The 41414-nt window shown below is 43.2% G+C and carries 31 protein-coding genes, 2 rRNA genes and 1 pseudogene; 8 read left to right on the top strand and 26 right to left on the bottom strand.

Annotated elements, in window-relative coordinates:
• The coding region (locus BHC51_RS04615; RefSeq protein ID WP_100153431.1) for an autotransporter family protein at positions 1 to 2465 on the top strand (2465 nt) is incomplete at its 5' end.
• Between the two features lie 1076 nt (positions 2466 to 3541).
• Here BHC51_RS04615 and proB read toward each other — a convergent pair.
• The 15 genes from proB to BHC51_RS04540 form a co-directional block, all read right to left on the bottom strand.
• On the bottom strand, positions 3542 to 4675 hold the full coding sequence (gene proB, locus BHC51_RS04610) for a glutamate 5-kinase (RefSeq protein WP_100099732.1): 1134 nt from the start codon (positions 4673 to 4675) through the stop codon (positions 3542 to 3544).
• Between the two features lie 130 nt (positions 4676 to 4805).
• Positions 4806 to 6248 carry an NADH-quinone oxidoreductase subunit NuoN gene (gene nuoN, locus BHC51_RS04605; RefSeq protein WP_100099733.1) on the bottom strand — a complete coding sequence of 481 codons (1443 nt, stop codon included), beginning with the start codon at positions 6246 to 6248 and terminating at the stop codon, positions 4806 to 4808.
• 10 nt (positions 6249 to 6258) lie between these two features.
• Positions 6259 to 7752 carry an NADH-quinone oxidoreductase subunit M gene (locus BHC51_RS04600; protein ID WP_100136033.1) on the bottom strand — a complete coding sequence of 498 codons (1494 nt, stop codon included), beginning with the start codon at positions 7750 to 7752 and terminating at the stop codon, positions 6259 to 6261.
• Positions 7753 to 7789: 37 nt separating this feature from the next.
• Complete coding sequence (nuoL, locus tag BHC51_RS04595; RefSeq protein WP_100099735.1) at positions 7790 to 9814, bottom strand: NADH-quinone oxidoreductase subunit L; 2025 nt, start codon at positions 9812 to 9814, stop codon at positions 7790 to 7792.
• 25 nt (positions 9815 to 9839) lie between these two features.
• On the bottom strand, positions 9840 to 10145 hold the full coding sequence (gene nuoK, locus BHC51_RS04590; protein ID WP_025329732.1) for an NADH-quinone oxidoreductase subunit NuoK: 306 nt from the start codon (positions 10143 to 10145) through the stop codon (positions 9840 to 9842).
• Complete coding sequence (locus BHC51_RS04585; protein WP_100099736.1) at positions 10142 to 10795, bottom strand: NADH-quinone oxidoreductase subunit J; 654 nt, start codon at positions 10793 to 10795, stop codon at positions 10142 to 10144. Before BHC51_RS04585 ends, nuoK begins: the two co-directional genes overlap by 4 nt.
• A 9-nt stretch (positions 10796 to 10804) precedes the next feature.
• Positions 10805 to 11284 carry an NADH-quinone oxidoreductase subunit NuoI gene (gene nuoI, locus BHC51_RS04580; RefSeq protein ID WP_100090208.1) on the bottom strand — a complete coding sequence of 160 codons (480 nt, stop codon included), beginning with the start codon at positions 11282 to 11284 and terminating at the stop codon, positions 10805 to 10807.
• Between the two features lie 18 nt (positions 11285 to 11302).
• Positions 11303 to 12352, bottom strand: coding sequence for an NADH-quinone oxidoreductase subunit NuoH (gene nuoH, locus BHC51_RS04575; RefSeq protein ID WP_100099737.1), 1050 nt, complete (start codon positions 12350 to 12352; stop codon positions 11303 to 11305).
• Between the two features lie 2 nt (positions 12353 to 12354).
• Positions 12355 to 14604: an NADH-quinone oxidoreductase subunit NuoG gene (gene nuoG, locus BHC51_RS04570; protein ID WP_100153430.1), complete on the bottom strand. Its 2250-nt coding sequence runs from the start codon at positions 14602 to 14604 to the stop codon at positions 12355 to 12357.
• 33 nt (positions 14605 to 14637) lie between these two features.
• On the bottom strand, positions 14638 to 15933 hold the full coding sequence (gene nuoF, locus BHC51_RS04565; protein WP_100153429.1) for an NADH-quinone oxidoreductase subunit NuoF: 1296 nt from the start codon (positions 15931 to 15933) through the stop codon (positions 14638 to 14640).
• Complete coding sequence (nuoE, locus tag BHC51_RS04560) at positions 15933 to 16406, bottom strand: NADH-quinone oxidoreductase subunit NuoE (protein WP_100101342.1); 474 nt, start codon at positions 16404 to 16406, stop codon at positions 15933 to 15935. The genes nuoF and nuoE overlap by 1 nt, the downstream gene beginning before the upstream one ends.
• On the bottom strand, positions 16406 to 17659 hold the full coding sequence (locus BHC51_RS04555) for an NADH-quinone oxidoreductase subunit D (RefSeq protein WP_100101341.1): 1254 nt from the start codon (positions 17657 to 17659) through the stop codon (positions 16406 to 16408). Before BHC51_RS04555 ends, nuoE begins: the two co-directional genes overlap by 1 nt.
• Positions 17652 to 18239 carry an NADH-quinone oxidoreductase subunit C gene (locus tag BHC51_RS04550; protein WP_100099742.1) on the bottom strand — a complete coding sequence of 196 codons (588 nt, stop codon included), beginning with the start codon at positions 18237 to 18239 and terminating at the stop codon, positions 17652 to 17654. The genes BHC51_RS04555 and BHC51_RS04550 overlap by 8 nt, the downstream gene beginning before the upstream one ends.
• A 13-nt stretch (positions 18240 to 18252) precedes the next feature.
• Positions 18253 to 18732: a NuoB/complex I 20 kDa subunit family protein gene (locus BHC51_RS04545; protein WP_037407271.1), complete on the bottom strand. Its 480-nt coding sequence runs from the start codon at positions 18730 to 18732 to the stop codon at positions 18253 to 18255.
• Entirely contained in the window at positions 18723 to 19079 is a 357-nt protein-coding gene (locus BHC51_RS04540; RefSeq protein ID WP_100099743.1) for an NADH-quinone oxidoreductase subunit A, read from the bottom strand. The genes BHC51_RS04545 and BHC51_RS04540 overlap by 10 nt, the downstream gene beginning before the upstream one ends.
• A gap of 430 nt (positions 19080 to 19509) precedes the next feature.
• Here BHC51_RS04540 and BHC51_RS13265 point away from each other — a divergent pair, with 430 nt between their 5' ends.
• Both BHC51_RS13265 and BHC51_RS13030 read left to right on the top strand, forming a co-directional pair.
• Complete coding sequence (locus BHC51_RS13265) at positions 19510 to 19734, top strand: chorismate mutase (RefSeq protein WP_218964602.1); 225 nt, start codon at positions 19510 to 19512, stop codon at positions 19732 to 19734.
• Complete coding sequence (locus BHC51_RS13030; protein ID WP_257381552.1) at positions 19692 to 19817, top strand: hypothetical protein; 126 nt, start codon at positions 19692 to 19694, stop codon at positions 19815 to 19817. Before BHC51_RS13265 ends, BHC51_RS13030 begins: the two co-directional genes overlap by 43 nt.
• A gap of 39 nt (positions 19818 to 19856) precedes the next feature.
• Here BHC51_RS13030 and murJ read toward each other — a convergent pair whose 3' ends face one another.
• On the bottom strand, positions 19857 to 21395 hold the full coding sequence (gene murJ / locus BHC51_RS04530; RefSeq protein ID WP_100099744.1) for a murein biosynthesis integral membrane protein MurJ: 1539 nt from the start codon (positions 21393 to 21395) through the stop codon (positions 19857 to 19859).
• A 239-nt stretch (positions 21396 to 21634) separates the two neighbouring features.
• Here murJ and asd point away from each other — a divergent pair, with 239 nt between their 5' ends.
• Positions 21635 to 22750, top strand: coding sequence for an aspartate-semialdehyde dehydrogenase (gene asd, locus BHC51_RS04525; RefSeq protein ID WP_100099745.1), 1116 nt, complete (start codon positions 21635 to 21637; stop codon positions 22748 to 22750).
• Positions 22751 to 22963: 213 nt separating this feature from the next.
• Here the strand turns inward: asd and BHC51_RS04520 are convergent, their stop codons facing one another.
• Entirely contained in the window at positions 22964 to 24352 is a 1389-nt protein-coding gene (locus BHC51_RS04520) for an L-cystine transporter (RefSeq protein WP_100099754.1), read from the bottom strand.
• 269 nt (positions 24353 to 24621) lie between these two features.
• Here BHC51_RS04520 and thrB point away from each other — a divergent pair, with 269 nt between their 5' ends.
• Complete coding sequence (gene thrB / locus BHC51_RS04515; RefSeq protein ID WP_100153428.1) at positions 24622 to 25542, top strand: homoserine kinase; 921 nt, start codon at positions 24622 to 24624, stop codon at positions 25540 to 25542.
• Positions 25543 to 26286: 744 nt separating this feature from the next.
• Here the strand turns inward: thrB and BHC51_RS04510 are convergent.
• Both BHC51_RS04510 and BHC51_RS04505 read right to left on the bottom strand, forming a co-directional pair.
• The gene (locus BHC51_RS04510) at positions 26287 to 28851 is read right to left on the bottom strand and encodes an autotransporter outer membrane beta-barrel domain-containing protein (protein ID WP_143558767.1); all 2565 of its coding nucleotides are present in this window, start codon (positions 28849 to 28851) and stop codon (positions 26287 to 26289) included.
• Positions 28852 to 29586: 735 nt separating this feature from the next.
• Positions 29587 to 29775: an SDR family NAD(P)-dependent oxidoreductase gene (locus BHC51_RS04505; RefSeq protein ID WP_100099748.1), complete on the bottom strand. Its 189-nt coding sequence runs from the start codon at positions 29773 to 29775 to the stop codon at positions 29587 to 29589.
• An 88-nt stretch (positions 29776 to 29863) separates the two neighbouring features.
• On the opposite strand from BHC51_RS04505, the gene BHC51_RS04500 reads away from it, so the two are divergent.
• Together BHC51_RS04500 and BHC51_RS04495 are read left to right on the top strand one after the other, a co-directional pair.
• A complete protein-coding gene (locus tag BHC51_RS04500; protein ID WP_100099749.1) occupies positions 29864 to 30205 on the top strand; it encodes a winged helix-turn-helix transcriptional regulator in 342 nt (113 codons plus the stop codon).
• 607 nt (positions 30206 to 30812) lie between these two features.
• Positions 30813 to 33194, top strand: coding sequence for a membrane-bound PQQ-dependent dehydrogenase, glucose/quinate/shikimate family (locus BHC51_RS04495; RefSeq protein WP_100153426.1), 2382 nt, complete (start codon positions 30813 to 30815; stop codon positions 33192 to 33194).
• Between the two features lie 126 nt (positions 33195 to 33320).
• Here the strand turns inward: BHC51_RS04495 and leuS are convergent, their stop codons facing one another.
• The 5 genes and pseudogenes from leuS to BHC51_RS13430 form a co-directional block, all read right to left on the bottom strand.
• Positions 33321 to 35960: a leucine--tRNA ligase gene (gene leuS / locus BHC51_RS04490; RefSeq protein WP_100099755.1), complete on the bottom strand. Its 2640-nt coding sequence runs from the start codon at positions 35958 to 35960 to the stop codon at positions 33321 to 33323.
• 349 nt (positions 35961 to 36309) lie between these two features.
• Entirely contained in the window at positions 36310 to 38067 is a 1758-nt protein-coding gene (gene ptsP / locus BHC51_RS04485) for a phosphoenolpyruvate--protein phosphotransferase (protein ID WP_100153425.1), read from the bottom strand.
• Entirely contained in the window at positions 38067 to 38336 is a 270-nt protein-coding gene (locus BHC51_RS04480; protein WP_100090554.1) for an HPr family phosphocarrier protein, read from the bottom strand. The genes ptsP and BHC51_RS04480 overlap by 1 nt, the downstream gene beginning before the upstream one ends.
• 1 nt (position 38337) lies before the next feature.
• Positions 38338 to 38742: a PTS sugar transporter subunit IIA gene (locus BHC51_RS04475; RefSeq protein WP_100124309.1), complete on the bottom strand. Its 405-nt coding sequence runs from the start codon at positions 38740 to 38742 to the stop codon at positions 38338 to 38340.
• 558 nt (positions 38743 to 39300) lie between these two features.
• Positions 39301 to 39514 (bottom strand): annotated as a pseudogene (locus BHC51_RS13430) (transposase); the annotation flags it as partial.
• A 131-nt stretch (positions 39515 to 39645) separates the two neighbouring features.
• Here BHC51_RS13430 and trmL point away from each other — a divergent pair.
• Positions 39646 to 40128 carry a tRNA (uridine(34)/cytosine(34)/5-carboxymethylaminomethyluridine(34)-2'-O)-methyltransferase TrmL gene (gene trmL, locus BHC51_RS04470; RefSeq protein ID WP_100123200.1) on the top strand — a complete coding sequence of 161 codons (483 nt, stop codon included), beginning with the start codon at positions 39646 to 39648 and terminating at the stop codon, positions 40126 to 40128.
• A 152-nt stretch (positions 40129 to 40280) separates the two neighbouring features.
• Here trmL and rrf read toward each other — a convergent pair.
• Together rrf and BHC51_RS04460 are read right to left on the bottom strand one after the other, a co-directional pair.
• Positions 40281 to 40393: ribosomal RNA gene (gene rrf / locus BHC51_RS04465) — 5S ribosomal RNA — on the bottom strand.
• Between the two features lie 107 nt (positions 40394 to 40500).
• Positions 40501 to 41414 (bottom strand): 23S ribosomal RNA (locus BHC51_RS04460); the annotation flags it as partial.

The raw sequence follows: 41414 nt of genomic DNA, 5'->3' as shown, positions 1-41414 counted from the left end.
GCAACGGCTCTGATGAAACCGGCAACGGTTCCGATGAAACTGGTAACGGTTCCGATGAAACCGGTAACGGTTCCGATGAAACCGGTAACGGTTCCGATGAAACCGGCAACGGCTCTGATGAAACCGGTAACGGTTCCGATGAAACCGGCAACGGCTCTGATGAAACCGGCAACGGTTCCGATGAAACTGGCAACGGCTCTGATGAAACCGGTAACGGTTCCGATGAAACTGGCAACGGCTCTGATGAAACCGGCAACGGTTCCGATGAAACTGGCAACGGTTCCGATGAAACCGGTAACGGTTCTGATGAAACCGGTAACGGCTCTGATGAAACCGGTAACGGCTCTGATGGAACCGGTAACGGCTCTGATGAAACCGGTAACGGCTCTGATGAAACCGGTAACGGCTCTGATGAAACCGGTAACGGCTCTGATGAAACCGGCAACGGCTCAGGCAACAACGGTACAGGCAACGGTACTGCGGCTGTTGTTATTGAAAATAATTCACCAAATGGTCAAACTTATACGACAACCGGTAAACTTGTTGGATCTGTCGGTATTAAGGCTATCAATAATTCCGATACCGGTGTGATTAGTATAAATGTCGCTGATGAGGTAGTAGGTGAAACAGGTGCTGGTATTCATACATCTGGTGCATCTGGTGCAACAAACGTTATTACCTTGCAGAATGGTGCAATTGTTTCCGGTGGTGCGGGTGTTGCCATTCAGGATGACGATACTAATGCTCACGTCACTCTTGAGGACGGTTCCAAAGTTATCGGAGCAATCGAGCTTGGTAAAGGTAATGACATTCTTACCATTAATCAGGGTGCCGATATTTCTCAAATTACGGCCATTGATGGTGGTAAGGGTGAGGGCGACATTGATACCCTAAATATCCATGGTACGCTCAAAGGTTCCTCTACCAACGGCGGTAGCGAAGGTAATGTAGCTATTCTTAACTGGGACAATATCAATGTTGAGAAACAAGGCAAACTTACTTTAACTGGTGACTTGAGTACCACTAACCTCGTGATTGCTAATGAGGGAACATTAGATCTTTCCCCATCACCGGAATTACTGAAAACTATAGAACCGACTCAGACAGCAACCATTCATGGTAATGTTATGAATGCGGGTACTATAAGTTTGAGTAATAATCACAATGCTGGTGATTTATTGACAATTGACGGAGATTATGTCGGAGATAATGGTAAATTAGAGCTTGATACTACCTTAGGAAATACCGATAAATTACTTATTACGGGTGATGCAACCGGTACGACTTCTGTTGCTGTGCATAATGATGGTGGCCTCGGTGCTGATACAGGTGATACTGATGGAATCGATATTATTAATGTCGAAGGTATCAGTGAAGATGAAGCATTTAGTTTGGCTGGTGGGCATGTTGATGCTGGCGCTTTTGAATATCGTCTGTCAAAAGGCGATACTGATGGCGAAGGCAATGACTGGTATCTACGCTCTAGGGTTGTAGATCCTACATCATCTAAATCAAAAGTACTGTACCGTAAAGAAGTACCACTGTATGCTGCTGTGGGTGCTCAGTTGCGTCAAGCTGACAGTATTATGCTGGGTAATATGCACCAACGCCTGGGCAACTCTGCACAATCTGATTCGCATATGAGCTGGGGCAGAGTCATTGCCTCTCGCACAGATATCCAGCAGAATGGTGCTGCAGATGCTCGCAGTAAGGGCGATTATGCTGGTCTACAGTTAGGTAGTGATATCTGGCAACATAACGGCTGGCATGTTGGTGGCTATTTAGGTTATCTGCATGGAGATCTGGATGTAGATGGCTTTGCCAGCGGTGTTAATGGCCGTGTTGGTAACAATGCTACTAAATCTTACTTCCTCGGTGCTTATGGAAATTACACCCATGACAACGGTGCATATGTAGATTTAGTTTTACAAGGCGCACGGCATAATGTTGACATTAAACCTGACGGCAACACGAACAGTAAACAAAAAGGTCACGGTGTAACTGCTTCTGTTGAAGCTGGTAAACCGTTCTCCTTAGGTAACAGTGCGTGGAAGCTAGAACCACAGGCTCAGATCGTACATCAGTGGCTGGATCTGGATGACAGTAATATCAGTGGTAATACTACTGTTAAACAGGGACACAATGATGCATGGCTGTTCCGTGTTGGAGCTCGTATGGAAGGCAATTATCAGACAGGTAAAGGTACATTACGTCCATATACACGTTTGAACTTGTTCTATTCTCCTAATGGAACTGATCACACTACCTTTACTACTCGAAATGCCTCTACCACATTACATAATGGCGGTGGACATACCAGCACTGAGGTAGCTGTTGGCGGAAGCTATGATGTCAACGATAATGTCTCAGTCTATGGTGAGATTGGCCATACTTGGTCTAATGGTAGTGATACCAAGGTAAAAGCTCCAGTAAATGGATCAGTAGGACTTAAAGTTCTTTGGTAAATTAAACTGAAGCTTTGCGTATAAAGCGCATACTATCTTACGCAAACCGGTACCATGTAATTTTCATGGTACCGGTTTTATTGCGTTTTTCCATGTTGCTCACGTAAACATTAAATGTACAAAATATCAATTAAATATTTGTTATTAAATCTAGAATTAATTTGATTAATTGTAATTAAAAACTATCATTATGATTATTATGATATTTCCAGATGAAGTATTAACAAAATGCCAATTTCTTTTCTTATAGAACAAATATCTGTATTTTTGAATTAAATTTAGTGTCTAAAACTATCATTAACTATATTTAAACATTGTATCTTCATCAATCTTTAATCTAATATTTATATATCATTTAAAATTTACAATTAAGGTTCTATGAAGAAATTATCATAAATAGTCTAATAACCGAAACTACGAAAATAAATATTAGGCAAAGTTGATTATTTGTATACATTTTTCTATAAATCGATTATGTGCCTTTATAGAGCCATAAATTTTAATTTATTATAAATATCATGTAATTAATCGCTTGCAGCACAAAGTCGTAAATTTTTCTTAATTTTAATAGAATAGATTGATATTAAAATAATTTAAGATAATTCTAATTAATAGAAGCAAACTGCAATACAATGTTGCAATATAATTATTGCGCTATGCGTTCTCTCCAATAACATATTATTCAATGTTTTTTCATTCTGCGGCTTAATTAATTCATTTCTTTCTTGTTAGGACTATTTTTCACTCTGAATGGAGCTGACTGTTCATATTTTTAAGGCCAGTTATCCAATACTGATGGAGTTATATTCTGTCATTTATTGTCTCCATTATTAGTTTACTTTTGAATTTGTTGCAAGCCTACATAAAATCACCATTAAAAGCTATATTAGTTGGTATATCTATTCAAACTATACTTATACTGAAGAATATCTGTATTTACATATTATCCCTATTCATTAAATGCATAAAATCAGTTTTATCTCCTAGATATAAAACTGATTTTAAAATATCTGTCTAAACCAAAATGAGCTATTGTATTAAGTCCGCTTTATCTTAGAATACTTTTAGCGAAAAGATTACAAACGGCATAAAACCATATTATCACGATGTATTAATTCTTCTTCAGCTACATAACCCAAAATATCTTCAATCATATGTGAGGGCTGATGCAATAATCGTGATATTTCTCGGTCATTATAATTAATCAGACCACGAGCAATTTCGATACCAGCCTGATTACATACAGATACTAATGCTCCACGATCAAAATGACCCGAAACATCAATACAGCCTACTGATAATAAACTAGAATTATTCATTGTAAGTGCTTGAGCTGCACCATCATCAATAGTTAACTTACCTCCCAGTTGTAATTGTCCTGATAACCACTGCTGACGTGCATTCAAACGGTTATCATCCGGTGTAAACAATGTACCGACCTCGTTACCGTTAAGTAAATGCAATAGCACATTATCAGCATATCCACTGGCAATACAGGTTGCTGCACCACTCAAAGCAGCCCGTCTCGCAGCCAATACTTTGGTATACATCCCTCCTGTACCTACACTGCTACCTGCACCACCGGCCATACTTTCCAGATCCGGATGGCTGGCTGCAATTTTATGAATAAATCTGGCATTAGCATGCTGGCGCGGGTCACGGTCGTATAATCCATCCTGATCTGTCAGGATAATCAACACATCTGCTTCAATTAGATTGGCTACCAGTGCCCCCAGAGTATCATTATCACCAAGTTTGATTTCATCAATGGTAACAGAATCGTTTTCATTAATAATCGGCACTACTCCCTGCTCTAGTAGGGTACGGATGGTACTGCGTGCGTTTAGATAGCGGGTACGGTGACTTAGATCATCGTGAGTGAGTAAAATCTGGGCTGTTTGAATATGTAGTGATTCAAACGCAACTTCATATGCCTGTGCGAGCCCCATCTGTCCTACAGCTGCTGCTGCCTGTAATTCGTTAATTGCTTTAGGACGTACCTTCCAACCCAGCCGTTTCATTCCTTCTGCAATAGCACCACTGGATACCAGTACTATCTGAATACCGCGGGCTCGCAATTGTGCAATTTGCTGTGCCCAATTATTCAGGGTATTCTGGTCTATTCCATCTCCGCCCTTGGTAACAAGGCTGGAACCTACCTTTACTACCACACGTTTAACTAGGCGGATATCAAATTTTGAATTATTCATGGTTACCATGCAGCTATTATTTCAACGGATGAACTAATCATTCTACCTACGGTTATGAGCTTTGATAAGTATGTTCAGCATTTACAAAAACAGCAGCCATTATGGCTGCTGTTTGAAAATACAAGGTGTTTTAGCTATGCAACAATGCCTGTACACACCAAGCCATCACTCCATCAGGCAATACACCCCATAACAGTAATAATAAACCGTTAATGGATAAAACCAGCTTGCCCAGAAAGGTCATATTAAAAACAGGTTCTGCAACGGAGTCAGGTGTATCGAAATACATGGTTTTCACCACACGCAGATAATAGAAAGCACCGATTAGTGACATTACTACTGCATACACAGATACCCACAGATAACCACTGGCGAGTAATGCCTTAATAACCGCCAGTTTGGCATAAAAGCCCATTAACGGCGGAATACCAGCCATAGAAAACATCGCCAGCAGCATTAAAAATGCATACCAGGCATTTTTCTGGTTCAGGCCAGCCAGATCGCTGATATTCTGACATTCAACATCTCTGCCGGACAACAGCATCAAAATGGCAAATGCTACAGAAGCCATTAAAGCATAGGTGATGGCGTAATACATAGCTGCGGTACAACCAGTTTCTCCAGCCAGCAGCGCCAGCAGAATAAAGCCCATATGCGATACTGTTGAGAAGCCAAGCATACGCTTGATATTGGTTTGCATGATGGCAGCCAGATTACCCACCAACAGCGAAGCAATACCCAATATCAACAGTAATTCACGCCAGCTTTCCCATTGAGTGACCAGTCCATAAACAAGAATGCGGAAAGCAAATACTGTTGCGGCAATTTTCGGCGCTGTACCGACCAGTGCGGTAACAGCAGTAGGTGCGCCCTGATACACATCTGGCACCCACATATGGAAAGGCACGCCACCCAGTTTAAACGCGATGCCGGCTACAATAAATACTACGCCTAGCTTTAAAAGCCACGGATTAGCACTGTTTTGACTAGCCGCCAGCACCTGCTGCAACTGCAAAGTACCCGTTGCACCATAAATCAGTGAAATACCATATAGCAGTAAACCGGAAGCCAGCGCGCCAAGCACAAAATACTTCAGTGCTGCTTCAGCCGCACGACCACTATCGCGTTGCAGGGCAATCAGAGCATACAGCGCCAGTGACAGCAATTCCAGCCCTACATACAGGGTAAGGAAATGGCATGCTGAAACCATGATGTTCATGCCCAGTAATGCAAACAGGGTCAGTGTATAAAATTCACCCTGATAGATATTTTTGGCACGCAGATAAGTCTGGCTGTAAATAAACAGGGCAATAACCAGAACATACATGCATAACTTAGCTAGCTGCGCCATGCCATCCAAAACAAACATATCATGGAAAGCATATTGTGGCTGTTCCGTCCAAACCAGAAACTGTACTACTGCCGTTAGTATCAATCCGATGATTGACAGGGTACAGGTTATCCAGCGTTGTCTGTCATTGAGCCATAAATCCACCAGCAGCACTGTAAACAGCACTACAGTCAGCACCAGTTCCGGTACAGCGGGAAATATTGTTAAATCTGTCCAGTTCATTCACATTTCCTTACAGTTTGCTTTGTGCCGCTTGGACAATTAAATCATTTGCTGCCTGATGGACAACGGCGATAAATGGTTCGGGATACAAACCAAAACCGAGTACCGCTATAGCCAGAATCACCAGAATAAGCAGTTCGCGTTTATTCACATCTTTTAATTGCTCCACTTCGGGGTTTTTGATGGTGCCAAAAATAACTCGTTTAAACATCCACAGGGTATAGGCTGCACCATAAATCAGGGTTAATGCTGCCAGAGCACCAATCCAGAAATTGGTTTTTACTGCGCCGACAATTACCATAAATTCGCCCACAAAACCGGAAGTACCGGGCAAGCCTGCGTTGGCCATGGCAAACAGCAGCATGAAAGAGGCAAATACCGGCATACTGTTTACCACACCACCGTAAGCAGAAATATCACGGGTATGCATGCGGTCATACATTACGCCGATACTCATGAACATGGCAGCCGAAACAAAACCATGTGACACCATCTGCATGATGGCACCTTTAAAGGCCCAGTCATTCAGATACCCGCCTGTAAACAGGAAGAAGCCTAAGGTGACAAAACCCATGTGGCTGATGGAAGAATAAGCCACCAGCTTTTTCATGTCTGTCTGTACCAGCGCTACCATGCCGATATAAATCACTGCTACCAGACTCAGTACAATCATTGCCGGCGCAAAATAACGTGCAGCATCTGGCAGGATAGGCAGAATAAAACGCAGGAAACCATAACCACCGATTTTCAGGGTAATGGCAGCTAATACCATCGAGCCGCCAGTAGGCGCCTCTACGTGAGCATCTGGCAGCCATGTGTGCACTGGCCACATCGGCACTTTCACTGCAAAAGACAGGAAAAAGCCGATAAACAGCAAAATCTGTGCAGTCATGGCAATGTGGTTGATGTTATGCCATGCTTCAATTGAGAAGCTGCCAGTCTGCGAGGACAGGTACACAAAACCTACTAACATCAGTAGTGAACCCATCAGTGTATACAGAAAAAATTTGATGGATGCATATACGCGCCGTGGACCACCCCAGATACCGATGATCAGATACATCGGAATCAGCATGCCTTCAAAGAATACGTAAAACAGAATTGCATCCATGGCTGCAAATGCGCCATTAATCAGTCCCGACATAATCAGGAATGCGGCCATATATTGTGCCGGCCGTTTCTGAATAACCTGCCAGCCAGCCATCACTACCAGTAAGGTGGTAAAGCTGTTCAGAATAACAAACAGAACAGACAAACCATCAACGCCTAAAGCATAGTTGATGTTGAGACTTTCAATCCAGACATGAAACTCTGTGAACTGAAATCCACCATTTAAACGGTCGAATTTGAAAAACAGCGGTAAGGTGATTAAAAAGGAAACCAGCGCACCGATTAAGGCCAGCATTCTGGCTATACCAGCGTGCCTGTCTGAGCCGGTCGCCAGCACTACGATGCCGGCCGCTACAGGCAGCCAAATCGCCAAACTGAGTAAGTTATCGTACATATTTATAGCCTAAAGATACCAAGTTGAATGCCTTCAATTAACCGCCGAACATCGTTTTCAGTAACGGCCAGAAAGTCCACGCTACCAGCACGAACACACCAACCACCATTGCGGTTGCATAGGTATAGATGTAGCCGGTCTGAATCCGTCGTACCAGTGCCGCAACAGTGGCAACCACGCGTGCGGCACCGTTAACGATTAATTTATCAATGATGAAAACGTCGCCTACTTTCCAGAATAACGTTCCCAGCAGGCGGCTGCCTTTGGCAAAAACGTTATAGTAAAGCGCATCCAGATAGTATTTGTTATCCAGCAGGGTATAAACCGGACGGATAGACGCCACGATTCTGGCCGGAATCTGTGGTTTTTTCATGTAGAAGAACCACGCCAGTACTACCCCGGCAATGACCAGCCATAATACGGGAGTAGTCAGGCTGTGTAAGGCCATGGCAAAGATGCCGTGATATTCCTCTTCTACAGCGGCCAGCGCCGGATGTGCTGCACTGTTAATGAATATCACATGCTGGTAGAAATCACTAAACAGCATCGGTTTGATGGCCCACATGCCGACAAATACTGAAGGAATAGCCAGCAGAATCAGCGGAATGGTTACTACCAGCGGGCTTTCATGTGGATTATCCTGTGGACGCAGACCATGGTGTTCTTCGCCATGATGATGCTCACCATGCCCGGCTTTACGCCATTTTTCTTCGCCGTGAAAAACCATAAAATACAGGCGGAATGAGTAGAAAGCGGTCACAAACACACTGGCTACCAGTGCGACATAGGCAATACTGCTGAAAGGCAGGTTTGACGCTTTTACTGCATCGATAATGGAATCCTTGGAATAGAAGCCAGAGAAGAATGGTGTGCCAATCAGCGACAGGGAACCAATCAGCATGCAAATCCACGTTACCGGCATATACTTGCGCAAGCCGCCCATATGACGCATATCCTGATCATGGTGCATGCCCATAATCACACTACCGGCTGCAAGGAATAACAGGGCTTTGAAGAAAGCATGGGTCATTACATGGAAGACGGCAATATTATAAGCTGAAGCACCGAGTGCCACGGTCATGTAACCAAGTTGTGACAGGGTGGAATAGGCAATCACACGCTTGATATCATTCTGAATCATGCCCAGAAAGCCCATAAACAGCGCGGTAATGGTGCCAGATACCATAATCACACCCAGTGCGGTATCAGACAGTTCATATAGTGGTGACATACGTGACACCATGAAAATACCAGCGGTCACCATAGTGGCGGCGTGAATCAGTGCAGAAATCGGGGTTGGACCTTCCATTGAATCCGGCAGCCACACATGCAATGGAAACTGTGCAGATTTACCCATCGCCCCCACGAACAGCAGAATACAGGTAACGGTAATCAGTGACCACGGATGACCGGGAATTAGTTCGATGGTGGCATTTTTCACCTGATCAATATGCTGGAACACATCAACATAGCGCAGGCTGCCGCCGAAATAGGCCAGTATCAAGCCAATCCCCAATACAAAGCCAAAGTCCCCAACGCGATTCACCAGAAATGCTTTCAGGTTGGCAAAAATGGCACTGTCACGTTTGAAGTAAAAACCAATCAGCAGATAAGATACCAGCCCCACTGCTTCCCAGCCAAAGAACAACTGGATAAAGTTATTACTCATCACCAGCATCAGCATGGAGAAGGTGAATAATGAGATATAGCTGAAAAAGCGCTGATAACCATCATCATCACTCATGTAACCAATGGTGTAGATATGCACCATCAGTGACACACTGGTGACAATCACCAGCATGGTGGCGGTTAGGGTATCAATCAGGAAGCCAACTGAAAAGTCCAGCCCGCCCATGGTCAGCCAGGTATAAACGTTTTCATCAAAAGGCTGGCGGGTGCCATTCATAAAACCATAAAGCACCCAGGCAGACAATGCTGCAGAAATGGCCACCCCGGCAATAGTAACGCTATGCGCTCCCCTACGGCCAATCAGCTTACCGCACAAACCAGCCAGCAGTGAACCGATGAGCGGAGCCAAAGCAATAAACAGATAAATAGACATAATTTTCTCTCGTTCCTCTCACCCGTTAGCCTTTGAGACTATCCAGATCCTGTACGTTAATGCTCTGACGGTTACGGAAGATCAGCACCATAATCGCCAGACCAATGGCAGATTCAGCCGCAGCAACTGTCAGAATAAAAAAGACGAAAATCTGGCCGGCCGTGTCACCGAGATAACGGGAAAAAGCCACGAAATTAAAGTTCACTGCCAGCAGCATTAATTCGATTGACATCAGCAGCACAAGTACATTTTTGCGGTTCATAAAAATGCCCATGGCAGAAATGGCAAATAATATCGCGCTGAGAACCAGATAATGGGTTAAGGTAATCATGCTTTTTTCTCCCCTTCTGTCACTTCGTCACTGGTTTCGGTTACTGGTGTAGTCACTTCAGGTTGCATTTTCACCATACGGAAGCGGTCTTTTGCCTGTACTTTAACCTGTTCAGCCGGATTGGTACGGCGTGGATTATGCGTTTGCCGGTGTACCAGTGCAATGGCAGCCACCATCCCCAGCACCAGTAATATGGCAGCCAGTTCGAACGGTAACAGATAGGTAGTGTAAATCTGCATACCTAAGTCGCGTACATTACTGTAATCGGCCGGCAACGGCTTATCTGTTCCCAGATGTGCCAGATCCAGCTGCGGATTCACCAGAATCACAATCAGCAGTGCGGCGGTGAGAATACCTACCAGCGCGGCAACAGGTGCATGACGCCAGAAGCCGGCGCGCATCTGTTCAATATCAATATTGAGCATCATGATGACAAACAGGAACAGTACCATTACTGCCCCTACATAGACCACTACCAGCACAATGCCCAGAAATTCGGCCTGCATCAGAATCCACATCATGGCACTGGCACAGAATGTCAGCACCAGAAACAAAACTGCATGTACCGGATTTTTGGCAATCACTGTATTTATTGCACCAAGCAGAATAACCGCGGCAAATACATAAAACAGTATTAATGGTAAATTCATGACTACCCCTTAGCGATACGGTGCATCTGCGGCTTTACATTTGGCGATATCTTTTTCATAGCGATCACCAATTGCCAGCAACATGGGTTTAGTGAAATACAGATCTCCGCGTTTTTCACCGTGATATTCGAAAATCTGTGTTTCTACAATGGCGTCTACCGGACAGGCTTCTTCACAAAAACCGCAGAAGATACATTTAGTCAGATCGATGTCATAACGGGTTGTTCGCCGTGTACCGTCCTCGCGCTTTTCCGACTCGATATTAATCGCCATTGCCGGACACACGGCTTCACACAGTTTGCAGGCAATGCACCGCTCTTCGCCATTGGGATAGCGCCGCTGCGCATGCAGACCACGAAACCGAACCGATTGCGGGGTTTTTTCTTCAGGGAAATAAATGGTTTCTTTACGTGCAAAAAAGTTCTTTAAGGTTACTTTCATGCCCGAAAGTAACTCGGTCATCAGAAAAGTTTTAATTATATTTGCCATATCAGTGCCTCTCCCTGTTTAATGCCATAAAGACAGGGGTGAAATCATCCATAAACCCAATACAATCACTGCGACAATGGTTACCGGGATCAGTACTTTCCAGCCCAGACGCATAATCTGATCGTAGCGGTAGCGCGGGAAAGTTGCCCGTATCCACAGGTAAAAGTACAACACCAGCGCCATTTTCAGGAACATCCACAGTACGCTTGGTGTCCCAATGAAGCCCCAGCTTTGCGGGAAAGGTGATAGCCAGCCACCAAAGAACAACAGTGCAGTCAGGGCTGCTACCAGAATCATGAATATATATTCGGCCAGGAAAAATAAGGCAAAGGCAAAACCAGAATATTCGACATGAAAGCCAGCAACAATTTCTGATTCACCTTCGGCCACGTCAAACGGAGCACGATTGGTTTCGGCCACTGCGGAAATCAGATACACCACAAATAATGGGAATAAAGGCAACCAGTTCCATGAAAAAACCGAACCACCGGCATAACCTTTGGCTTGTGCCATCACGATATCGTGAAAATCCATGCTGCCGGATACCATTATCACCCCAATCAGGGCAAAACCCATGGCTATTTCATAGGATATGGTTTGTGCCGAAGCACGCATGGCACCCAGAAAAGCATATTTGGAGTTGGAAGCCCAGCCGGCAATGATGACACCATACACAGACAGAGAGGTAATCATCAGGATATAGAGCAAACCGGCATTGATTCTGGTCAGAAACCAGCTTTCACTGAACGGAATCACTGCCCAGGCAGCAAATGCTGGCATCAGTGACATCATTGGCCCGATATAGAACAACGCCTTATTTGCCTGTGATGGGCGGGTGACTTCTTTAAATAATAGTTTTAATACATCAGCGAATGGCTGGATTAAACCATAAGGGCCGGTTACGTTCGGGCCGACACGCAGCTGCATGTAACCGATGACTTTACGTTCAAAATAAGTCAGGTAGGCCACGGTAAGAATCAGCGGCAACATAATGATGACTATTTTGACAATGACAGACACCAGTAAGCCGAAGTCGTTACCCAGTAATTGTTGAAACCACGCTTGCATGATTATCCTTTACTCAATTCAACAGTGGTCAATAAAGCACCCAATTGCCAGTTACTCTGATGTAATGGCAACAACAGTACGTTTTCTGGCAGTGTGTCGTCAGCTGTTACAGTAATGGCTACGGTACTATTGCCCTGTCTGACCTGTGCGGTATCACCATCAGCCAACCCTTGCGCATTCAGTGTGGCACTATGAGCTCGAGCTATGGGCACTGTGGCATGAACTGTATTTTGCAAAGGCTCAGAACGACGCACGATACCATCGGTAGCATACAAGCTGACGCCACCAACACGTACCAGACTGATATCCGGATTAGTGGTAGCAACCGGTTGAATACGATTATTCAGCAATGCTGGTAATTGCTCTTTGACAAATGCATCAGTTAGAATTTGCTGGGTGTTTTCATACTCAAAGCCCGGCAATTCAAGTACATTTCCCAGTACTCGCAATACTTTCCATAATGGTCTTGCTTCACCGTAAGCCTGTACTACTCCATGAAATGACTGTAAACGACCTTCCATGTTGACAAAACTGCCAGATGTTTCGGTAAATGGAGTAATTGGCAGCAATACGTCTGCTACTTCCCGCAATACTTCACTGTCGTAGACACTGCAGGCCATCACCGTCTGTGCTTGCTTCAATGCAGCAATAGCGGCAGCGCCATTGGCTACATCCATATCCGGCTCAACATTAAGCAACATCACTGCCTGTTTAGGTTGTGCTATCTGTGCAGCAATAGTGTGCTCTGGTTTTCTGGCTGCCACACCGAGCACTTCAGCACCGATACTGTTGGCTGCCTGTGGCAATACTCCTAAAATACTACCGGTGGCCGCAGCCAAATCCTGTGCAGCAGTATAGACAGCTCCTGCATCGGGGTGATTGAGCACATCTGCACCGAGAATAATACTGGTTTTTTCTGCTTGTAATAATGCTTGCCCTACTTCGCTGTTAAGTGCATCACTCAGCCAGTCAATCCACTGATACGGATGCAGACTTACTTGTGCCAATAAGGGCATAAAGAGTTCTTCATCGGCAGCAGCCAGAACAGCTACTTTGGTACCGTTTTTAGTAGCCTGACGAATACGAGCGGTGAGTAATGGCTGTTCCTGCCGCAAACGCGCACCAATCACCAGAATTACTTCATTTGCCGCCAGTTGTTCAATGCTTTGTCCCAACCATTGAGCACCTTCAGCAGCAGTTAAACGGCTATCCAGTGAACGCAGGCGGCTATCAACAGCATTAACACCGAGACCATCAGCCAGTTTTCGTGCCAGATGCATTTCCTCAACAGTGTTGGCTGGATTGACCCACATACCAATACCATCGGCACCAAAGTCATGACTGACACCATGTAATCCTTTGGCAACATAATCCAGTGCCGTTTGCCAGTCGACAATATACCACTGGTTATCTTGTTTGATTTGCGGGTGTAGTAAGCGCTCCTGATACAGGCCGGCATAGGCAAAACGGTCGCGGTCACTGAGCCAGCATTCATTGATGGCTTCGTTTTCTAGTGGCAATACGCGCCGTACTGTGTGGTCTTTAGTCTGAACAATCAGATTACTGCCTAAGGCATCATGAGCAGAAATGGTTTTACGCCGGCTTAACTCCCATGAACGGCTGTCATAGCGAAATGGTTTGCTGGTTAAGGCGCCAACAGGGCATAAGTCTATCACGTTACCAGACAACTCAGTTTCCAGTGTTTTACCGTCAAACGGAGTAATTTCAGAATTTTCGCCGCGATTCTTCATCGCCAATTCCTGTTTGCCGGCAATTTCTTCGGTAAAACGAATACAGCGGGTACAGTGTATGCAGCGACTCATTTCCGCAGCAGATACCAATGGCCCCATTTCCTTGCCGGCTACAGCATGTTTGGCTTCAGAGTAACGACTGGCACCTTTGCCATAGCCCATTGACAGATCCTGCAACAGACATTCACCGCCTTGATCGCAGATCGGACAATCCAGCGGGTGATTAATTAGTAAAAACTCCATTACCCCTTTCTGTGCATCTTTAGTCAGAGGGGAACCGGTTTTAACTACCATACCATCGGTAACAGGTGTGGCGCATGCAGGTAACGGCTTGCGTGATTTTTCCACCTCTACCAAACACATGCGACAGTTGGCGGCGATAGATAATTTTTTGTGATAGCAAAAATGCGGAATAAAGGTACCGGCCTGATGGGCGGCTTCCATCACCGTACTGCCCTGCTCGACAGAGAGTTGTTTACCGTCAATTTGAATTTGTAACATAAGGTTCGCAATCCTAATTAAGCAGATAGTGCCTTAGCACCAGCGATGTTCTTTCATGGGTTTGCCGTGTTTGATATAGTGCTCAAACTCGGACCGGAAATGCTTCATAAAGCCTTGTATCGGCATTACTGCCGCGTCCGCCAGCGCACAGATGGTGCGTCCGGACATATTACTGCCGATTGATTCCAGCAAATCCAGATCCTCCGGTCGACCTTTACCAGAGGTAATACGGTGAATAATGCGATATAGCCAGCCAGTTCCTTCGCGACAAGGCGTGCATTGACCACATGATTCTTCAAAATAGAAATAGCTGAGTCGTTCCAGCGCCTTTACCATGCAGACATCTTCATCCATTACGATTACTGCACCAGAGCCCAGCATTGAACCAGCCTTGGCAATGGCATCATAATCCATGGTTAGTTCCATTATGATGTCAGCCGGCAATACCGGTGCAGAAGAACCACCCGGAATCACTGCTTTAAGTTTTTTGCCATTACGCATGCCACCGCACATTTCCAGTAAATCTTTGAATGGCGTACCTAGTGGAACTTCGTAGTTACCCGGACGCTCGACATGACCGGATACGGAAAAGAGTTTGGTTCCACCATTATTAGGAATACCCTTATCGGCAAACTGCTGGCCGCCATCACGAATAATGAATGGCACAGAGGAAAAGGTTTCGGTGTTATTGACGGTAGTAGGCTTGCCGTATAAACCATATGAAGCCGGAAAAGGCGGTTTGAAGCGTGGCTGGCCTTTCTTGCCTTCCAGAGATTCCAACAGCGCAGTTTCTTCACCACAGATATAAGCACCATAGCCATGATGGGCATGTAGCTCAAAACTAAAATCGCTACCGAGAATATTCTGACCCAGAAAGCCAGCTAAACGTGCTTGGTGTAAGGCTGCCTCAAAACGCTGATAGCTTTCAAAGATTTCACCATGAATATAGTTGTAGCCAGCAGCGGCACCCATGGCATAGCCACCGATAATCATGCCTTCAATCAGCGCATGCGGATTGTAATCAATGATATCGCGATCTTTGAATGTGCCCGGCTCACCTTCATCGGTATTGCAGACAACATATTTGGTGCCCGGAAACGAACGCGGCATAAAGCTCCATTTCAGCCCGGTGGGAAAGCCGGCACCACCACGACCACGCAGACCGGAAGTTTTAAGCTCGGCAATGACATCATCTGGTGACATTTTTTCATTGATGATTTTTTTCAATGCCTGATAGCCACCACGTGCTATATAAGCTTCCAGCGTCCAGCAATTGGGGTCGGAAGTATCAACCTGATCGAAAATCACGCCATTCTGGTACATTGCCATCAGTTCAACTCCGCCAGTTTCGCTTCAATGGCCTCTTCGCTCATAAAGCTACACATTTTATGATTATTCACTAACATCACCGGCGCATCGCCACAGGCACCCATGCACTCGCCTTCTACCAAGGTGTATTTACCATCAGCAGTGGTTTCGCCATAGCGGATACCTAGCCGTTTTTGCAGATACTCACCGGCATTCACGCCACCACGCAGGGCACAGGGCAGATTAGTACATACGGTCAGTTTGTATTTACCAACTGGTTTGAGGTTGTACATATTGTAAAAAGTAGCTACCTCCAGCGCCTGTGCCGGCGGAATACCAATATAATCAGCTACTTCCTCAATGGTTTCTGGCTGCAACCAACCTAGTTCGGTCTGCGCAATACGTAAGGCAGACATAATGGCACTGCGGCGCTGGTCGGCCGGGTATTTTGCCAGTTCTATATCAATCTGTTTTAAGCTATCAGCGGACAACATTATCTATCCACCTCCCCGAATACAATATCCTGTGTACCAATAATGGCAACCACATCCGCCAGCATGTGGCCGCGCGCCATTTCGTCCATGCCCTGTAAATGGGCAAAGCCCGGAGCACGGATTTTCATTCGGTAAGGTTTATTAGCACCATCGGAAATCAGATAGACACCAAACTCACCTTTAGGATGTTCAGTAGGCACATAAACTTCACCTTCTGGCACATGCATACCTTCGGTAAACAGTTTGAAGTGGTGAATCAGTTCTTCCATCCCGTCTTTCATGGCGGTACGGGGTGGCGGTGCCACGGTATGGTCGTCAATAATCACTGGACCAGAGTTGGCTTTCAGCCAGTCCACACACTGGCGGATAATGCGGTTGGCCTGACGCATCTCATGAATACGGCACAGATAACGGTCATAGCAGTCACCATTGATGCCTACCGGTATATCAAAATCTACATTAGCATAAGCATCATAAGGTTGTTTCTTGCGTATATCCCATTCAATACCGGAACCGCGCAACATTACACCGGTAAAGCCTTTTTGCAAGGCACGCTCTGGTGAAACCACGCCTATGCCAACAGTACGCTGCTTCCAGATACGGTTGTCGGTGAGCAGATTTTCATATTCATCCACACAGGCGGGAAAACGGTTAGTAAAGTCTTCAATAAAATCCAGCAGTGTGCCTTCACGACTGGCATTAAGTTTTTGCAGTACTTTGGCATTGCGGTATTTGCTGGATTCATACTTTGGCATGAAGTCCGGCAAATCACGATATACACCTCCGGGGCGGAAATAGGCAGCATGCATGCGTGCTCCTGATACCGCTTCGTAGATATCCATTAAATCTTCACGCTCACGGAATGCGTAAAGAAATACAGTCATGGCACCAATATCCAACGCATGCGAACCTATACCCATCAAATGATTGAGAATACGGGTAATTTCGGCAAACATCACGCGGATATACTGGGCGCGGATAGGTACTTCGATATTGAGCAAGCGTTCAACCGACAGGCAGTAGGCCTGTTCATTACACATCATGGATACATAATCTAAACGATCCATATATGGCAATGCTTGCAAATAAGTGCGCGATTCAGCCAATTTTTCTGTACCACGATGCAACAAACCGATATGCGGGTCGGCACGAACAATGTTTTCACCATCCATTTCCAGAATCAGGCGCAATACGCCATGTGCAGCCGGATGCTGCGGTCCGAAGTTAATGGTGTAATTGCGTAACTTAGACACCGTACTGCTCCTCTCTCACCACGCGCGGGGTAACCTCACGCGGTTCAATCGTTACTGGCTGATAAACTACGCGGCCTTCAGCCTCGTCATAACGCATTTCAACATAGCCGGAAACGGGAAAATCTTTGCGAAACGGATGACCAACAAATCCGTAATCGGTAAGAATACGGCGTAGGTCAGGATGGTTATTAAACAGAATACCAAACATATCAAACGCTTCGCGTTCATACCAATTGGCTCCGTTATAAATATCGACTACAGAATCGACGGTGGGGAAATCTTCGGCTTCAACCCAGACACGAACACGAACACGCCAGTTATTTGTTACAGACAGCAGGTGACTGACCACAGCAAAGCGCTTGCCCTGCCACGGTTCATTTTTGTAGCTCTGGTAGTCAACACCACACAGGTCAATCAGCGTTTCAAATTTTAGTTCATTGTGGTCGCGCAGGGTTTGCATGAGCTGATGATAATCAGCTGCATCACAATCCAGTGTCAGTTCACCGCGATCAAGACAGTAACGTATCTTAGCACCGAAAGTGGCTTCACACACGGCTTTCAATTTTGCTATATCTGCCATATTTCCCTCACTTTCATACACGCGCAATTGTGGCGGTACGTTTAATTTTAAGCTGTAACTGCAACAGGCCGTAAACCAGTGCCTCTGCGGTAGGCGGGCAACCGGGCACATACACATCAACCGGTACAATCCGGTCGCAGCCACGCACCACAGAATAGGAGTAATGATAATAGCCGCCACCATTGGCGCATGAACCCATAGACAATACCCAGCGTGGTTCAGCCATCTGGTCATAAACGCGACGCAATGCAGGAGCCATTTTGTTGCACAGGGTACCGGCGACAATCATCAGGTCAGACTGGCGCGGTGAGGGACGAAAAATAATTCCAAAACGGTCAAGGTCATAACGAGCAGCGCCAGCCTGCATCATCTCTACGGCACAACAGGCCAGACCGAAGGTAGCTGGCCACAATGAACCGGTACGTACGTAATTAAGTACGGTATCGGCGGTAGTTGTGACAAATCCTTTTTTTAAAACGCCTTCTATTCCCATTCCAGAGCGCCTTTTTTCCATTCATAAACAAAGCCGATAACCAGAATCAGCAGAAACACCATCATTGACCAGAAGCCGTATGCGCCCAGTTCTTTGAATACAACAGCCCAAGGCACCATGAAAGCCACCTCAAGGTCAAACAGGATGAATAAAATGGCTACCAGATAGTAACGCACGTCGAATTTCATACGCGCATTCTCAAAAGCTTCGAAACCACACTCAAACGGTTCCTGTTTCATTTTGTATGGTCGATTCGGCCCTAGTAACAAACCGAGAGAAATAAACAGAACACCAGCGGCAAAGCCAACCAGTATGAATATTAAGATGGGGAAATAATTCGCCAGCATAATCGCGCCGACCTTATGCAAATATTGGTAAAATTGATGTATTGTAACTAATTTCGAACGTTATTAAAAGCACGTATTACATTAATCAGTAATAAAAAAATAATATTTTCAATAAGATATTGATAATAATTATCATTAGCGTTATTAATATTTTATTTTCAATTTTCTTCTTTTTTCTTCTTTCAAAATTATAACAGCCTAGCATAATTTTTTTTCATTTATTACAAATGGTTAAAAACTTAAAACGACATATTACACTATTATTATCCCTATAACATAATGCAAGTAACTAAATCTACCTTAAAAATTATCATTTATTAACAATAAATATAATAAAAATAACAATTAAAAGCTTTACCAATTTTAACTACATGCAAATTTTGAAATATCCTTATAATATATAAACACTTAAAAACAGAGGATATAAAAGATGCAATACCATCCTGTTCTCTTGCCTGCTGAATGTCACGATATGAGTGACATTCGCAGAGAAATAGATCATATTGATTATACTGTAATTCAGTTACTTTCTGCCCGTTTTAACTATGTAAAAACAGCCAGTAAATTCAAAAAAATGCTACAGATGTACAAGCCACAGAACGTTTTAACAGCATGCTGGAAAAGCGCAAACAATGGGCTGATGAGATGGGGTTGAATGGAGAAGTAATCAAAGCTCTATACGCCGATCTGGTTAATTATTTCATTGCCGAAGAATTAAAGGAATTTGAAAGCAAATAATTAAAATTATGTATTCTTTCCAGCAAAGGTCTCTCACACCTATTCTGCTTCAGCACGCCGGAAATCACGTATACGGAATCCCAATGCAAACAAGGCACCAAAGTATAGAACGATACCGGCAATAATCAGTACACTTAACTGACCAACTTTTGTCCAGCCATTACTATGCCAATTGAACGGTAACCATTGCTGTAATGTCCATAGACCAACACCCATGATAATCAGTGCCAGAATCAGACGTACCAGAAAACGCGCCCACCCCGGACTGGGCGTATACAGTTTCTGCCGCCTTAACAAGGTAAATAGCAAGCCTGCATTAATACAGGCGCCCAAACTGATAGCGAGTGCTAGTCCGACATGTTGCAATTTCCAGATAAACAGCAGGTTCATCATTTGCGTCATGCATAAGGTGAAAATGGCGATTTTTACTGGTGTTTTGATATTCTGGCGGGCATAAAAACCCGGTGCGAGTACTTTAATCAGGATCAGACCAATCAGTCCTACCGAATAGGCTACCAAAGCACCCTGCGTCATCAGCGCATCGTATTCACTGAATTGCCGGTACATAAACAGAGTGGCAACCAGTGGAAATGACAATACGGCCATACCCACTGCCGCTGGCAAAGTCAGCAGCATACACAAACGCAAACCCCAATCCAGTAAAGCAGAAAAACTAGCAATATCATTGGTAGCCGAGTGTCTTGACAGAGTAGGTAAAAGAATGGTTCCCAGAGCCACACCGAGTACACCTGTCGGCAATTCCATCAGCCGGTCAGCATAATACATCCACGATACTGAACCGGATTGCAGATAGGAAGCAAAAATGGTGTTAATCACCAGAGATATTTGAGCCACAGAGACTCCAAGAATGGCTGGTGCCATTTGTTTTAATACTCGATTAACTGCTGTGTCTCTAAATTTAAGTTTAGGCATGGAAAGAAAACCCAGCCTAAATAAATATGGTAGCTGATACAGCAACTGTAATAATCCACCCACGAATACTGCCCATGCCAGAGCCAGAATCGGTGGATGAAAATAAGGTGCCAGCCATAAGGCAAACACAATAAAGGATATATTGAGAAAGGTAGGGGTAAAAGCCGGAACGATAAACTGATGGTAGGTATTGAGTATGCTGCCAACCAGTGAGGACAGTGAAATCAGAAAAATGTAAGGAAAAGTAATGCGTAACAGTTGTACTGACAGAGAAAACTTATCTGCATCCTGCTGAAATCCTGGTGCAGATAAATAAATCACTACCGGCGCAGTCAAAATACCAATGGCAGTAACAATAATCAATACGAATGAAAGCAAACCGGCCACGTGCTGCACAAACGCCCGGGTAGCCTCTGGTGAACGTGTTTCCCGATATTCAGCCAGTATCGGCACAAATGCCTGTGAAAACGCACCTTCTGCAAAAATACGCCGCAGCAGATTCGGCAATTTAAATGCCACAAAAAAAGCATCAGTAGCCATACCTGCACCAAAGCTGCGGGCAATGATGGTGTCGCGGATGAAACCCAATATACGTGACAACATGGTCATGCTGCTGACTTTAGCCAAAGTACGCAGTAAATTCATCAGTAATGCCAATTGAAAACAAAGGCGAAAGTGTACACTGGAATGCCTGTTGATTCTATACGGGAAACTGGCCACGTTGAATTCACGTTATTAGCCCGACAAAATATACACTGTGCAGTTAGAAATTTATCCCGACAATAATTAACAGTTTACAAATGATCCTGATTATGGTTAAAAGACTGAATGTATTTCTGTAATCAGAGATTTTTATTAAATTAAAAATAGTTAAGGAGTACCCTGTGAAAGTAGGTTTTGTTGGCTGGCGCGGTATGGTGGGTTCGGTATTAATGCAGCGTATGCAGGAAGAAAATGATTTTCAAGATATTGCAGATGCGTATTTTTTTACGACGTCGGCAGCCGGTGCAGCAGCACCAGATTTTGGTCAGACAGCAAAAACCCTGCTGGATGCGCATAATCTGGATGCTCTGGCACAAATGGATATTATTGTTACCTGTCAGGGCGGTGACTACACAAAAGCAGTACACCAGCCATTACGTGAACAGGGCTGGCAGGGTTACTGGATTGACGCCGCATCCACCCTGCGGATGAGCGATAAGGCAGTAATCGTCCTCGATCCGGTAAACCGTCCGGTTATTGATACTGCTTTGGCAAATGGAATCAGGGATTTTGTTGGCGGCAACTGTACCGTGTCACTGATGCTGATGGCGCTGGGCGGCCTGTTTGAGCAGGATTTAGTGGAGTGGGCCACCAGCATGACCTATCAGGCAGCATCTGGTGCTGGCGCACAGAATATGCGCGAGCTGATTAGTGCCATGGGTGCAATCGAAGCACAGGTCAGCACTGAACTGGCTGATCCGGCCAGTGCCATTCTGGCCATCGACCGCAAGGTAGCCGACTTTTTGCGCAGCGATGCCTATCCACAGGCACAGTTTGGCGTCCCACTGGCGGGTAGCCTGATTCCATGGATTGATGCTGATCTGGGTAATGGTCAGTCGAAGGAAGAATGGAAAGGTGCGGCTGAAACCAATAAGATTTTAGGCCGTAGTGCACAACCAATTATTATTGATGGGTTATGTGTGCGTGTAGGTGCGATGCGTTGCCATAGTCAGGCATTAACATTGAAACTGAAACAGGATTTACCAGTTGGTGAAATTGAAAAAATTCTGTCCACAGCCAATGAATGGGTAAAAGTGGTGCCTAATGAGAAAAATGCTTCCATACATGAGCTAACACCAGCCGCTGTAACAGGTACCTTAACTGTACCAGTAGGTCGCATTCGCAAAATGGGCATGGGTGGCGAATACATCAGTGCCTTTACTGTGGGCGACCAGCTTTTATGGGGCGCTGCTGAGCCAATCCGGCGCATGTTACAGATTGTTTTACAAAGCAGATAAGCAACTGGATTCAATTAACTCAGCCAAATACCGATTTTTAAGCACTTTTTGGTTGCAACAGGACAGTTTAGCTTTTAACTGTCCTGTTTTATGGTCTGGACAACAACCGCAAGCCACTCAATTTACTCAGCCTCCGATCAAATAAAAAATCAGCCAGTCTGCTATTTCAGACTGGCGACAAGCTATAATAATTCTTACTTTAACATAAAACGATTACTGTACCGGTTCACTATGTTCATTATTATTGAATATTGTCTTATTAGTTTGATGCAGCCACTGACTAGTTAAAGTACCTGCGGTCATAGCACCGCTGACATTCAATGCCGTACGCCCCATATCAATCAATGGTTCAACAGAAATCAGCAAAGCAACCAGAGTAATCGGTAAACCCATTGCAGGTAATACAATCAGCGCAGCAAATGTAGCGCCACCTCCAACACCAGCCACGCCTACAGAACTAATGGTTACCATCCCCACCAGTGTTGCAATCCACCATGGATCCAGAGGATTAATACCCACAGTTGGCGCAATCATGGTTGCCAGCATAGCAGGATACAGGCCGGCACAGCCATTCTGGCCAATAGTAGCACCAAAAGAAGCAGCAAAACCGGCAATTGATCTCGGCACACCCAAACGCTGCGTCTGCACTTCAACATTAAGTGGGATAGAAGCTGCACTGGAACGGCTGGTAAACGCAAAAGTCAGTACTGGCCATACTTTCTGAAAATATTTGCCCGGATTGATACCAAATATTCCTAGTAACAAACCATGCACCATAAACATCAGTGCCAGTGCCAGATAAGATACTAATACAAAGCCACCCAGCTTGATAATATCCTGCATATTGGAAGCCGCCACTACCTTAGTCATTAAAGCCAGTACACCATAAGGTGTTAATAGCATCACTAGTCGCACTAGTTTCATTACCCAGCTTTGCAGAATATCAATTGCCATCAATACGCGTTCACCTTTAACAGCATCATCTTTCAATAATTTCAAAGCAGCCATACCCAAAAATGCAGCAAAAATCACCACACTGATAATAGAAGTTGGGTTAGCTCCTGTTAAATCGGCAAAAGGATTTTTCGGAATAAATGACAGTAACAGCTGTGGTACGCTTAAATCGGCCACCTTACCAACATAATTTGTCTGAATTGCATTGAAGCGCGCGGTTTCAGCATCACCCTGAATCAGTCCACTGGCAGTCAGTCCAAACAAACTGGTAAGCAGAGTACCAATCAGCGCGGCAATAGCTGTAGTAAGCAGCAATACTCCTATCGTCATCAGGCTGATTTTTCCAAGCTGAGTTGCATTATGTAGCCGTGCTACTGCACTTAAAATTGAAACAAACACTAGTGGCATTACCACCATTTGTAATAGCCGTACATAGCCATTACCAACAACGTCAAACCACTGCACAGAAGCATCAATCACTGGACTGGATGCGCCGTAAACGAATTGCAGCCCCAAACCAAATACAATACCCAGAATCATGCCCAATAATACTTTTCTGGACAAACTCCATTGAGTGGAATGCATACGGCTCAGCGCCCATAACAACAACGCGAACACTACTGTGTTCGCGAGCAAAGATAAATTCATTTTATACTCCTGCGCCAGCAACACTTCAGCCAGCATTTAATACATAGTGCAGCTCAAGGATACGTAAAAGCAACCAACTTGTGAAATAGCCCTTATGCATTCACTTATGCCTTTTTGTTATATGCATTAAGAATAAAAACAACATAATTTAGCTTAATACATTTGCCTGATAACAACATTTTTTTGTTATCATGCATTCGTTCTGGTTACCAGAATAAATATCCTGCTTCTTTCTATACCGTATATAACCTGTTTGATTGGTGACATCCATGTCTGTCTATACCAGCATTAATGATGATGAAATGCGCAGCTTTTTGCGAGATTATCACTTGGGTCGGCTTATTAGTTTGCAAGGTATCGCTCAGGGCGTTACCAACAGTAATTATTTTGTTACCACAACACAAGGACGTTATGTACTGACGGTATTTGAGGCCATGACTCAGGCTGAACTGCCTTTTTTTCTGGATTTAACCCAACACCTAAGTGCCAAGGGCGTGGCCTGCCCTGCCCCGATTGCACGAATTGATGGCCGTCTGGATAGTACACTGGTTGGCAAACCCGCCTGTCTGGTAACTTGTCTGTCAGGTAGTGACACCAGCAGCCCATCCAGACAACAATGTTTCAATACTGGTGCCATGCTGGCAAAAATGCATCAGGCTGGCACCAGCTTTCCATTAAAAATGAACAACCCGCGCTATACAATTTGGTGGCGCGAAGCCAGTATCCGGTTATCAAGATTTCTAGATGCCGAAGATAACCAGTTATTACAAGAAGAGATTGCTTTTTTTGATAAGAACGAACGCACTGATTTACCTAGTGGTATTATCCATGCTGATTTATTTCGCGATAATGTTTTACTAAATGGCGAACAAGTGGCTGGCTTTATAGATTTTTATTATGCATGTAACGGTAATTTCATGTATGACCTCGCCATTGCCGTAAATGACTGGGCACGGCGGGCAGACAATCATCTCGACTATACCCTGCAACAGGCATTTATAAATGGCTATGAAAGTATACGACCCCTCACCTCTGCCGAACGGGATTATTTCCCAGTTGCACAACGGGCTGCATGTATTCGTTTCTGGGTTTCCCGACTGCTTGATTACCATTTTCCACAAGTAGGAGAAATTACTTTTATCAAAGACCCAAACGCTTTCCGAGATTTATTACTGAATCTGAAAACTTAACAACTATTAATAATAGTAACTTAAATTGCCTTTGCACTGCCTCAGCATTCAACAGGATACATAGAAACTATTTAAGCCTCTTTTAGTTTCCGTTTACCTTAACATCAATATATGCAAACACGAGTAAGATAAAGCCTTAATAATACCTAGAGCATAAAATCCACCGAAATTTAGGTTATTTAATGCCAATAACAAACAATTATCTAAATCACTTTAATAATTCCGTTTCTTATTACAGATTAAGTGTATTTACCACCGCTATTTAGCTTATGCATTGCAAATAATCCCCATTTTTACAACCTAATTTATATTGCTAATTACAGGCAGTAACCATAATCTTCACCAGCTTATTTAATAAAAATAAAATATACTGATTGATACAGGCTTAGGCTAATCGTAGACATTTTCAGCAAGCATTTAAAACCCTACTGTCCTAATAATTCATTAATACCATTACTAATACTGGCTACTGATTTAACCAAAATTGATAATATACCCATTCATCAGCCTAAGAATAGTTCCGTGTAATCACAGAAAATCAGTCGAAATAATAATAAAATGTACCCATCAGCAATCATAGTTAAAGATATTTATTATCAATACTTCTTATCTAAGTATTTATATCAATAACAACAATATATAGTTTAAATTAACAAAGCAAGTTTAAAAAAATTTAAAAATCAATTTTGTCTAACGGCTTTAACTAAAACCCAGCCTTTTACAAGAAGTGAAGACTATTTAGAATTAAAAATCAAAACGATACCCTACATTTATTTGTTTTCGATCAAACCTGTTACCCAGTGAATAAGCCACGTCGCCATAAAAATTATGTTTTTGTTTCAACTGCACATTAATACCAATTCCGTTATCCCACCAGTGACCACCAAAATCATACTTTTCTCTGACAGCATGATTAAATGTATAAGATGTTTCACCACCAAATTCTTTCAGATAGCCTGTTTTAAAATAAATATCTATCGGATTGTTATTTGCCTGTATTGTGTAGCCTAAAATCATACTTGCACGTGCAATTAATGAATTATAGCTGCCCAACCTAGTTTTTAACCCATTAGTTGCATTAATCATCGCACCCTTTTGGTGTGAAAAAGTAACCTGAGCTTGAGGTTCTAAATACCATCCTTGTGCATTTTGCATTGCTGAAGATAGCTGAACACGTTTGCCAATTTCAGTTCCGATTGAAAAACCTTCAGTACTGCCATGACCTTTAACATGATAGCCACCACCAGTCAGACTATTAAATTTGTTAGACATATGCATATACTTTACTAAACCATCAACATAAAAGCCTGTTTGGCTTTGCACGGTAGAATAAAGTGCTACAGAATAACTCTTAGTATAGCCATCACCAACATTATGATTCACATCGCCTTTACTTAAACCACCCATAATACCGTAATAAATATCTTGATTATGGTTAGCCAGTTTTCGGTCAATACCGAATTGTAAGCCATAGTAACTCATATCAAAATTAGACAAACGTTTGTCATTAAACGAGCTTAATTTACCCGTATATACATGCCCCCATACTTCACCATCAATTGTATCGTTTGCTCGGATTTTGCCCATTCGTTGCAATAACGTTTGCGTTTCAACATAACTCATCAAATAATTTGAGTTAAGAATATTAGCTGCGTTCTGCGCAGTATGCGTTAATGATGGTTTTGGCGAAATTGGTTTATTTTGACCGCTATTATCATTTATGCCGCCGCTGTTATCGTTATTATTAGAAGCCACAGATCCTGATAGCACCCAGTCTTCAGTACCGGCACCATGACCATTACTAACTTTCGATAACGTATTAAATTGATATGCACCAATATCAAAAGACGGTGAAGACAAACCAAAATTAGCTCCACCACCTTCCGTTTCAACCAGCGTGAATTTCTCATTACCTGTTACAGCCGCCGCACCGGTTTTATCATCAGCAATAGTAATTTTATGATTGCCTATTGCTTGCCCTGAACCTGTAATTTTAAGTATGTCATTTGCAAAATTTTTACCAATTGCAGTTCGCATTTCAAAAATGCCATTACCAGCTAAAGAATTAGACCTTAATATCATCTGATTTGTGCCATTAAGAGCTGCTATAGAACCTAGAGCCGCATAGGTATAACCAAAACTTACTTTAGCATTATCACCGAGTATTAATGAATCAATACTCGAGCTGTTGGTCATTTTCCATTGACTAGCATTACCAGAAATTGCCAGATTAATTTCACCTTTATCTCTTGAATTAGACAGCGCATTATTTTCCATAGAGGTTAATAACATTGAACCATTAGCAAGATTAAAATTAACAACACCTTTAGTAAAAATGTCTTCACCGGCGATTAACCTACTTGCCGATGAATAAACATCACCTTCAATATCAGATTTGCCAACAATATCCACCACTCCAGCAAATGCTTCTATTGCATTATAATGTTGATTGTCTTTTGAAATTATCTTATTCTCATTTAAGCCACTATTAATCACTAATTTGCCATCTACTTGCTGCATACTAATCGACGCCCCATGATCAGTGGAAAGATCGACCCCATTCTCTAAATTAATAACGCTGCCACCATCAGCCACAAAATTGCCGCTGTTAAAAGGAATCTGGTCAAAGACAATCCCATGAGCGTTATTACCACCAGACATCTTGATAGTAACTTTATCCTTAAAAATTAATTTTGAACCTAACGCATTAGGATTATTATTCCTTTGAGCATAAATGCCATAACTATCCTGGCCTGAGGAAATAATTTTTACTTCTTTATTAAATGTACCTATTAATGAGGATGCTACCGAATTATTGTAAGTGCGAATGCCAATAAACTTACCGTTCTCTATACCAGTTATAGAAACCTTTTCGTGAAATACACCATCCCCTTTACTTGCTATATAAATACCTGAACCATCTTTCAGACTTATGTCCAGTTCGTTATTGGCAATAACCTTAGCTGATATGAAATACAAACCGTAAAAAGTATTATAATTCCCCGCTGCATTATTTCGAATAATAAACTTATCAGTACTACCAGTGTCACCAATAGCTAGCAACTTGCCATTTTTAGCACTAATCGCAATACCACCGCTATTCATATTAATGTGTGGTGCAGTAGCAAAAGTAGTTTTTATTTTCACGTCATCATCACTAGCAATAATACCCGTGTCGGTATAATTTTCTATATTAGAATCATCGATAATTATTGAGGCATTAGCGAACAAAGGGATTATAGATAACGTACCCACTGAAATTTTAAATAATAAAATATTTGAATTTACTTTTTTCATTAAATCAATCAAAACAAGAAACCATTAAACTTCTAAAAAAATTACATAAATCTTATAATTACCCATCAACACTAATTTATATAAAACAACATATAATCAAATATATGCTTACAATTGTATTGTATTGGCATACTAAATCTCCGATTTACCCTTATAAACATCTCCGTCATCTTTCCCCACATGAATTAATTAATATTGATTGTTAAATATTCCATACAGCAACATCAATGATTATTTATCATAAAATCATAAAGATAATTCATTAGCTGCCAGACAAACAGTGACTCTCACCATTTCTATCAGTCTACCCAAACACCCGAGTGGCACTAACTCATTAATTTTATAATTTAATTATTTTATTGCCTCTGAATCAGTAGTCTTCAAATTCATATGCGCTGACATATTTGCTGAATCTGGTAATAAACAATTGAAACGAATATTTCTGGATATCAATTTTCCTAACAGCGTCCTGACTAATGAACAAAGAACCACTTTACTCAACACATAGATACTACTTTGAGGCAAGGCGATTTTACTATTTATCGTAACCTACAAAATTACTGAGCTTAGGAAAGTAAAAGAATCTGACTCAGAAAAAATTCTTGATATTGATAGCCCCCGTCAAAACTATCCCATCCCAAGCAGTTATTGGCTGATGGATAAAATCCTGCCACATTGATATACAAAACATCTAATCTGAGCCAGATCTCAGTCAGATTTGCAGCAAAATACTACCGTTCTGCACAATTAAACGCATCGCATTAAAAAATTAATATATCTCCATCTAACTCTTTTTTTAGCTTCTAATAGCCTATTTTTATTTCTATCTGTGAAGGCTGCATTAGCACTCTCCGCTATCAATTCTCTGGCCATTTCCAGTCCTACCCCAGAGCTATCACCCGTAATGTGTGCATATTTGTCTTCTAACCCTTTCATATATTCCCCTTTCAAAGTTAAATTCAGTATAATTTAACCAGTTTACTTATGAAAGTAGGTACCAAATAGATACTATTGGAAAACATTTATGCAGATTGAAAACAATACAGATCAAAATCTTAACTGCCCAATGGTTAAATTCATCAATCTAATTTCAGGAAAATGGGCTATTCCCATCCTATATCGCTTAATCATCATTAATGAACCAATCCGTTTTGGTGAACTAAAACGCGCAATTTCCCCTATTACACAAAAAGAATTAACAAAACAACTAAGACTATTTGAACAAAAGGGATTGATTAGTAGAAAACTATATCCTGAAGTACCACCAAAAGTGGAATATCAGATAACAGAACTCGGTAAAACCTTAAAACCAGCCCTAAATTCTATAGCCAGCTGGATGAAACAACATGAAAAAGAGTTGCTCTAGCTAACTGACTGCTATTCAAATTATCAAATCATGCGATGTCTTTTCTTTAATTTAAAAATAACTACTTCTGTAAACTTATCAGCAGATATATCCCCTAAAATACATTTATATAGCATTTTAATCTTTTAATCACACATTCATGATTCTTGTCATCATTCATACAAAGATTAAACCGTGTGCTTTTCATAACATTAGCAGCTTTATTATCAAATATAAGTCTCACAGACAATTATGGTGTAGGTAGCAAAACACGACATATAATCATATTTAAATCATACTCTTGAACAATCCTACTGTAATTCCATTTAGAGACAACAATATAAATGCAACAATAGCAGAAAGATATATCCTAAAGAAATAAAACTTCTCATCATCACCTTAATATTCGTAGTAACCCTATTTATTAAAATAATTTATTAACAACAAAATAATTCACATAAATACTTAAAAACTTAACTTGTTATTAATAATATAAAAAATACAATAACAACAAATAGTTAATTTTTTAATATTCATTAAAACATCCATTTGCATAATCATTATTGCTGACTATAATCATTCCCATACTGCAAAGAAATTTTTATTAAAATCAACTTATAGAGGCAAAATGAACACACATAAATCAACTCATTCCGCCGCCAGCATCATTACTCAAATAATTCTATGGCTGACTACAACCTATCTGCTCATAGGAGGAATCTGGTTAATCTGTCTGGGCGGTTCACCTTTTTACACTATTCTCGCATTAGCACTAGGTCTGTTCACTTACCTGTATCAGCACAATTGGAGCAATACCCTGTGGTATTTTGCCACCATACTCATCGCAACACTCGGCTGGGGCTTATGGGAAGTCGGTACTGATTTCTGGGCACTGGCACCACGGTTTGATATACTGTTTCTCTTAGGCCTGTGGTTACTATTACCTTGGCCAACACACCAGTTAACCGCACAATACGGTGGTAAAACAGCCATTGCCATAACATTGATTACCATACTGGGCATCATGATTTACAGCATTAGTCACGACCCACAGGAAATCAATGGCACCATCACACGCACTCAGCCAACACCTGCGCTAGATAACCATGGTATTGCAGCAGAAGACTGGCCAGCTTATGGCCGCACTCAGAGTGGCACCCGTTATTCACCATTAACTCAGATTAATACCAGCAACGTTAATCAACTCAAAGTTGCCTGGATTTATCATACCGGTGATTTCAAAACCGATAATGATTCGGCCGAAACCACCAATGAGCTTACCCCAATCAAAATCGGCAACAAATTATTTATCTGTACACCGCATCAGTTTCTGGATGCGCTGGATGCCAGCACCGGTAAACGGTTATGGCGTTTTAATCCAAAATTGCGCAGTAATAAAACCTTTCAACATCTTACCTGTCGAGGTGTCAGCTACTATGCTGCTACAGCAGCAAACAACAGCGAAACCAAAGCATCAACCATATGCCCGCGAAAAATACTGTTACCAGTCAATGATGGTCGTTTAATTGCAGTTAATGCTGATAATGGCGAGAAATGCAAAGACTTCGGCAATCAGGGGGAAATCAACCTGCAAGCAAAAATGCCTTACGCATACCTTGGTGGCTACAATCCAACATCACCACCAGTAGTTACACCAAGCACCATTATTATCGGCGGTTCTGTGACCGATAACCTCTCCACCAAAGAACCTTCTGGTGTAATACGTGGTTATGACGTCAATAATGGTCAATTAAAATGGATATTTGATACCGGTGCTGAAAATCCAAATGCCATGCCGGGTGAAAACACCACTTTTGTGCATAACTCTCCCAATGCATGGGCACCATTGGCTTACGATCAGCAACGCAATATCGTTTATGTGCCCACCGGCGTGGGTACACCAGATATCTGGGGCGGCCATCGCGACAATCTGAAAGAGCGTTATGCCAATTCCATCGTGGCGCTAAATGCTTCTACTGGTCAACTTCTGTGGCACTACCAGACAACTCATCATGATTTATGGGATATGGATGTACCGGCACAACCTTCACTAATGGATCTCATCCTGCCATCCGGAAAACAGATTCCGGCTATTTATGTTCTCACCAAAACCGGTAATATTTTTGTGCTCAATAGAGAAACCGGCAAAACCATTGTACCGGTAACGGAAAAACCGGTACCCCAAACCATAAAACATGGTAACCCCACACAAGGTGAACACTATTCGCCCACTCAGCCATTTTCAGCTCTGAGTCTGACGCCAACAGGCAAACTCACCGATAAAGATATGTGGGGAGCAACCATGTTTGACCAGCTCATTTGCCGTATTCAGTTTAAACGTCTGAATTATGATGGCATCTATACCCCCCCTTCTGAAAATGGCACACTGGTTTTCCCGGGAAATCTAGGGGTATTTGAATGGGGTGGCATATCCGTGAATCAGGATCGCCAAATTGCATTAATGAATCCGATAGGCTTGCCATTTGTTTCCCGCCTCATTCCCACCAATCCAGACAGAGCGCAACAGAAACAAGGTGCCGGTACTGAAAATGGCATGCAACCAATGTATGGTGCGCCTTATGGTGTCGAGATCAGCCCTTTCCTGTCACCACTAGGCCTACCCTGTAAACAACCATCATGGGGCTTTGTCGCCGGTGTAGATTTACAAAACAATCAGGTAGTGTGGAAAAAACGTATCGGTACCATACGCGATAGCCTGCCAAAATTATTCGAATTACCGCCATTAAAAATCGGTGTACCCGGCTTAGGTGGTTCAATATCCACAGCTGGTAATATTATGTTTGTCAGCGCCACTCAGGACGACTACCTGCGCGCCTACGACACCAGCAATGGTCACCTGCTATGGGAAGCTCGCCTACCTGCCGGCGGTCAGGCAACGCCCATGACTTACGCAGTTAATGGCAAACAATATGTAGTACAAATGGCAGGTGGTCATGCTTCATTTGGTACCAAAATGGGCGACTACCTAATTGCTTATGCCCTACCCTAAGTTATCATGCATATGGATGACAAATTAACTATCTCCATTTACTTTTAACTCAACCTCCATTTATAAAAGCAACAAAAAAAGACATGTTTAACAACATGTCTTTTTTACTTCCTGTCTCAGTGATAATCAGACAACAATATTCACCAGACGTTTTGGTACCACAATCACCTTTTTCGGTGTTTTGCCGTCAACAAATCGTTGTACAGTTGGGTCTGCCAGCGCTACAGCCTGTGCTTCATCATTACTGATATCAGCCGCAACCGTAATCTGTCCGCGCAGCTTCCCATTTACCTGTACCATCAAAGTAATTTCATCCTGCACCAGCGCAGCGTCATCTACACAAGGCCATGCAGCATCCCATAAAGTTTGCTGCGGGCACAATTCATTCCATAACGTCTCACACACATGTGGCACAATTGGCCATAACAGACGTAATACCGATTCCAGCACTTCTTGTGCTACAGCTCGTCCCTGCTCAGAACTACAATCAGTACGATCATACTGATTCAACATTTCCATCACCGCAGCAATCGCCGTATTGAATTGCTGGCGGCGACCATAATCATCCGTCACCTTAGCAATCGTACTGTGCAATTTTAGACGCAACGCCTTCAACTCAGATGACAGCCCATCCTGATTACCCGCAAACGCCGTTACACTTGCACCCTGCTGCAAATAATCATACACAGTACGCCATAAACGACGCAGGAAGCGATGAGCACCATCGACACCAGCATCCGACCACTCCAGAGACTGCTCAGGTGGCGCAGCAAACATCATAAACAAACGTGCAGTATCAGCACCATAACGATCAATCAGCTCCTGCGGATCTACACCATTATTCTTCGATTTAGACATCTTCTCAATGCCACCAATACAAACCGGCTTACCATCCGCTTTCAAAGTTGCAGCCAGAGGTCTGCCCTTATCATCGCGCTGTAAATCAACATCCTGTGGTGCAATCCATTCCTTACTGCCATTAGCCCCTTCACGGTAATACGTTTCACAGACCACCATCCCCTGAGTAAGCAAACGCGCAAATGGTTCATCAACATTCAGCAGACCTTCATCCCGCATCAGCTTAGTAAAGAAGCGTGCATACAACAGATGCAAAATAGCGTGCTCAATCCCACCGATATACTGGTCAGCATTCATCCAGTAATTGGCTGCTTCCTTATCCACCATAGCAGTATCACATTGTGGCGAAGCATAACGCACTGCATACCAACTGGATTCAACAAATGTATCCATCGTATCTGTTTCACGGCGGGCAGGTTTACCACAAGACGGGCAGCTAGTTTCATAAAACTCTGGCATTCTGCTCAGCGGAGAACCTGCGCCATCCGGCACCACATTTTCAGGCAACACAACAGGTAACTGCGTTTCTGGCACAGTCACATCACCACAATCATCACAGTGAATAATCGGAATCGGACAACCCCAGTAACGCTGGCGTGAGATACCCCAGTCACGCAGACGATATTGCGTTTTCGGTGCCCCAGCATTCTTAGCCTGTAAAATCTCACCTACCCGTTCGAAAGCAGCATGAAAATCCAGACCATTCAGTTCATCACTGTTAATGCACTGCGTCTGCTCCTTACTGCCATACCATTCCTGCCATGCCTGCGTACTAAATTCATCAGCAGCCTGAGTAGATGCAATAACCTGCTTAATCGGCAACTGATATTTAGTAGCAAACTCAAAATCACGTTCATCATGAGCCGGCACCGCCATTACCGCACCATCACCGTAGCCCCACAGTACGTAATTGGCTACCCACACCGGCAGCACATCTCCATTCAACGGATTAATGGCAAAGCGTCCGGTAGGCATACCCTTTTTCTCCATCGTAGCCATATCTGCTTCTGCCACCGAACCCGCCTTGCATTCAGCGACAAACTGCTGTAACTCGGCATTATTAGACGCTGCCGCTGTAGCCAGAGGATGTTCCGCTGCGACAGCAACATAAGTCGCCCCCATCAGCGTATCTGGACGCGTAGTGTATACCTGTACAAAATCAGCATATTCACCGGTTAAACCCGTTTTACTGTCTTCAGTCAGCGCAAAACGCACCTGCATACCACGTGATTTGCCGATCCAGTTGCGCTGCATCGTCTTAACCTGTTCCGGCCAGTGTTCCAGCGTGTCCAAACCATTAAGCAATTCCTCGGCGTAATCCGTAATCTTGAAGTAATACATCGGGATTTCGCGTTTTTCCACAATGGCACCAGAGCGCCAGCCACGACCATCTACAACCTGCTCATTGGCCAGCACAGTCTGATCCACCGGATCCCAGTTAACCGTACCGTTTTTCTTGTAAATAATGCCCTTCTGGAACAAACGCACAAACAGCCACTGTTCCCAACGATAATATTCCGGCGTACAGGTCGCAATTTCCCGCTCCCAGTCAATGGCAAAGCCCAGACTCTGCAACTGCTTTTTCATATAAGCAATATTGTCGTAAGTCCATTGTGCCGGTGCCACCTGATGCTTCATGGCCGCATTTTCAGCTGGCAAACCAAATGCATCCCAGCCCATTGGTTGCATCACATTAAAACCATTCAGCAGACGATAACGGCTCAATACGTCACCAATCGTATAGTTACGTACATGCCCCATGTGTAACTTACCTGACGGATAAGGAAACATCGACAAACAATAATATTTTGGTTTAGGGCTAAAATCTTCAGCGTTAAATAAACGGTATTCCTGCCAGCGCGTTTGTGCAGCCGGTTCAATTTTCTCGGGACAGTAATGTTCTTGCATCATGAATCATCAATTTATTGTATAAAAATAGACTAGTATTATAACAGTTTACTCAAGACACCAGCCTGCAATTAATCATTCTGGTAACTCGGTTAAACAGACCAGTACACCAATTCCACAATAACATACTGCACATTCAGCCAAATCATAAAATTTATACATATGACATAACAGTAAACAAATAAAAAAACCACCGATACCAAGGGAGAGAATATCGGTGGACAATTTGCGGGAAAACACTAATTTCTCAATACTGACTGTCAGGCAACAACAATATTGATAAATTAATTATATAAAGATAACCATTAAACGCAGTTAAACTGTGCTAAGTCAGACAAAACAATTTATGTCAATCCACAGAATCAGCCAATTCATGTGAAGAATTAAATTTTTTCATTAGTTTTAATGCCTTATCTGGATCATCATTGCGTAATATCTTTTGCACCTCAGTTTCCAGCGTCAGCAAATCACTCTGAATAATCTGATTTTTTACCGCCAGAATATTATTTGCATTCATCGAAAACCGGCGTAATCCCATCGCCATCAACAACCGCGTATACTGAACATCACCAGCCATTTCACCACAAATTGACACCGGCTTATTCAAACGCGCTGCGGTACGGATAATATGCAATAACAACTTCAATACTGCCGGATGTCCCGGCTGATATAAATAACTCACACTTTCATCATTCCGGTCAGCCGCCAGCGTATATTGAATCAGATCATTAGTACCAACCGAAATAAAATCAATCAATTTCAGAATAGAATTAACCGTCAACGCAGCCGATGGAATCTCCACCATTGCACCAACCTGAATATTCTCATCAAATTCTGCAAAACGGTCGCGTAATTGCTGTTTAGCCATATTTAGATGCGCTAAGCACTGCTGTATTTCCGTCACCGAAGAAATCATTGGCCACATCATACGCACAGTTCCGAGAGCAGCTGCTCGCATAATTGCCCTCATCTGGGTACGAAACATAACTGGTTCTGCCAAACACAAACGGATACCGGTTAAACCCAAAGCCGGATTCATAGCGTGGCTGGAACCAAACCAACGTGGGTTTTTATCCACACCCAAATCAATAGTACGTATAGTTAATGGCTTACCCTTCAGCTTTTTAACCACATCAGCATACTCCGCATACAACTCATCTTCTGTAGGCAACGCATCCCGATTCAAATAAAAAAACTCACTGCGATACAAACCAATACCATCAATACCTAAATTATTCAATGCTTTAATATCATTAGCACTTTCAATATTACCCAGCAATTCGATATTGATTCCGTCCAGCGTAGTTGCAGCCGTATTTTTAAGTTTATTTAATTGTCGCTTCAAACTGCGAAATTCACGCAAACGGCGCCGATATTCCTTTAAAATAACATTATCAGGCGCAATAATAACCACGCCCATTGTACCATCTACAATAATCAGCTCATCTTCATTAATCAATTCCCGCGCATAGCCCAGCGCAATCACAGATGGTATATCCAGACTTCGACCTAAAATCGCCGTATGACTGGTTGGCCCGCCAGCATCAGTAACAAAAGCCGCAATGCGGCTGTCTTTAAAAAAAACTGTATCTGCCGGCGATAAATCATGAGCAACCAGAATCGTATCTTCTTCAAAATCCTCAGCTTCAGCAACAACCTCAGTAGACAGACCAATCAGATTCTTAAAAATCCGTTCAACTACTTGCAGCATATCCTGCTTGCGTGCACGAAGGTAATTATCTTCAATTGCATCAAATTGCTCCGCTAGCTTATCTGTTTGCAACTTTAATGCCCATTCAGCATTAACACTTTTCTCCTCAATAATATCAACAGGCTCTCTGGACAGACTCACATCCCCGACCAGCATCAGATGCAGAGAAATAAAAGCCCCCAGCTCTGAAGGTGCATTTTGTGGAATATCTGCACGCAACTGCTCTAACTGACGGCGAGTCGTCTTAATCGCTTGCTCATAACGGGCAACTTCTGCTGGTATTTCTTCAATTGACAACTCACGATGGGGGACATCATCCATACCTCTCACCACCAGATGAGCTCGACCAATCGCTACGCCGGCACCTACTGCCACACCATGCAGCACAATACACATTATTCGTCTTCACCAAAATAATTATTAATCAGCTCAACCAGCGCCTGCATTGCCTGACTTTCATCTACACCGTCAGTTTCCAGCTCAATTACACTACCCTGAGCAGCAGCAAGCATCATCAGCCCCATAATACTCTTACCATTCACTCGGCGGTCTTTGCGCGTTACCCATACCTCACATTGAAAACGGCTGGCCACCTGCGTAAACCTGTTCGAAGCACGTGCATGCAAACCAAGCTTATTAACGATCTCAATTTCCTTTTTTATCATGTCACAGCTCATCCTGATTAGAAATAGTCATAATGCCTGCAATAGCAGCTGCTTTAACTTCTTCAGCAAATTTATGCACATCATCCGCTTTAGCAAAATTTTGTAGTGCCTTAACCAACATCGGAGCATTAAGTCCAGTGAGCAGAATAACATTGTCACGCTTAATCATCCGGCATACCAAATTACACGGCGTAGCACCAAAGATATCCGTCAGAATAAGCACACCATGGCCGAAATCCAGAGCAGCAAGCTTTTCAACTACCTCTATATGTATACTTTCAAGTGAATCACTACTACGTACCCCAATTAAAGAAACTTTATCAGGCACAGAACCAAAAATATGCTGAATCAACTGCATATTTGCCTGTCCTACGGTCTCATGGGTAACAATCATCAAACCTATCATTGTATTACCTATTACTATTACAGCATCAAGTGTACCCAATAATCCCGTTTAAAGAGAAATAATCGCACGACTTACCGCTGACCAACAAACAATTAATTAAAATTCCAACCCCAAGTCCCCAGACAAAACTTATCATATTTGTCATGTAGTAGGAAGAAAGATATTAGAACAAATGATATTAGTTTCAAATTGACTGTGTAAAATTGGACAACACTCCCCTTATTTATTAGAAACTGATAACTTTTCTGGGCTTCGTGGAGATATACGTTTTTTATGCTTACCCTTGAGATTGAACTGTAATTGGCAATATATTCGATAAATACGTTTATGATTCTATTTATAACCGAACTTTCTGATACTGTTAAAACACTTAGGAAAGTTCCAGCATAAATACCTATCCGTGATAGCACTTAGTACCGACATCATCACCGAATCATCCAGTAACTTTGGTTGATCACAGCTGTTTAAGCCACCAATAGCGCAGCTCATGGCAATAGTAATAGAATGATTTTATTGCAGTTGCACAGCCCAGACTTTACTGCTGGAGTGAGATTTTAAACTCAGTTCAGCAAACATCTGCATAAGCTTACGATTTTCAGCTTCCAGTTCCTTTAAGCGTTTGATATCTGAGATTTCCATATCACCATATTTATCACGTCATTTATAAAAAGTTGAATTGCCCATACCATATTTACAGCAAAGTTCTTTGACGGAAACCGGCTTCAGCTTCTTTTAAAATAGCTACGATCTGATGTTCAGTCATTTTTTTCATGTTTAAATCCTCAGTGAGTTAATAAAGAGAATTTTCTACTTTTATGCTGTACTATTTCAGGGAGTAGTTATACTTTATAAGTTATCCCATCTGCTATACACTAAAGCCCTTTGCATAAAGAAGCTAACAGAATGCCTCTTCATATAGCCCTCTACCAGCCTCAAATCCCTGCCAATACTGGTAATATCGCCCGTACCTGTGCCGGTACTCATACCAGCTTGCATCTTATTCATCCACTGGGCTTTTCTACTGATGATAAAATGCTCAAACGTGCAGGTTTGGATTACTGGCCTTATGTAGACATCCACTACCACGATAGTCTAGAGGCCTTTATAGAGATGACAGAAGCACAAGCTCAAGCACAGGTATATTTAATAGAAACATATGGTACACGCAACTATACCGAATTCGATTTCAGCAATAGCTCGCAAGAGATTTACTTCTTATTCGGCCGCGAAACCACTGGCCTACCTGCCGACTTCGCTCAGGCACGCTCCAGTAACTGCCTGCGTATCCCTCAGTCTGAGCATATCCGCTCTCTCAACCTCTCCAATGCCGCAGCTATCGTACTGTATGAAGCATTACGACAGCAGGGGTTTAAGGGAGTCAAATAATTAATTGTTGTTATTATAATGTACGCAGCTGCACAAACAGCAGTCACACGGCTGCTGTTCTGCTCCCTCACTACATCTCTCCCCTCTCACGCTATCTCACGCACATAGCAAAGAACCCAGTTGATCTCTCAACTGGGTTCTTCTTATGGGGAGTCTGGCGGTGTCCTACTTTCACATGGGTATCCATACTATCATCGGCGCTAGGTCGTTTCACGGTCCTGTTCGGGATGGGAAGGCGTGGGACCAACCCGCTATGGCCGCCAGACATTAAACTGTCAAATCAGAAAGCCTTAATCTTGGTGATGTGTATTCATCAGTAAGCTTTATCATTCATTCTGTACATATCTTTATGTACGAAGTCCTTCAAATGATAGAGTCAAGCCTCACGAGCAATTAGTATCGGTTAGCTGCAAGTGTTACCACTCTTCCACACCCGACCTATCAACGTCCTGGTCTCGAACGTCTCTTCAGAGGGATTTAATCCCTAGGGAAGTCTCATCTTCAGGCGAGTTTCACGCTTAGATGCTTTCAGCGTTTATCTCTTCCGAACTTAGCTACCCGGCGATGCGACTGGCGTCACAACCGGTACACCAGAGGTTCGTCCACTCCGGTCCTCTCGTACTAGGAGCAGCCCCCGTCAAACTTCCAACGCCCACTGCAGATAGGGACCAAACTGTCTCACGACGTTTTAAACCCAGCTCACGTACCACTTTAAATGGCGAACAGCCATACCCTTGGGACCGACTACAGCCCCAGGATGTGATGAGCCGACATCGAGGTGCCAAACTCCGCCGTCGATATGAACTCTTGGGCGGAATCAGCCTGTTATCCCCGGAGTACCTTTTATCCGTTGAGCGATGGCCCTTCCATTCAGAACCACCGGATCACTATGTCCTGCTTTCGCACCTGCTCGACTTGTCGGTCTCGCAGTTAAGCTACCTTGTGCCATTGTACTATCAGTCCGATTTCCGACCGGACCTAGGTAACCTTCGAACTCCTCCGTTACTCTTTGGGAGGAGACCGCCCCAGTCAAACTGCCTACCATGCACGGTCCCCGATCCAGATAATGGATCCGGGTTAGAACCTCAAAGTCACCAGGGTGGTATTTCAAGGACGGCTCCACAGATACTAGCGTTTCTGCTTCTTAGCCTCCCACCTATCCTACACAAGTGACTTCAAAGTCCAATGCAAAGCTACAGTAAAGGTTCACGGGGTCTTTCCGTCTAGCAGCGGGGAGATTGCATCTTCACAACCATTTCAACTTCGCTGAGTCTCAGGAGGAGACA

The organism is Snodgrassella alvi (assembly GCF_002777745.1).
In the GTDB taxonomy this organism is placed as follows: Bacteria; Pseudomonadota; Gammaproteobacteria; order Burkholderiales; family Neisseriaceae; genus Snodgrassella; species Snodgrassella alvi_D.
The sequence above is the reverse complement of the archived record's forward strand: the minus strand, read 5'-3'. Positions and strand labels throughout refer to the sequence as shown.

What these genes read in the sequence shown, in the direction of transcription:
- proB (WP_100099732.1), bottom strand. Translation starts at nt 4,675, where the DNA reads ATGAATAATTCAAAATTTGATATCCGCCTAGTTAAACGTGTGGTAGTA.
- nuoN (WP_100099733.1), bottom strand. Translation starts at nt 6,248, where the DNA reads ATGAACTGGACAGATTTAACAATATTTCCCGCTGTACCGGAACTGGTG.
- BHC51_RS04600 (WP_100136033.1), bottom strand. Translation starts at nt 7,752, where the DNA reads ATGTACGATAACTTACTCAGTTTGGCGATTTGGCTGCCTGTAGCGGCC.
- nuoL (WP_100099735.1), bottom strand. Translation starts at nt 9,814, where the DNA reads ATGTCTATTTATCTGTTTATTGCTTTGGCTCCGCTCATCGGTTCACTG.
- nuoK (WP_025329732.1), bottom strand. Translation starts at nt 10,145, where the DNA reads ATGATTACCTTAACCCATTATCTGGTTCTCAGCGCGATATTATTTGCC.
- BHC51_RS04585 (WP_100099736.1), bottom strand. Translation starts at nt 10,795, where the DNA reads ATGAATTTACCATTAATACTGTTTTATGTATTTGCCGCGGTTATTCTG.
- nuoI (WP_100090208.1), bottom strand. Translation starts at nt 11,284, where the DNA reads ATGGCAAATATAATTAAAACTTTTCTGATGACCGAGTTACTTTCGGGC.
- nuoH (WP_100099737.1), bottom strand. Translation starts at nt 12,352, where the DNA reads ATGCAAGCGTGGTTTCAACAATTACTGGGTAACGACTTCGGCTTACTG.
- nuoG (WP_100153430.1), bottom strand. Translation starts at nt 14,604, where the DNA reads ATGTTACAAATTCAAATTGACGGTAAACAACTCTCTGTCGAGCAGGGC.
- nuoF (WP_100153429.1), bottom strand. Translation starts at nt 15,933, where the DNA reads ATGGCAATGTACCAGAATGGCGTGATTTTCGATCAGGTTGATACTTCC.
- nuoE (WP_100101342.1), bottom strand. Translation starts at nt 16,406, where the DNA reads ATGTTGTCCGCTGATAGCTTAAAACAGATTGATATAGAACTGGCAAAA.
- BHC51_RS04550 (WP_100099742.1), bottom strand. Translation starts at nt 18,239, where the DNA reads ATGGCAGATATAGCAAAATTGAAAGCCGTGTGTGAAGCCACTTTCGGT.
- BHC51_RS04545 (WP_037407271.1), bottom strand. Translation starts at nt 18,732, where the DNA reads ATGGGAATAGAAGGCGTTTTAAAAAAAGGATTTGTCACAACTACCGCC.
- BHC51_RS04540 (WP_100099743.1), bottom strand. Translation starts at nt 19,079, where the DNA reads ATGCTGGCGAATTATTTCCCCATCTTAATATTCATACTGGTTGGCTTT.
- BHC51_RS13265 (WP_218964602.1), top strand. Translation starts at nt 19,510, where the DNA reads ATGCAATACCATCCTGTTCTCTTGCCTGCTGAATGTCACGATATGAGT.
- BHC51_RS13030 (WP_257381552.1), top strand. Translation starts at nt 19,692, where the DNA reads ATGCTGGAAAAGCGCAAACAATGGGCTGATGAGATGGGGTTGAATGGA.
- murJ (WP_100099744.1), bottom strand. Translation starts at nt 21,395, where the DNA reads ATGAATTTACTGCGTACTTTGGCTAAAGTCAGCAGCATGACCATGTTG.
- BHC51_RS04520 (WP_100099754.1), bottom strand. Translation starts at nt 24,352, where the DNA reads ATGAATTTATCTTTGCTCGCGAACACAGTAGTGTTCGCGTTGTTGTTA.
- thrB (WP_100153428.1), top strand. Translation starts at nt 24,622, where the DNA reads ATGTCTGTCTATACCAGCATTAATGATGATGAAATGCGCAGCTTTTTG.
- BHC51_RS04505 (WP_100099748.1), bottom strand. Translation starts at nt 29,775, where the DNA reads ATGAAAGGGTTAGAAGACAAATATGCACACATTACGGGTGATAGCTCT.
- BHC51_RS04500 (WP_100099749.1), top strand. Translation starts at nt 29,864, where the DNA reads ATGCAGATTGAAAACAATACAGATCAAAATCTTAACTGCCCAATGGTT.
- BHC51_RS04495 (WP_100153426.1), top strand. Translation starts at nt 30,813, where the DNA reads ATGAACACACATAAATCAACTCATTCCGCCGCCAGCATCATTACTCAA.
- leuS (WP_100099755.1), bottom strand. Translation starts at nt 35,960, where the DNA reads ATGCAAGAACATTACTGTCCCGAGAAAATTGAACCGGCTGCACAAACG.
- ptsP (WP_100153425.1), bottom strand. Translation starts at nt 38,067, where the DNA reads ATGTGTATTGTGCTGCATGGTGTGGCAGTAGGTGCCGGCGTAGCGATT.
- BHC51_RS04480 (WP_100090554.1), bottom strand. Translation starts at nt 38,336, where the DNA reads ATGATAAAAAAGGAAATTGAGATCGTTAATAAGCTTGGTTTGCATGCA.
- BHC51_RS04475 (WP_100124309.1), bottom strand. Translation starts at nt 38,742, where the DNA reads ATGATAGGTTTGATGATTGTTACCCATGAGACCGTAGGACAGGCAAAT.
- trmL (WP_100123200.1), top strand. Translation starts at nt 39,646, where the DNA reads ATGCCTCTTCATATAGCCCTCTACCAGCCTCAAATCCCTGCCAATACT.